The following is a 56,674-nucleotide window of genomic DNA, read 5'->3' on the forward strand; positions in this document are numbered from 1 at the left end:
CCGGCCCTTCGCCCGCCGGGCGCCAGGGCCCTGGACCCGCCGGGCGAGAGTGGGGATGGGCCACGGCCCGTCCGCCTCTAGGGCAGTAGGGCAGTAGGTGTCTATTCAGCCGACAGCTTGCGGATCAGAAGCCGCAAGAGCTTTCCTACGCTCTCGCTGTGGGGCATCAATGACTCGACCGCCTCGCGAGCGGTAATTCCAACCCTTTGCGCGATTAAAAGGTGTGTCTCCAGTTCCTTGAGTGATCCCTGGGCGATCCTGAGAAACTGCTGGTAGGAAGCTCGGCTTTCTCGGCCGTAACCCTCGGCGATGTTGGCGGGCACCGACGTTGCTGCCCGACGCACCTGACCCGTCAGCCCGTAGATCTCGTCTTTCGGCCAAGTCCTTGTCACCTGGTAGATTGCAACTGTTAGGTCCATGGCTTGCTGCCAAACGATCAGATCCCTGTACGATGCGATCTTGTCCGTCATCCTTGCCCTACTGCCCTACTGCCATATTGACCTACTCCCCTACTCCCCTACTACACATTCAGCAGCAAATACTCCCTCTCCCACGGGCTGATCACTTCCATGAAGGTTTCGAATTCCGCTCGCTTGATCGCCGCATAGGTGGCGGCAAATGACTTGCCGAGCAGCGCGCCGAGTTCTTCGTCTGCCTCGAACAGGTCGACGGCTTCGAGCAGGCTGCGCGGCAGGTCGATCTGGTCCTCGTTGGCGGTCGTCAGAACCGGCGGCTCGGCCTTGATCTTGTTGGTCATGCCGATCAGTCCGCAGGCAAGCGATGCCGCCAGCGCCAGATAGGGGTTGGCGTCGGAGGAGGGGATGCGGTTTTCGACGCGCCGCGCCGCCGGGTCGGAGCGGGGCACGCGGAAGGCCGTGGTGCGGTTGTCGTAGCCCCATTTGTTGTTGACCGGCGCCGAGGCCGACTGCGTCAGCCGCCGGTAGGAATTGACATAGGGCGCAAACATTACCAGCGCGTTGGGCACATGTTTCTGCATGCCGCCGATGAAGTGGAAGAAGGCGTCGGTCTCCGAGCCGTCCTCCGCCGAAAAGACGTTCTTGCCGGTCTTCTTGTCGATGATCGACTGATGGATATGCATGGCCGAACCGGGCTGCCCTTGGATCGGCTTGGCCATAAACGTGGCGTAGATCTCGTGCTTGAGCGCCGCCTCGCGGATGGTTCGCTTGAACATGAACACCTGATCGGCGAGCTCGATCGGATCGCCGTGACGCAGATTGATTTCGAGCTGGCCGGCGCCCTCCTCGTGGATCAGCGTGTCGATCTCCAGGCCCTGGCTTTCGGAGAAATGGTAGATGTCGTCGATCAATTCGTCGAATTCGTTAACCCCGGCGATCGAATAGCCGGCGCCGCCGCCGATCGGCCGCCCCGATCGACCTACCGGCGGGGTCAGCGGATAGTCCGGATCGGGGTTCTTGCGCACCAGGTAGAACTCGATCTCGGGTGCCACGACCGGCCTCAGTCCACGCTTGTCATAGGCGGCAAGCACGCGCTTCAGCACGTTGCGCGGCGTGAACTCGACCGAGCGGCCGTCCTGATGGACAAGGTCGCAGATAACCGCCGCAGTAGGGTCCTCCTCCCACGGCACCACCGTCAGCGTCGAGAGGTCAGGCATCAGCTTGAGGTCGCCGTCGTCCTCCGGATAGTGGAAGCCGTTGCCGTCCTCCGGATAGCCGCCGGAAATCGTTGTCATGAACACCGCCGAAGGCAGCGCCAGCGAGGTGTTGGAGGTGAACTTCTTCGATGGCATCATCTTGCCGCGCGCAACCCCGGCCTGGTCGGGTGTGATGCATTCGATATCTTCGATGCCGCGCCATTCCAGCCAGGCGCTGACTTCCTTCCAGTTCTTGACGCCACGTTGGTTTTTCACGAAGGCAGGCGTGCGGGCGCGTCCTCCGCGGCTCGACGGACGGACTTCCTTTTTTGCAGGCGGCATCAATCACCAGATTTGTTGCAGATTGTGGAGTATAGCCGTTGCCGGCGACGAAAGGGAAGGGGAGCCGGCTGGCGTCCGCCTCGACTAGCCGGGGAAACACAACGACTTCCGGATAAAAACATCCTGGTCTAGGGTCGGCGTCCCGCAACGCCGCAATTGAAGACGTCGAATGCAACACAGCCGCAAACTGACAACGATCGGCTTCGATGCCGACGACACGCTGTGGCAGAACGAACAGTTCTTCCGCATGACCGAGCAGCGCCTCTCCGCGCTGCTCGCCGACCACGCCGAGGAGGATCGGATTTCGGCAAGATTGCTGGAGGCCGAGAAGCGCAACCTCGCGGTCTACGGCTTCGGCATCAAGGGATTTACGCTGTCGATGATCGAGACGGCGATCGAGGTCACCGAAGGCCAGGTGCCTGCCTCAACCATTGCTGAAATTCTCGCCGCGGGCCGCGAGATGCTCAGCCATCCGATCGAGCCGCTTCCCCATGCGCGCGAGACCGTGGAAAAGCTGGCCGGCGCTTACCGCCTGGTGCTGATCACCAAGGGTGACCTGTTCGACCAGGAACGCAAGCTCGCGCAATCCGGCCTTGGCGAGCTGTTTGATGCCGTCGAGATCGTCAGCGACAAGAGCGCGGCCACCTATACCCGCATCTTCAGCCGCCACGGCGACGGCCCGGAAAAGGGCATGATGGTCGGCAACTCGCTCAAGTCGGACGTCGTGCCGGCCATCGAAGCCGGCAGTTGGGGCATCCACGTTCCGCATGAGCTCACCTGGGTGCTGGAACATGTCGAGCCGCCGGTCTCGGCACCGCGCTTTCGCCAGATAGCCAATCTCGGTGAACTGCCGGGCTTGATCGAGCATATTGGCGAGATTGATTGATCAGGTCTGCAGCCGAGGCATCGCGGTAGGCGTCAGGTGCGGCCGACCCCGACCAGCCGGTCGATCACCGGCTGCAGCCGTTCGGTGGTGATCGGCTTGACGACCACTGCATCGATGACGCTGGACAGGCCCAGGCTCTCCGGCGTGCCGGTCTTGACGGAAAGCAGGATCACCGACGGAAGCGATCTGCCTGACGCCCTTCGCAGTGCATCGATACCCGACAGCAAGGCGTCGCAGTCCCCATTCTCCGCACCGCCGTCGAGAACGACAGTGCCGGGAATCAGCGCATGCAAGGCCTTTGCCGCGGTTTCGGGAGTTTCCGAGATCGGTTTGAGGCCGGACCGCTCGACGATCTTTGAAACCACGACGCGGTTGATCGGTGATTTTCCGACCACCAGCACCCGCGAGAAATCCGGGAGCATCCGCGTCTCCATGTCCCGGCTGACGAAAGGCAGCTGTTTTGCAGTCTCGATATCGCGATTCGCTGGGCACATGGCGGGGCAGGCCGTTGTTCAATGTTTCAATGCAGGGTTGAAATTCGAGAGGTAATTGGCGTGAGATAACTGCTCATGTCAAGCTCAAATGGCGTATCAGGAGAATATCTCAAGAAACATTAAAATTAAAATTAAGTGCTTTTCTTTGCCGCCGCCCGAAGAAGAAGTTGCCACCACAACCGGGCAGGCTCAGCTAAGTTTGGCTTTGCAGCGCGAACGCACCAACTACGCAGCCGTAGCCGGGTTGACGTAAGGTTGGACGAAGGCGAGTCAGGCCTATCGCGAGCTTGTCGTATCGCCTCGCCGGACTACCCTTCCTCGTTGGCTAAGCACGTCTCTTTGACCGACGGGAGATGACGATGGAACTCGTGACTCACAAGAAATTCAAAAATGGCCGGTTGATGCCATGGGGAAAGGGTACGGCCGTTACCGGCGCAAAGGGGTTTGTCTACCTTTCCGGAAACACCGCGACGGCCGAGGACTACGATCCGATCGGCAAAAGCGGCGGCGGCGCGGTCGGCGGTGCGGCCGCGCAGTGGCGCGCAATTCTCACCAACATCAAATCAGATCTGGAGGAGCTTGGCACTGCGCTCGAGCATCTCATCAGGCTGACCTTCTTTGTTAAGGGGCCATTTCCCGATGGCGGCGTTCTGAGCTCTCCCAATTTTCGCCTGGACGTCTTGGACGAATTCTTTGCCGAGCACTGCCCGAAGCACTGCAGCTACAACAACCCGCCGCCCTCGGAAGTTATCGGCGTTGCAGCGCTTGCCCAGCCTGATCTTGTTATTGAAATCGTTGCACTAGCGGCTCTGCCGGACTAGGCAGAGCCGCGGCGTGCGGGGTGCGATAACATGCGCTCAAAAAACGCGCGGTGCGGTAGAATTCATCAGTCGTGGCTCCGTTGCGTGACGATGACCGGGATCAGCAGATCGCCCCAGTTGCCGTCGCCGCCATGGTGCCGTGCCGAGCGCACCAGTTCGACCGAGACGCCGGCCTCGACCGCCTTCATCACCGACTGATTGAGCCTGTGCAGATCGTTCGCCAGCATGCGGATGGTCGCCTGCTGGTCGACATTCATGCTGGTGGCCTGCTCTTCGGCCCGTTCCTTGACGCGGCTTATCGATGCCATTGGTCTTCTCCCTGTGCTGCCATGCCTGTTGTGTTGCCATGCCCGCTTGGGCGTTCCCTCTGTTTGTCTGCTGTTCCGCTATTCCGCCGCCGGCCTGAACTGGGCGTGCTCGGTCGATCCATGCATGGCCGTGGTCGAAGAACGGCCACCGGTGATCGCCATCGAGACGGCGTCGAAATAGCCGGTGCCGACCTCGCGCTGGTGCTTGGTGGCGGTGTAGCCATTGGCTTCCGCGGCGAATTCCGCCTCCTGCAGTTCCGAATAGGCTGCCATCTGCCGCTCCTTGTAGCCGCGAGCGAGCTCGAACATGCCGAAATTGAGCTGGTGGAAGCCGGCCAGCGTAATGAACTGGAACTTGTAGCCCATGGCGCCGAGTTCCTTCTGGAACTTCGCTATCGTCGCGTCGTCGAGATTCTTCTTCCAGTTGAAAGACGGCGAGCAATTATAGGCAAGCAGCTTGCCTGGATGATGCTTGCGCACACCCTCGGCAAACGTCCTGGCCTGCGCCAGATCTGGCCTGGAAGTCTCACACCAGATCAGGTCCGCATAGGGCGCATAGGCGACGGCGCGGGCGATGCAGGGCTCGATGCCGTTGCTGACATGGTAGAAGCCCTCCGCAGTGCGGCCGGCGCCATAATCGACGAAAGGCCGGTCGCGTTCGTCGATGTCGGAGGTCAAGAGCTTCGCCGCTTCAGCGTCGGTGCGCGCCACGACCAGCGTCGGCGTGCCCATGACGTCGGCGGCAAGGCGCGCCGCGTTGAGGTTGCGGATGTGTGCGGCGGTCGGGATCAGTACCTTGCCGCCGAGATGGCCGCATTTCTTCTCCGAAGCCAGCTGGTCCTCGTAATGGACGCCGGCCGCACCCGCCTCGATGAACGCCTTCATGATCTCGAAGGCGTTGAGCGGCCCGCCGAAGCCGGCTTCCGCGTCGGCGACGATCGGCGCGAACCAGGTGTCGACCGACAGCCCGTTGCCTTCCGAAGTCTCGATCTGGTCGGCGCGCTGTAAGGTGCGGTTTATGCGCTTGACCAGTTCGGGCGCGGCATTTGCGGGATAAAGCGACTGGTCCGGGTACATGGCGGAAGCGGTGTTGGCATCGGCGGCGACCTGCCATCCTGACAGATAGATCGCTTTCAGCCCGGCCCGCACCTGCTGCATCGCCTGGTTGCCCGACATGGCACCCAGCGCGTTGACGAAATCCTCTTCATGGATGAGCTGCCACAGCCGGTTTGCCCCCATTTCGGCGAGGCTCTGCCGGATCTGCACCGAGCCGCGCAGCCGCTTCACGTCGTCCGGCGAATAGGGCCTTTCGATGCCATCAAAGCGGCCTTGCGGCGCCGACGGGACGAGGTTGTAAAAGTCGGTCATTGATCACTCCAGGCGGTTTTGATGCCGGTTTAGGAAGGCGTCGCAGAGGGAAAATATGTGCGCCATATGTGTGACACCATTTACACGTCGGCACGACGCAAGCGAGGCAAACCTCCAGGTTAGCCAGAAAATAAGAGAAAACCTGTGTTGTGTTTGACGGATGAGAGCTGTAAATTTGTCATGATTGTAAAACGCCGCCATGCCATCAGCGGATGTAAATTTCTGTCAAGGGCAGTCGATTGGCCGACCACAAAATCTTTGCCGGGCCGCGCATTCGTCGCATCCGCAACGCCAAGGGGCTGACCCAGACGGCGATGGCCGAAGGGCTCGGCATCTCGCCGTCCTATCTCAATCTCATCGAGCGCAACCAGCGGCCGCTGACGGTGCAACTGATCCTGAGGCTGGCAACCGTCTACAAGGTCGACCCACATGAATTGCAGGGCGAGGCGAGGGGGTCGGTCGCCGATTTGAAGGAAGTGTTTTCAGATCCGTTGCTGGCCGGCGAACTGCCGGGCGACCAGGAACTCATCGAGCTTGCCGAGGCGGCGCCCAACGCTTCCACCGCTGTCATAAAGCTGTTTCGCGCCTATCGCGAGCAGGCCGAGCGATTGTCGGATATCAACGAGCTGCTCGCGCGTGAGGGCAAGGCCACCGCCCTCTCCGGTGCCAGGCTACCGATCGACGAGGTGCATGAGATTTTCGAACGCCGGCCGAACCATTTTGCCGCGCTCGAAGAGGAAGCCGAGGCATTCACGTCGGTGCTCGATCCCGGCGACGATCTGTTCAGTGCGTTGAAGGCCTGGCTGCGGCGTGAATTCGGCATCGTCGTCAAGGTACTGCCGGTCGCCACGATGCCCAACTGGCGGCGTCGCTATGACCGTCACTCGCAGCGCCTGTTCCTGTCCGAGCGGCTGTCGCCATTCGATCAAGTGCGCGAGGTGGCGATGGAGGCCTGCCTGATCCGCATGAGCGTCGCTGTCGCCGCCGAGATCCAGGTGCTGAAGCTGACCACGGACGAAGCCCGCCGGCTGGCGCGTTTCGAGCTCGGCCGCTATGCCGCGCACGCTCTGATGATGCCTTATCAACCTTTTCGCGCCGCTGCGGTCCGTGCCCGCTATGACATCGACATGTTGCGGTCGCGCTTCGGCGTCTCTTTCGAGCAGGCGGCGAACCGGCTGACCACGCTGCAGCGGCCGGGTGCGTCGGGTGTGCCGTTCTTCATGCTCGAGGTCGACAGTGCCGGCAATCGGTTCCGCAAGGCGGGCAGCCACGGCTTTCCGCAAAGCCGCTTCGGCGGCGGCTGTCCGAAGCTGCCGGTCCATGCCGCCTTCGCCCAGCCCGGCCAGATCCTGGTCGAGGCAGTGGAAATGCCCGACGGTGCGGCGTTCCTCTGCATGGCCCGCACGCTCGAAGGGCCGCAGGGCTCGTTTGCCGAGCGCCCGCGGCGCACGGCGCTGTTGCTCGGCTGCGACATCGGTTTTCGCGACGAGGTCGTCTATGGAGCGGCATTGCCGGGGCCGGCCGCCATCGGCAAGACCGGACAGAGCGCCGCTGCGCTGGCGACGCCGGTCGGCCCTGCCTGCCGGCTGTGCGAACGCATCGGCTGCCTCGCCCGCGCCGAGCCACCCGTTACACGTCCGCTCGGCCTCGACGAGATGGTCACGGGACTGTCGGCGTTCGATTTCCAGTGATTCGGCTCCAGCAATATTGCGGCTGAATCTTCGACCAAAGGACCTCATCTGTTCCTGCGGCGGCAACCAGTAAGCTGGTTCGCGGTTGCCGGCCAAAATATTGGTTCAGCCAAAATATTGATTCAGCCGAATATTGATTCAGCATTGACGGTACGGTATCAAAAAAAAGAACTGCGCAACGGTCGGGGGATCAATCATGGGCAGGACAGTTTTTTGGCTTGGCTTGGCGCTCGCGTTTTCGGCCGATCCCGCATTGGCTGAAAAGTCCTCGGATTTCTTCAATTCCTATCAACACTACAATGATGCCGGCAAGGCGTTCCTGGACAAGATCGATCCGAAGACCGGCGCGATAAATCTTGCCGAAGGCATCCATCTCGACCTCAAGGACAAGTTCTATTTTCTGGACAAGAAGGACACGCTCTCCGTCCTCACCGAAGCCTGGGGCAATCCGCCCGACTCTGGTTCCGATGCCCTCGGCATGATCTTTCCAGTCTCCCATGATCCCATTGCCGACAACAATTGGGGGATAGAGCTGCGCTGGGAAAAGATCGGTTACGTCGACGACAGCGACGCCGCGTCCATCGATTACAATGAACTGCTGCGCAACATGCAGTCAGACACTCTGTCCGGCAACGATCAGAGGGTAAAGGATGGCTATGCGCCCATTACGCTGATCGGCTGGGCGTCGCCGCCGGTTTATGACGCGGCCCACAAGCGCCTGCACTGGGCCAAGGAGCTGCAATTTGGCAACGATGCCGCCCATACGCTCAACTACGACGTCCGTTTCCTTGGCAGGGAGGGCGTCTTCGTGATGAGCTATATCGCGACGGTGGAACAATTGCCGGAGATAAGGCAAAGCCTGGATGAGGTGCTTGGCCTCGCGGACTTCAATACCGGCAAGACATACGCCGATTTCGTGCCGGGCGTCGATACGGTTGCGGCGATTGGCGTCGGTGGCCTGATTGCCGGCAAGCTGGCGGCGAAAGCAGGTTTTCTGGTCGTGGCGCTGATCGCGCTGAAAAAGTTTGGCCTGCTCCTGCTGGTTCCGCTGGCCGGTCTCTGGCGTTTTATCCGCGGCAACAAGAGCACCTCGTAACGCATCATCGACAAGTCGCCTCGGATCATCGCCGGGCGAGGGGCGAGGCGCCCTCATCAGTGCGCCAAACGGAACATCGAACTGGATCACGCCCGGCCTTCTGCTTTGCGTTACGCGAATGAGGCACGTCTCTGTCGTCCATTGCACATCGTGCTGCTCCGAATTCGCCGACAGTCATACCCATGACCGATACCGCATCATCTCCGGTTGCCGCTTCGCCGATCGTGTCGCCGCAAGGCGAACGCGTCGGCTTCCTGCTGGTATTCCTGTCGGCGTTGATGTGGAGCTTCGGCGGCAGCATTGCGCGCTTCATCGACAACGCCGACAGCTGGACGGTGGTGTTCTGGCGCTCGGTCTGGGCCGCCGCCTTCCTGCTCTGCTTCATGGTCTGGCGCGATGGCTGGCGTGGCACGCTGAAGCTGTTTCGCGGCATGGGCCTGGCCGGCCTTGCGGTGGCGTTCTGCTTCGCCACGGCGTCGACCTCTTTCGTCGTGGCGCTTGCCTATACCACCGTCGCCAACATCCTGTTGATGCAGGCCGGCGTGCCGCTTCTGGCGGCGCTGTTTGCCTGGGCGCTGTTTCGCGAACGGGTGGCGGTGGCGACCTGGGTGGCGATCGCCGCCGTTATTGTCGGCGTCGCCATCATGGTGTCGGAATCGCTCGATGGCGCGGTGTCGCCAATCGGCGACGGGCTGGCGCTGCTCATCGCTGTCATGTTCTCGATCGCCACCGTCATCACGCGCCGCTTTGCCCATGTGCGCATGACGCCGGCGACCTGCCTCGGCACGATGCTGGCGGCCGCCTTTGCGGCATCGCAGGCGTCGGCGCTGGGCGTCTCCAGCCACGATATGGGCTTCCTCTTTGCCTTTGGCGTGATCAATCTGGGACTCGGTCTCGCCTTCTTCGCCACCGGTGCCCGGCTTGTTCCGGCCGCTGTGGCGGCGCTGCTCGGCACGTTCGAACCGATCCTTGGCCCGATCTGGGTCTGGCTCATTCATTCCGAGGTGCCGTCGGCGCGTACCATCGTCGGCGGTGCCGTCGTCGTCACCGCGCTCCTCGTCCATATCGGGCTCGAGTTCAAGCGCCAGACGCGGCCCGCGCGAGCGGGCGTCATCGGTGTGCCGTCACCTAATTGATGCAGTGCGCGCGTCAAAGCGAGATGAACCATTGACAACGTCGCAGCCGCGCGGGCAGGCTGCGATCACGGCAACAACAAGACAGGCGTATCTTGCCAAGTCTCCATGCCGGCCGCATCGAGGCCGGACAATATCGTCGTCTCCCTGCCCGCGCCGTAGCGAAAGCTTCCGACGGCGTCGGAACACCACCAACGCCACGCCAGGTCTTCGCTGTCGGCTCGCCGCCGAACCATAATGGCGCCGGCAATTCGCGCTTGTCGCCTGCCTGCAAGCCCAATACCTTGAAGCAAATGCCCAGCCGCGCGGACGCCGCGACGAGCTGGCGACGGAACACTCATCAAAGGAGAATAGCATGACCCGCAAAGCGCTCTGGCTTTCGGCGACTTCGGCGTTTCTGGCAGTTTTTACCTTTGGCGCGCATGCCGAGGATCGCGTCGTCAACGTCTTCAACTGGTCGGACTATATCGACAGTTCGATCATCGACGACTTCACCAAGGAAACCGGCATCAAGGTCGTCTACGACACTTTCGATTCCAACGAGATCCTGGAAACGAAACTGCTCGCCGGCGGCAGCGGCTACGATGTCGTCGTGCCCAGCGGCAATTTCCTTGCACGCCAGATCCAGGCGGGTGTGTTCCAGAAGCTCGACAAGTCGAAACTGCCGAACATTTCAAATATGTGGGACACGGTCATGGAACGGACCGCCAAATATGATCCCGGCAACGAATATTCGATCAACTACATGTGGGGTACGGTCGGCATCGGCTACAACATCAAGAAGGTGCAGGCAGCGCTCGGCACCGACAAGATCGACAGCTGGGACGTGTTCTTCAATCCCGAAAGCCTGGCCAAATTGAAGGACTGCGGCGTCTATGTACTGGATTCGCCGGCCGACATCATACCGGCGGCACTGAAATATCTGGGCCTCGATCCGAACAGCACGTCGCCCGATGAGATTGCCAAGGCCGAAGAAACCTTGCTGAAGGTCCGGCCCTATATCCGCAAGTTCCACTCCTCCGAATACATCAACGCCCTGGCCAATGGCGACATCTGCCTGGCGGTCGGCTGGTCGGGTGACGTCTTCCAGGCCCGCAACCGCGCGGACGAAGCCAAGCAGGGTGTCGAGATCGGCTACTCGGTGCCGAAGGAAGGTGCCCAGATGTGGTTCGACCAGATGGCGATCCCGGCCGGTGCAGCGCATGTCGCCGAAGCGCATGAGTTCCTGAACTACATGATGAAGCCCGAAGTGATCGCCAAATCGTCGAACTATGTGCTCTATGCCAACGGCAACAAGGCTTCGCAGCAGTTCATCGACAAGGCGATCCTGGAAGATCCGGCGATCTATCCGGATGCAGCCACCTTGCAGAAGCTCTACACCGTATCGCCTTACGATCCCAAGACCCAGCGCATCATCACCCGCACCTGGACCAAGATCGTCACCGGCCAATAGCAATCTGACCAGGCTCCGGCAGCCGTTGCCGGAGCCGCTTTCTCATGGGGCAAGCAGCAGGACGGAGTGGGACATGAAATCGCTTGGCAGCATCCGCAGGGATTTTGCGCCATGGAACGATCCGAACGCCAAGCCATACATCCAGTTCGACAACGTCACCAAGAAATTCGGTGAGTTCACAGCGGTCAACAACCTGTCGCTGACCATTTTCGAACGCGAATTCTTTGCCTTGCTGGGGGCCTCAGGCTGCGGGAAATCGACACTGCTCAGGATGCTTGCGGGCTTCGAGGAGCCGACCGCCGGCCGCATCCTGCTCGACGGCCAGGATCTGCGCGGCATTCCGCCCTACCGGCGGCCGGTCAACATGATGTTCCAGTCCTACGCCTTGTTTCCGCACATGACGGTCGAGAACAATATCGCCTTCGGCCTCAAGCAGGAAGGCATGGCCAAGGCCGACATCGACAAGCGCGTCGCCGAGATGCTGAAGCTGGTCAAGCTCGAGCAGTTCGCCAAGCGCAAACCGCACCAATTGTCGGGCGGCCAGCGCCAGCGCGTCGCACTCGCGCGCTCGGTGGCAAAGCGGCCGAAAGTCCTGCTGCTCGACGAGCCGCTTGGCGCGCTGGACAAGAAGCTGCGCGAGGAGACCCAGTTCGAGCTGATGGACCTGCAGCAGAACCTCGGCCTCACCTTCGTCGTCGTCACCCATGATCAGGAAGAGGCGATGACGATGGCCGACCGCATCGCCATCATCGACAAGGGCGAGGTGATGCAGGTGGCGACGCCGGCCGAGGTCTACGAAGCGCCGGGTTCCCGCTTCGTCGCCGGCTTCGTCGGCAATGTGAATATGTTCGACGGCAAGATCGCGGCTGGCGAGGCCGGCAGCGCGAGCATCGATGCCGGCAACGGCATCACCATCCGGACCGAAAATGCCGGCAGTGCCGCCGCCGGAACATCGGTTACCTTCGCCATCAGGCCGGAGAAGATAAAGGTGTCCTCCACGAAACCGGCCGGTGCCGTCAACGCCATCGAGGGCGAGGTCTACGATATAGCCTATCTCGGCGACATGACCGTCTATCACGTCAGGCTGGACGACGGTCAGGTGGTGCGGGCGAGCACCATGAACGCGGCACGCCTCACCGAGGACCCATTGACCTGGAACGACCGCGCCTGGGTTTCTTTCCGCCCCGACGCCGGCGTCGTCCTGACACGGTAGGGACTGATCATGTCCGCTGTCACCGCCGCAACAAGCTCTCCGGCAAGCGCTGCCGGCAAATCCGCCTTGGTCAGGCTGGGAGCCGCCTTCGTTAGCCAGCTCGTCATCATCATCCCCTACCTCTGGCTGCTGTTCTTCTTTCTCGTGCCTTTCATCATCGTCTTCAAGATTTCGCTGTCGCAGACTGCGATCGCCATGCCGCCCTACACGCCGGTGCTCGATTTCCGCAGCGGCATTTCCGGGTTTATCTCGGAATTCGGCGCGCTCAATTTCGACAACTATACCTGGCTGACGCAGGATGCGCTTTACTTCAATGCCTATGTGACGAGCGTCATCGTCGCCGCCATCTCGACGGTCCTGACATTGCTGGTCGGCTATCCCATAGCCTATGGCATGGCGCGCGCCCCAGCGACGATTCGCCCGACCTTGCTGATGCTGGTGATCCTGCCGTTCTGGACCTCGTTCCTGATCCGTGTCTACGCCTGGATCGGCATCCTTAAGCCCGAGGGCCTGCTCAACCAGCTGCTGCTCGCCACCGGCATCATCAGCCAACCGCTGATCATCCTCAACACCTATACGGCGATCTTCATCGGCATCGTCTACTCCTATCTGCCGTTCATGGTGCTGCCGCTCTATTCGTCCTTGGAGAAGATGGACCATTCTCTGATCGAGGCCGCCAAGGATCTCGGCTGTCCGCCGACCAGCGCCTTTTGGAAGATCACCTTCCCCCTGTCGCTGCCCGGCGTCATCGCTGGCTGCCTGCTGGTGTTCATTCCCGCCGTCGGCGAGTTCGTCATTCCCGACCTGCTCGGCGGCTCGCAGACGCTGATGATCGGCAGAACGCTGTGGAACGAGTTCTTCGCCAACCGTGACTGGCCGGTGTCCTCCGCCGTCGCCGTTATCTTGCTGCTGCTGCTGATCGTGCCGATCATGCTCTTCCAGCGAGCCCAGGCGCGCGCCCAGGAGCAGGACCAATGAACGCGACCTGGAGCCGCTTCAACATCATTTCGATCGTGCTCGGCTTTGCCTTTCTTTACCTGCCGATCGTCCTGCTCGTCGTGTTCTCTTTCAACGAATCGAAGCTGGTCACCGTCTGGGGTGGCTTCTCGACGAAATGGTACGTGTCGCTGTTCCACAACCGGGGTCTGATGGACGCCACCTGGGTGACGGCCCGCGTCGGCGTCATCTCGGCAAGCGTGGCGACCGTGCTCGGCACGCTGGCGGCGCTCACCTTGACACGCTACACGCGCTTTCGCGGCCGGCTGCTGTTTTCCGGCATGGTGTTTGCGCCGCTGGTCATGCCGGAAGTCATCACCGGCCTGTCGCTGCTGCTGCTCTTCGTCGCCGTCGGCCTCGACCGCGGCTTTCTGACGGTGACGCTTGCCCACACCACGCTGACCATGTGCTTCGTCGCGGTGGTGGTTCAGTCGCGCCTGATCACTTTCGATCGTTCGCTGGAAGAGGCCGCGATGGACCTCGGTGCGCCACCGGTGAAGACCTTCTTCCAGATCACGCTGCCGGTCATCATGCCGGCTATCGTCTCCGGCTGGATGCTGGCCTTCACGCTGTCGCTCGATGATTTGGTTATTGCCAGCTTCACCTCGGGACCCGGCGCCACGACGCTGCCGATGAAGATCTACAGCCAGGTCCGCCTTGGCGTGACGCCGGAAATCAACGCAGCCTGCACCATCTTGATCGCGGTCGTCGCAGTTGGCGTGATCATCGCTTCGCTCGCAAACAAACGCCGCGAGGTGCAGCGCCAGCGCGACGAGCAGGCCGCGCAGCGCGGTTGAAGCTGCTGCTGCTGCTTACTCTCCCGAAACGCCGCGGCTTATCGGCGAGATGAACGGCGTGCTCCACGTTCCGCCGACGAAGAAGGACGACTGATTGGGTCCCTGGCCGTTCGTCTGCGTGGCAGCCTGGCTCGGCTGGACGATGCCGCCGGACAGCGCCAGCCCGCGTCCGGCATAGGATGCGATGCCGGAAAGCCAGATCTTGTATTGCGCGGAATTCACCTCGGCCTTGTCGATGCGCGCCACGCCGTTCGAAATGCTCGCCTTGAGCTCGGCCCCGTCGATCGGCAGCGTTCCGTCCGAGACGTCCTCCAGCGCGAAGAATCCGCCCTGTTCGGTGTGCTTGAGGAACGCCGGCAGGTTAAGCCGGCTCAGCGCACCCGCGCCGAACGTCGCGGACAGCGAGCCATTGGCGTTTTCGAAAATCGAGTCCCAGGTTCTGCCAGGCCCTTTGAGGATGACCGAAACGGTTCCAGTGCCGATCGGCACCAGCCGCGTCATTCCGGCCGCGGTGCCGAAAGCGCCGCCGTCGATATCGGAAGCAAGCAGCCGGATCTCGACTTCCGTGCCGGCGGGCTTGCGGTCGAAACGGACGCTGCTCTGGACGTTGCCGCCAAAGGCGGATGCATCCGAGATGTCGAAGACGGCAAGGCCGTTCTTGACCTGGGCAGTGGCGGCGACGTCGGCAAGCTGGATGGCGCCGGCGGTGGCATGCGCCGCCGACAGCCTGAGATCGAGATTGATCCGGTCGGCGAAGCTCGTATCGATTTCGCCCGGGCCGGTGCCGCCGGCGGATGGTACCGGCGTAAAGGCGGAGAGAAATGATCTGAGGTCGAGCGTATCGAAGGCAAGTGTGCCGGAGATCACCGGCAGTGCCTCACCATAGGTGAAGTCCAGCGCACCCATTCCCGGGTTGTTGTCGAGGGTCAGGGCCGTGTTTTCAAATTTGACGCGCCCGGCCGTCGCCGTGATCTTGCTTGAAACCGAGATCGAGCCGATTGCGGCACCGGGCGCGATGCCGGCCTGCGACCATTCGAGCACGCGTCGGAGCGAAGGTGCGGCGAATTTCGCCTGGCCGTCGAAATAGCCGTTCTCCGACATGCTGGCGCGGCCGTCGAACGAAAAACTGGCCGGTGCCGCCTTGAAGGAAAATGTGGCCGGTGCTGTGCCGCCACCAAACAGCACGAGCGGGCTCGGCGATGCGGCGTCGATGGCAACACTTTCGCCGCGCCATATCCCGGTCGCCGACAGCGTCGCATTGCTGTTCATCGCGGCCCAGTTCGCCTGGCCGCTCAGGCTGCTCAATATCTCCTGGTCCTTGCCGCCGATGGCAGCCACTACGCGGCCGTCCCTGAACTCGACTGTGCCGAACGGATCTGTCGGCAGCTTGCCGAGATCCGGCTTGGCGGGATTTGTGTTGATCACCGCGCGGGCAGCATCGATCGAACGCGTAATGCGCCCGCCGCTAGGAATCGCAGGTAGGAAAAACCCGCTCGCGGTACGCTGAACCCGGATCGTCGGTCGTACCAGCCGCGCCGTCGAAAACACCACATCGCCACGCAGCGCCGCCATCGCTGAGAGGTCGACCTCGACCCGTTCGGCCTCGACCACGGGCGGCGCATCCGTCTCTGTCCATTGCGACAGCGTCACGTCGCTCAGGATCGCCCGGAAATTCGGCCAGACCTCGATGCGCGGCGCGCCGTCGATGGTGACCCGGAAACCGCTCCAGGCGCTCATTTCCCACGCGATACGGTCGCGTACGATGCGGGTCGAGGCGATCAACGGCAAGGCTGCGACAACCAGCGCGATGACGATGACGGCTGCGCCGATCGCCCATATTCCGCGTCGGATCAAAGGTGATGGCATATCGCCCCGTATGCTTCCATTCCGACAAAATCGCCCGACGGGTGTAACCGACGGCTGACGCATTTCAAGTCTTTATGGCCCGGCGATGGCATTTGCGCACACCCTGACCGGCGCGGTCCAACAAAATCTTGCTCTGCTGCATCGCGATATGCATAAGCGATGCAGCCTACGGAGAAACAATGATGGCTGACGACGCACCGCTCTGGATCCCGACGCAAGAGCAGATCGACGCGGCGCCGATGACCGCCTTCATGAACGCCGCGGCGAACATGGCCGGCAAGGTTTTCTCCTCCTATGCCGACCTGCATCGCTGGTCGATCGATGATCGCGAGACCTTCTGGAGCCTGGTCTGGGACTTTTGTGGCATCGTCGGCGACAAGGGCGAACGCGTGCTGGTCGATGGCGACAAGATGCCCGGCGCGACCTTCTTCCCTGATGCGAAGCTGAACTTCGCCGAGAATCTCCTGAAGAAAACCGGGCTTGGCGACGCAATCGTCTTTCGCGGCGAGGACAAGGTCGAGCGGCGGCTGTCCTGGAACGAGCTGCATGCGCTGACCTCGCGCCTGCAGCAGCTTTTCCTGTCGCTCAAGGTGAAGAAGGGCGACCGCATCGCCGCGATGATGCCCAACATGCCGGAGACGGTTGCTGCAATGCTGGCGGCCGCCTCGATCGGCGCGGTCTGGTCGTCCTGCTCCCCAGATTTCGGCGAGCAGGGGGTTCTCGACCGGTTCGGCCAGATCGAGCCTGTCGTGTTCATCGCGCCGGACGGCTACTGGTACAATGGCAAGGCGATCGAAGTCGCCGACAAGATCGCGGCGGTGGCGGACAAGCTCGCCACCGTCCGCAAAGTCCTCATTGTCGACTATCTCGGTACCTCGCTCGACGTCGCCGCGACCATCGGCAAGGCGGCTGCGCTGGAAGAGGCGCTGTCACCCTTTGGCGCAAGGCCTGTCGCCTACGAAAGGCTGCCGTTTTCGCATCCGCTGTACATCCTGTTTTCATCGGGCACGACCGGCATTCCCAAATGCATTGTCCATTCGGCCGGCGGAACGCTGATCCAGCACGTCAAGGAAGAACGGCTGCATGCCGGCCTGCTCGACGGCGACCGCTTCTTCTACTTCACCACCTGCGGCTGGATGATGTGGAACTGGCTGGTGTCGGGCCTGGCATCGGGCGCCACCTTGCTGCTCTACGACGGCTCGCCGTTCTACCCGGACGGCAATGCGCTGTTCGACTTCGCCGATGCCGAAAAGATGACCTATTTCGGCACCTCGGCCAAATTCATCGATTCCGTGCGCAAGGCCGGCCTGAAGCCGATCGGCACGCATGATCTTTCCAGCGTGCGCACCATCTCATCGACCGGCTCGCCGTTGTCGCCGGAAGATTTCCGCTTCGTCTATGAAGGCATCAAGAAGGACGTGCATCTGGCTTCGATTTCCGGCGGCACCGATATCGTCTCCTGCTTCGTGCTCGGCGTGCCGATCGAACCGGTATGGACCGGCGAGATCCAAGGGCCCGGGCTCGGCCTTGCCGTCGATGTCTGGGACGATGACGGCCGCCCGCTTCGTCAGGAGAAGGGCGAGCTCGTCTGCACCAAGGCGTTTCCGGCGATGCCGATCGGCTTCTGGAACGACCCTGACGGCAGGAAATACAAAGCCGCCTATTTCGAACGTTTCGACGATGTCTGGTGCCACGGCGATTTCGCCGAATGGACCGTCCATGGCGGCCTGATCATCCATGGCCGTTCCGACGCCACGCTCAATCCGGGCGGTGTCAGGATCGGCACGGCGGAGATCTACAATCAGGTCGAGCAGATGCCGGAAATCCTCGAAGCGCTGTGCATCGGCCAGGATTTCGACAATGACGTGCGTGTCGTGCTGTTCGTGCGGCTGGCGGCCGGCGTTGAGCTCGATGCCGAGCTGGAAAAACGCATCCGCGCGAAAATCCGCAGCGGGGCGAGCCCGCGCCACGTGCCGGCCAAGATCGTCGCCGTCAGCGATATTCCGCGCACCAAATCGGGCAAGATCACCGAGCTCGCGGTACGCGACATGGTGCATGGCCGCGCCATCAAGAACAAGGAAGCGCTCGCCAATCCCGAAGCGCTCGAGCTGTTCCGCAACCTGCCGCAGCTTGCCGACTGACCCCGGGATCCAAGGTAGGAGCTGTTTTGAGGTCTCCGGTATCGTTAACAAATTATCTCTTCGGAATTTACCTAGATTTCATGAGTGGTACACATTGGTAAATTTTCCGGCGTGCCGGTAAGGATTTGTTAAGGCCCGGCATCAATAGTCGTGCGTAACTTGAGGGAGAAATCCCGTTCCTCTTAGCCCCGAGAGGATCTGATTCGCTCAAGCCCCGTTGTGACAGCAATCCTATCATTCAAGGCGTCCTGTTGGACGCCTTTTTTCTTTGCGCAACCATAGCTAACCGGCGAGCACGCGGGTCGAGGGAAAGGCGACTTCGACCAAGGTTCCCTCGCCGGGCGTCGAGTTGATGGTGAACCGGGCCCGGTTCGCTTCGACCATCGCCTTGGTCAGCGGCAGCCCAAGACCCGTGCCGTCGCCACGGCCGCGCTTCAGCGCATTGATCTGCTTGAACGGCTTCAGCGCCTGCTCGATCTCGGACTGGCTCATGCCGATGCCGGTATCGCGCACGCGCATGACGACATCGCCGGAGATCTCGTAAGCCGTCGACACGATCACCTGGCCGCCAGCCTGCGTGTAGCGGACGGCGTTCGACAGGATGTTGAGCGCGATCTGCCGCACGCTGCGCAGATCGGCCACCACTTCCGGCAGCCGCGAGGCGAAGCTGGAGCGGATGATGACGCGTTCCCGGTTGGCCTGCGGCTGCATCATCGCCACGGTTTCGGCCAGCGTGTCGTTAAGCGACACCGCCTCATAGGCCATCTCCTGCTGGCCGGCCTCGATTTTCGAAATGTCGAGCAGGTCGTTGACCAGATCGAGCACGTGGTTGCCCGAACGGTTGATGTCGCGCAGATAGTCGCGATAGCGGTCATTGGCCACCGGCCCGAATTTCTCGTCGACCATCAGCTCGGAAAAGCCGATTATGGCGTTGAGCGGCGTGCGGATCTCGTGGCTGATGCGGGCCAGAAAATCGGTCTTCTGCGACGAGGCGCGTTCGGCGACCGCGCGCGCCTGGGTCAAGTCCTCTTCGGCCCGCTTCCACTGGGTGATATCGCGCACCACCGCACAGAAGCCGCTGTCGTTGGGCAGCCTGCCGATGGTCATGAACAGCGGAATGAAACGCCCCTGCGCCTCGCGCCCGATCACCTCGCGGCCATCGTTCATCACGCTTGCAACGCCGGGCTCCGACAACCCCTCGAGATAGTCACGCGCCGCGCGCTGGCTTTCGATCGCAAACAGCGAGACGAACGGTTTGCCGGTCACCTCGTCGCTGTCGAAGCCGAACAGCGCTTCCGCCGGACGGCTAATTGAACGGATCGTTCCGTTACGGCCGATCAGCACGACGCCGTCGGTGGCGGTGTCGATGATAGTGCGCATTTCGGCAATGCGTGCCTTGAGCTCGGAAACATCCGGCTGCGTTTGGTCTTCGGCGGCGCCATGTGGAATGGCTGCTGCCTCGTCGTCGCCGGAACGACGTACGACCAGCATCAGCGCCTTGCCGTTTCCCCAGGGCACGGAGCGTAAAATCGCATCGATCGGAAACTCCTGACCTTCGCGCGTTTTCAGCCGCAGAGCGCGGTCGCCGCCGTCCGAACTGCCGTCGTCGGCATAAGGGTCGGCAAACAGCGCGCCGAGCCCGCCGGCCTCGTCCAGGGCATTGAGCGTCGCATAGCCGGTCAATCCGAGGAATTCGTCGTTCGCGTAATGCAGCTGGTCGCCGGAATGGATAAGCACCGGCACTGGCAGCTTGCCGAGGATCGAGGTATCCGGCCCCTTGTTGTCCTCTCCGGCAAACGCCGACGGCACGAAGCCGTCGAGTTTGAGCGGTGGTGCCTGCGGCCGCTCGACGGGCGGCACCAGGCCGGCAGCGTCGGCTGCGGCTGCGCTGTCCTCGGACCAATCCTCGCTGTCCTCGGCGTCACGGAAATCTTCGGCCGTCATGCTGTCGTCGTCGCCATCCCGCGGCGCTTCGGCGACGATCGTTCGACCGTCCGTGCTGGGCTCAACGCCTTCCTGCGCTTCATCGCTGGGTTCGCGGTCGGCATAGTCGAGCAGCGATCCGGAAACAGGGCGTGTGACGGGTTCGCCGGCTTGCGCCTCTGCTACCGCCTCATCCGGCTGCTCGCCGTCGAGCCGGGCAAGATCCTTCTGGTCTTCGGCATCGGCCTCGGGCGGTTCGACGGCAGCCGCCCCGCTTTCCGGACTTTGCGCCGGCATCTCACCCTTGTCCGCCAGCCCGGCTTCTTTCAGCTTTGGCTCGTCGGCCTTGCCGGCTGCCTCGACTTTCTCAACCGGCTTCTGCTTTCCGGCGCTGGGCTGTTCTTCGGCCGGGGTGCTGTCCTTCTTGAGACGCTCGCCAATCTCGCGAAACGCGCTGCGTTCCAGCGTCGACAGGCCCTTGTCGTTGGCCGGCTGCCGGTGCTCGGCCAGCCGGATCACCTTGTCGGCAAAGCGCCGCTCGGGTTTTGGCACGATGGTCAATGCCGGCACTTCGCCCCTGAACGGATCGGCGGATTTAGGTGTCTCGGGGAGAGGTTCGACGGCTTTCGGCCCGATGGTCGCGGCAGGTTTCTCCTCGGCGACAAGGGCCATGCCGACGGCATCCGGATCGACCACCGCATCGCCGCTCCTGGCCACGCCGAAACCGCGAAAACCTTCGAAAACGCGGCTGCGGCTGTAAACCGGGAGCGCCGCCAGATCGACGGGTATCTTCAGATCGGTGCCGGCGACCGGCCACAGCACAGAGCGGCCGGACCAAGTGTCGCGCCGTTCGAGCAGGCCGGCGATCTCGCCTGAAGCATCGAGGCGATAGGCGGCCGAAACGTCCTCGAAGCGGCGGCCGATCACGTCGGCGGCAGGCTTGCCGACGAGCTCGGCAAATTCCGGCGAAAGGGCGCTGAAGTGGCCCTCCGCGTCGGTACGCCAGACGAAACGCATGGGCGCGGCGGTGCGATCGATCGCCGAAGCGCGGTGTTCGGCCGGCGAGGCGGCTTTGGTGGCTTTTGTGGCGCTTTCCGGCGAAGTATCCGCGCCGGCCTGCGAAGCGTCCGGGCTGGTCTCGACTTTGCCGGACGCAGCTGCGCCGGGCGGGACCTGCGCGTCGTCGCCGGCATTGAAGTACCAATGGTCATGCTGCGTCGGCGCTTCGCCAACCGTGCGGTGATCGTCGGCCGCGTCGGCAGGTTCGTGCTCCGCCGATGCCGAGGTGCCTTCCATCGCTGCAAGGTCGATCTCCGCCGCGCCGGTGCTGGCGATTGGCTGCTCGTTGTCCTGGTCCGCTGGCTGGGGGAGATCGCCACCGCTCAGTGCCGTTGCCGCCTCGGTTTCCCCGCCGGCGCGCTCGCCACCGGGAGCCTCGCCGTCAAGCCGGTCCTCGTCGATCACCACCAGCAGGTGCCGCTCTTCCGTCAGCCGGGCAAGGCCCGCGGGATAGGAGCTGGACCCACCCGGAACCAGGCGCTTGACGATGCGGTCGCTCTCGTTCGCCACGTCGGCGACAAGCGCGGCCAGCGTCTCAGGCCGGATGCCGAGCGCCGAAAAGCCGTCCGATGCGGCGTCGATATTGCCCTTGGCATCGACAAAGGCGATGTAGTGGCCGTCTTCCGTAAAGCCACCGATGGCGCGGTCGGCGATCTCGGCCGCGCTGCGCGAGCCGGTCTGCGCCGCCGGCAAGGCCAGCATGATGGCTTCCTCGCCATCGGGCATGGTCACTGCGCTGGCCAGGAAGCCGACCGCGCGGCTGGTCAGGCCGGTCGCCAGCCGGACCGTGATGGCACGGTCGCGGCCGATCTGCGGAAAACCGCTGGTTGCCATGATCTGGCGCCGGGTGATCAGCGGCAACCCTGCCGAGGCGCCGATGATAGCCCCGATGTCCGGATAGCCGAATACCGCCGCGCCGGGCCCGTTGGCCCAGATCACCTGCTCGAGATCTGCCGACAGAATGGCGATCGCGTCGCCTGCGGCGAAGCGCAGGCGGACGGCGTCGAGCACGGCAACGTCAAGGAAGGAGTAGTTTTCAGCCGGCATGCGCTTGGCGACCCTCACAGAGCGGGCAATTTGCGGTTAACGCTTTGTTAATAAAAGCCGACGGCGCGAAGGTCCACAAGTCATAGCGTGCAACCAGCGGAATCTCTAGGCGCGTGGTTAACGCCGCGAACCAAATATTTTATGGTGCGATGCAACAAACATGTTGCAATGCACAAAATTTGCCTTTATATTGCCATGATAGATGAACGAGACGGCATTTTGTCAAAGCCGCTGCCGCTGAAAAGGATGGAAAATGTCCAGGACCAAGACCGCTGAAACGATCGAAAACGTTGAATTCCCGAGCTTCGACGCTTCGAAGGCCACCGACCAGATCCGTGCCTTCGCCGAAAAGGGCGTTGAGCAGTCGAAAGAGGCCTACGCCAAGCTGAAGACCGGCGCCGAGGAGACCCAGAAGGCTCTGGAGTCGACCTACGAGACCGCCAAGTCCGTTTCCAGCGACCTGTCGCTCAAGACCATCGCCGCCCTGCGCGCCAATGCCGAAGCCGGCTTCTCGCATTTCGAAGCGCTGATCGGCGCCAAGTCGCTGTCGGAAGTCGTCGAGTTGCAGACCGCTTTCCTGCGCAAGCGCGTCGAAATGACCGTCGAGCAGGCTAAGGACTTCCAGGCGGTTGCTGCCAAGGCGGCCGAGGACGTATCCAAGCCGATCAAGACCGCCTTCGAGAAGGCCGTGAAAGAAATCAAGATCGCCTAATATTTGCGCACAGTTTGACGATGCATCAAAAGGTCGCATTTCGTCAGACAAATAGATGTGCGATATAATGGTTTAAGTGAATACCCGGCGGGTGGAACCTCCTCCCTCTGCCCACCGGGGTGACCAGCCAGCACCTCCTCCCGCTGGCTCGTAACAGGAAAAGGCCGGCACCTCCTCCCGCCGGCCTTTTCTTTTGTCCGGCGGAAAATGACTCGATGCCGGAGCGAGCTTTTGCCTTGCCAAAAGCCTTGAATTAAACTCCGATAGCCCGTATGGACGCATCGCCGAACGACAGAGCGGGTCCCGAACGTTTCATCTCGATCCCGCTCAGGCAAACGTGCCGTTGTAGCTCAGATGGTTAGAGCGCCGGATTGTGGATCCGGAGGTCGCTGGTTCGATCCCAGCCAACGGTACCATTCAGCTTTCAGCCAGGTTTCTGACCAATAGCGCCGAGCGTTCACTACGATCCCGTAGCGCTCACCCGCGGTCCCGCGCCTGACGCGCGCCGCGCAGGTGATCCACGAGGGCTCTCAGCTTCGGCGCGATATTTCGTCGGCTTGGGAAATAGAGATAGAAACCCGCAAACGGCGGAAGATAGCCGTCGAGGATTGGCACGAGCTCGCCGCGGTCGAGCCAGGGGCGGAATGTATCGGCCATGCCGAACGTGATCCCGGCGCCCGCAACGGCCAGCCGGATCATCAGCCACATGTCGTTGGTCGTGATCTCGGGCGCGACTGCCACGTCGAACTCGCGCCCGTCCTCGCCGAACTCCCAGCGATAGGGCGAAACTCCCGGCGCCGGCCGCCAGCCGATACAGCGATGAGCCACAAGCTCACGCGGATGGGCGGGTGCTCCGAACTTTTCGAGATAGCGCGGGGCGCAGACGGCCATCTGTCGCTGATCGCCCGATACCGGCACGGCAATCATGTCCTGCTCGATCACTTCGCCGAGCCTCACTCCCGCATCATAGCCTTCGGCAACGATGTCGAATTCCTCGTCGGTGACCACAATATCCAGATGCACCTCGGGAAATCTTTCTGCAAAGGACGCCAGCAACGGTCCTGACAGAAAGGCCTCGGCGATCGACGAAACCGCGATCCGCAGGCGGCCGCGCGGGCGGTCCAGCAACTCCGTGGTGGCTTCGATTGCCGCGTTCACGTCGGCGATCGCCGGTGCGACGCTCGCCAGCAGGCGCTCGCCCGCTTCGGTCAGGTTGACGCTGCGTGTCGTGCGCTGCAGCAATGCGATGCCAAGGCGCTGTTCAAGCCTGAGGATGCTCTGGCTGACCGCTGAGCGCGTCACGCCCAACCGGTCTGCCGCAGCGCGAAAATTGCGTTCCTCGGCCACGGTGACGAAGACGGCAATTGAATTGAGATCGATGTCCATTGGTTAGCCAAACTTACCATAGAGATTAACGGCGGGCGGCTTATCGCGACAATGCCATGGCTCTATCTCTGTCGCAACGGCAAGAAAGGCTTGATCCCCCGATCCAGGTCGATGCCGGCTGACCAAGGAGATACCCCATGACATCACTGCCTTCCTCCTGGAACCTAGATGGAAAGGTCGCTCTCGTGACCGGCGCGGCACGCGGAATCGGTCGTTGCACGGCGGAGCTGCTGCGTGCGCGCGGGGCCCGGATCGTGGCAAGCGATCTCAGCGACAGCGTACGCGAATTGGAAGCCGAGGATGTGGCAACGCTGGTCGGCGATGTCGCCGACGAGGACCTGGCCAGACGCTCGGTCGAACTCGCCGCGAAGCGCTTCGGACGACTGGATATCGTCGTGAACAACGCCGGTCGCACGCTCAACAAACGACTGACTGAGACCTCGGTCCACGACTATGACCGCATTCTGCAGATCAACGCGCGCGGCAGCTTCGTCACTGCCCGTGCCGCTGTGGAACTGATGGCCGCCGGCGGTGGCGGCGCGATCGTCAATGTCTCGTCGATCTCGGCGGTTGCGGCCTTCGAGACGCAGGCGGCCTATGCCTCGTCCAAGGCGGCTGTCGCACAGCTGACCAAGGTGATCGCGATCGAATACGGGCGCATGGGCATTCGCTGCAACGCCGTTGCCCCTGGCGTGATCGAAACCGACATCATGGAAGGCGTGGTGGAGAATGGCCGGGAGATGCTGCGCAGCTTCGGCGGCGCGCATCCAATCGGCCGGATCGGCCAGCCGCAAGAAGTTGCCGAGGCCATCGCCTTTCTTGCCTCGCCGGCGTCCAGCTTCATCACCGGGGCCTTGCTTCTGGTCGATGGCGGCTACACCGCCCAGTGAGCCCCCCAATAGGGCCGGCGCGCCGCGGGAGCTCACCCGCACCCAATCCCTTCACATCGTGAAAATAATCACAGCCAAAAGGATCATCTCGATGACCATGAACAGAGTTGTTCTGATCACCGGTGCCTCCAGCGGCATCGGCGCTGGCATTGCCCGCGAGCTTGGCGCGGCAGGTGCGAAGCTGATGCTCGGCGCACGCCGCACCGACCGCCTTGAAGCGCTTGCGGCCGAAATCGAGGCATCTGGTGGAACGGTTCGCGTGCGAGCGCTCGACGTCACCAGGAGGGCGGATGTCGCAGCATTCGCCGACGCAGCCCGGGCCGAATGGGGCCAGGTCGATGTCATCGTCAACAATGCGGGCGTCATGCCGCTGTCGGCCATGGCAGCCATGAAGGTCGACGAGTGGGAGCTGATGGTGGACGTCAACATCAAGGGTGTTCTGTACGGCGTCGCGGCGGTTCTGCCCGAGATGACGGCACGCGGCTCCGGTCACATCATCAATATCGGTTCCATTGGCGCACTGGCCGTCTCGCCCACGGCTGCCGTCTATTGCGCAACGAAATACGCTGTCCGCGCGATTTCCGATGGGCTCCGCCAGGAGAGTGACGATATCCGCGTAACCTGCATTCATCCTGGCGTGGTGGAAAGCGAGCTGGCGAACACGATCTCCGACGAAGCCGCTGCCGCCGCCATGAAAACCTGGCGTGCTATTGCCCTGCAACCCGATGCCATCGCCAGGGCAGTGCGCTATGCAATCGAACAGCCCGACGATGTCGACGTCAACGAGATAGTCGTGCGTCCGACGAAGGCGGCGCATTGATGCGATCCACTTTGGCCGCAGTGCTTACGGGTATTGCCGTTGCTGTAGCTCCAACCGGCCTGACCCTTCCTGCAACTCCAATCCTTGCGGAGGAACCAATGACGCACCAAGATCATCCCTATGTCGGAATGTGGGTCACCGAGGATCGCCATATCAGGCACGAACTCCTGCCGAACGGCCGTTATGACGAAGCGCGCGGTGACCGCGAAAGCGCCTACCGGGGACGCTATGACGTGCACGGCAACCACATAGAATACTGGGACGATGCGGGCTTCACCGCGGATGGTGAGTTCGTCGAAGGCGTCCTCTATCATGCCGGCATGATCCTTTACCGCCAGCGGTAGAGAGCCACCCTAGACAAGCACTTCAGGGTTCCACAAGATGCTATTGCACGCCTTGCATGAGGCGCTCGGCAGTTTGCACCGCAAGCCTCGCCACACCACATATCTCCCAGCAAGCGCGGCGGAAAGAAGCAGGACCGCAAGCAGAGTCGACATTGCAAATGGTTATCACTATATAGCGGCGGCTTTGACGGCTCGCCTCTTACATGGTGCCGGCGAGAGCGCGGTAAATGTGCTAGCTATTGTGACATCTATTGTGATCTAAAACGGCTTGAAAACCGACAAAAAGCAAATAGAAACAATAGCGCGGGTCGAACGAGTTTCCTCGAGAGAATCAGTCCTCAAGAACTAGAACGTGCTCCTTGAACCCTCCATTCCCTTCGGCTCTGTGGACCTCGGACAAGTTCGGCTTGCCGGGCGAAGCCGACTCGGCTCGAATGGCAGCACGCATCTTTTCGAAGATGCCGACGTTTATGATTACCAACCGGCATAGCCGCTAGGGAAACAGCAGTATGAGTGAACACGCAATCGAGTTCTTGCGCGGGTGGATTGGCGAAAAAGTCCACTGCCAGCCCTCGCCAGCCAGGATCGAGAAGCAGGCCGAGACCCTCGCCAGGGAATGTGCGGCCAAGGCCGCCGAAGCCGGCATACCCCTGGAGGATATCCAGGAAGAGGTCGGCGACATTCAGGAGCTCATTGCTTCGAGGCTCGAAGAGGCGGCCGAGGCCGATCAGGACGAGCGGAATTCCAACAAGCCTGCCGGCTGACGGACCGCCCCCCGGCAAAACCTGCCGGGCGAACATTGCCTGTCTGATGCAGTTGCGCGGTCTTATCGCCGCGCAGCTTTGCCAAATCTCTCCTCGAGCCATGCTTCCGGCAACGCTGGCACGAAATTGTCGTCGCGCCCGGTCATGTCTTCATTGGCGACCAGAGCATTGAGGATTGCCTCTTCCACGCTCTGAACGACGGCGTCGAAGAATGGGTTGATGTCGGCATCCGGTATATAGCCGGCGCTGACCAGCTTGCCGGCCGCGCCGCGCGCCGCATCGGCATTGGCCGTGCTGAAGGCCAGAAAAATATCGCCGGATGAATTGTATCCATAGCCGCCGGTCAGCGCGACGCCGAGCGGCAGGCGTTTCGCCAGCCGTTTCAACTGGTGCGGCATGAATGGCGCGTCGGTGGCGACGATCGCGATGATCGAGCTCTTTTCCGCTCGCGGCGTGTTGTCCCGGGTCGCCGGTTCGGCGAGTTCCGCTCCGGCTCTGATGCCACGGATCACGAGGTTCCGCCGTGCACCGAAATTCGACTGGACGAAGCAGCCGATCGTGAAACGCTCTCCATTCCAGTCGACGCTGCGCGAGGATGTGCCGGACCCTGCCTTGAAGCCGAAGGTGATCATGCCTGCGCCCCCGCCGACGCTGCCCTCTTCGATCGGCCCGCTTTCAGCCGTTTCGAGCGCGGAAAACACGTGCTCGAAGCTCACATGGTGGCCGTTGATATCGTTCAGGAAGCCGTCGTAAGTCTCGCCCGCCACCGGCAGCGCCCAGGCGCTGTCGAGCGATTGCGGCAGCACCGCCTGCATCCAGCGCAACGTTGCGTCGCGGCTGACGCCGCAGGAATGCGTGTTGGTGATGGTGATGGGAAGATTGAACGCTCCAAGTTCCTCTATCAGATGCGAGCCGGTCAGTTCGCCATTGCCATTGGCGCTGAACATCCCGGCGAACGCCGGGACGGCCAACTCGCCTCTGGGCCGTGGCAGGATCGCGGTTACGCCGGTGCGTACCGGACCCTTGCCGACGACGAGCGGCCCATCCCCTGAGATCAGTGTCGTATAGCCCACCGTCACGCCAGGCACATCGGTGATGGCGTTGAAGCGGCCCGGCGTTCCATCGAATGGGATCGCGAAGGCGCGGGCGCGCAGTTTGCCCGAGCGCGTTGCAAGGTGCGGGTCGGTCATTTCACCCTCAAAGAAGTCTTGGTCACCCTCAGAAGAGCGAACCTTGGCCGCCCGGCGCCTTGAGCTTGGCCGCGGGCTTCGCAACCGTCTTCGGCCGCGTCGTGCCACTTATGGCGACTGCATCGGCGGTGCCGTCGGCGAACTCCAGTGAAAGCGCCATCCCCGACACAACTTCTGCCGCGTGCTTGACCACGGCGCCGTCCACATCCTTGACCAGCGCGAAGCCTCGCGCCAGCACGGCCTTGTGCGAGAGCGTCGCCAGCAGCCGGTCGGCCTGCGTCAGTTTTCCACGCAGGCGGTCCAGCCGTCTTGAAATCGCCTGGTCCTGCCGCCGTGTCAGTGCCAGCAGTGCATCGCCTTGCAGTTTCTGCCGTCTGGCGATGGGCGCCGGTGACAGTCTGGTCGCCGTGCGTGAAAACCGCGCCCGACGCTCGCGCACGATGGCGAAGAAAGCCGCTTGCGCACGGGCGAGGTCGCGGCGGGTCAGAGTGCGGGCTTCGTTCATGCGCCGCGACAAGGTCGCCGGCGTCAGCCGCTGCCCCAGAAGCCTGGCTCGCTTGCGCTCGACGCTGACCGACAGCGCCCGGCCGAGCCGGCTCGTCGCCTCGTCGAAGCGCCGCCGCGGCAGCGCCAGCAACTGGTCGGGCGAGGGCAGCGCCCGGGCGGCCGCGCGTGCCGCCTGCCGCTTGCGTTCGAAATTGCGCGACAGTGCGGTCTTCAACCGCGCGCCAAGGCCGGCAAGCGTCGCTTCGAGGTCGACCTTGACCGGCACGGCGATCTCGGCGGCGCCTGTCGGCGTCGGCGCCCGCACATCCGCAGCCAGATCGATCAATGTCCAGTCGGTCTCGTGGCCGACCGCGGAAATCACCGGAATACCCGAAGCGGCGACGGCCCGGGCGAGCGCTTCGTCGTTGAAGCCCCACAGATCCTCCAGGCTGCCGCCGCCGCGTGCCACGATCAACAGATCGGGCCGCGCGATGGCGCCGTCCCATGGCAGTGCGTTGAAGCCGTTGACGGCAGCGGTCACTTCCGCACCCGCCGTCTCGCCCTGCACCCGCACCGGCCAGACCAACACGTGCAGTGGAAACCGATCCTTGATGCGGTGGATGATGTCGCGGATGACGGCGCCTGTCGGCGAGGTGACGACGCCGATGACGCAGGGCATGAACGGCAGCCTGCGCTTGCGCGCCGCGTCGAACAGGCCTTCGGCCTGCAGCCGGCGCTTGCGCTCGTCCAGCAGCGCCATCAGCGCACCGGCACCGGCGGGCTCGAGATTGTCGATGACGATCTGGTAGGTGGATTTTCCGGGATAGGTGGTGAGCCGGCCGGTGGCGATCACCTCCATGCCTTCCTCTGGACGGAATTTCAGCCGGCTCATCGTGGTCTTCCACACCACGGCGTCGAGCCGCGCGCGATCGTCCTTCAGGCAGAAATAGGCATGGCCGGAGGAATGCGGTCCGCGATAGCCGGAAATCTCGCCGCGCACCCGTACATTGCCGAAGACGTCCTCGACCGTACGCTTCAGCGCGCCGGAAATCTCGCTCACCGTATATTCGGTGGCGTTGGTGCGTGATTCGGATGCTGCGTCGCTCATCGGCCGATTGGGGGACGGTTGTTGGCCGCCGTCAAGGCGGCCGTGTTCGATGTCGGCCTCAATCGCGCGATCACCAGCCCGGCAGGATCTGGTTAGGCTTGGTCCGCTTCATCTTGGCGAAGGCGAGGGCGGCGAAGTCGAACGTGCCGGTCTCCTCGCCGAGTGGCACGGAAATATTGTCGAGGCTCTCCGAAATGTGGCGCGCAAGCGCGTCGACGATCTCCGGCCGCGAGGTCTGACCGCGCATGATGCCGATGCGGCAATCGGGCAGGGCGCCGAAACCATCGGCCTCGCCCAGCACCCGCATGCCGGGCCGCAGGGCGCATTCCGGCAGCACCGAGATCGCCAGGCCGGAAAGCACCGCGGCGGCGATGACGGTGGCAGAGAAGCTGGTGAACAGGATGCGATAGTCGCGGCTCTGCTGATCGAGCACGTCGGCGGCGGCCCGCCGCCAGATGCAGTTCGGCCGGCCGAAGGCCATCGGCAGGATCGGCTGCTCATGCGTCGCATGGTTGGCCGAGGTAACCCACAGCAGCGGTTCGCGCCGCACCACTTCCGACTGGCCGCGCGCGTCGTTGTGCGTCACCAGCGCCAGGTCGAGATTGCCGCGCTTGATGTGTTCGACCAGTCCCGGCGTCGGTTCGCAGATAACGGTCAGTTCGACATGCGGGTTGGAACGGGCAAACCGCGCCATGATCTCTGGCAGGAAGCGATCGGCATAATCGTCCGGCGTGCCGATGCGGATGGTGCCTTCGAGCCGGCGGTCGTCGAAGGCGGCCAGTGTTTCCTTGTTGAGATAGAGCAGCCGCCTTGCGTAGGAGAGCAGTCTGTCGCCTTCCTCGGTCAGCCTGTTGGTGCGGCCGTCTTTTTCGAACAGCGGCTTGCCGATCCGTTCCTCCAGCCGCCGCATCTGCATCGACACCGCAGACTGGGTCCGATGCACCGCTTCCGCCGCGCGGGTAAAGCTGCCGGTGTCGACAATCGAGATGAAGGTCTGCAACTGATCGAGATCGAGCGGCGCTTTCATTGGCCTAATCCATCATTGATGCTGATGCTAAAGATTAGAAACATTCGTTGGATTAATCAATCGGGCCATGGCAAATTCGCATTGTCCACATGAAGGCATGTGAATCGAAGCCGGAACGGCCGCTGTCGCCAGCGCCCGATCGACCGGTTTCGCCCGTTCGAATGTGAAGGAGACCGACATGGCTACGTTTGATTTCGCTACCGAGACCTCGCGCATCACCTCGCGTCCGGCCGTTGCGACGCGCGTGGCCAATGCGGCTGCCAATATTTACCGCGCCTGGAAAAACCGCCGCGCCTTTTATCGCCTCGGCGAGATGTCGGATGCCGAGCTTGCCGACATCGGTCTGACCCGCGCCGACCTGCACGTCGCTGTCGGTGTACCCTTTGGCCGCGATCCGACAGAGAGGCTTCGCGTCATCGCGGTCGAGCGCGCCGAAACGATCGAGGATATTGCCCGCAAGGTCGTGTGATCGCGTGGTTTCGCCGTTCGGGCGCGTTGAACCTTTTTGAGGCACGACGCCACCAAGTTACGCAGGCTCCCCACTCCCTGCCGGATCCCCCCGGCCAGCCTGCGCGCTGCCCGGTCCTCCCAGGACCGGGCTTTCTTTTTTGGGCGGCACTGATGATTGGTTGCCGGTGTCTGGTCTAGCGCCGGCCCATGCCCTGCTTGAACTGGTCGAAGATCGACTCCATGCCTTTCTGGTAGTCGTCGCGCTGCTGGGCGCCTGTCTCGAACATCTTGCCGAACAGGTCGTCAAACGGATTTCTCGGCCTGCCGCTCGGATTGGCCTGCGGCTGCGGCGCCTGGGGTTGCTGCGGCGCCTGACGCGGCTGAGACTGTTGTGCGCCACCGCCGAACATGTCCTGCAGCACCTTGCCGAGCGGATTGTCACTATAAGGGTTCTGTGTCTGCTGGGGTTGGTTCTGCGGCTGCTGTGGCTGTGGTGCACCGCCGCCGAACATATCCTGCAGCACCTTGTCGAGCGGATTGTCACCATAAGGGTTCTGTGTCTGTTGCGGCTGGCTTTGTGGCTGCTGCCCGCCGCCGAACATGTCCTGCAGCACCTTGCCCAGCGGATTGTCGCCGTAAGGGCTCTGCGTCTGTTGCGGCTGCTGCCCGCCGAACATATCCTGCAGCACCTTGCCGAGCGGGTTATCCGTGGGGGCTGCAGGCTGAGGGGCCGGCGCCTGGCTGCCGCCGCCCGCCTGCCGCATCATCTGCTCGATGAGCTCGCCAAGCGGATTGCCGCCACCGCCTGCCGCATGCATCTGCCCGCCTAGCTGGTTGGTGGTCTGCTTGAACAGCCCGCCCATCATCATCGAGGCGATTGCCGGCAGCATCTGCTGCAGGACCTGCTGGCTGACGCCGCTCGCCTGCGCGGCCTGGTTGGCGACGGCCCGCGACAGGTCCTTCGAGCCGAACAAATGGCCGAGAATGCCGTTGCCTTCATCGAGGCCCTGCGGCGAGAAGGCCCGGCTTGCATCCTCGAAATATTTGGCGTGCTGGCCGCTGGCCATCGCCGTCATGAAGGAGCCGAGCCCATAAGGGTCGGAAGTGTTGCGCTTCAGCCCCTGCGAAAAGGCCGGCAGCAGCGCCGCGACCGCCGCCTGCGTCTGCTGCTGCGAAAGCCCGAACTGCTGGGCCAGCGCCTGCATGCCGTTGCCGTTCTGGGCCTGTGCCAGAATATCGAACAATGAAGGCATTGTTTTCTCCTCCGGGAAAATCCTCGTTGGAGAAGCCTAATTCGTTTCCATCACTGATTGAAGCGAATTTGCCGGACCGTCGGCCAAGCGGATAGCGAAGCGTTAATACGCGTATTCCATGAACACGGGCTCGATCGAGCCGCCCCAGCGCGTGTGGTAGGCCGAGAGCATCTCTTCGGCGCTGGTGGTGCCACGCGCGACGACCTCGTCCAGCGTGTTGAGGAACGACGTCTCGTCATAGCCGTCGCGGTTCTTGCGGCCGCGGTTCTTCAGTCCCATGCGCGAGATGACGAGCACGTCGCGGGCGATCTCGCGCAATGTCGTGTTGCGGAACGGCGCCGAAATGCCCTGTTCCGGCACCGCGTTGCGCATTGCCAGCACTTCGTCGTAGCTCCAGCTCGAGGTCAGCGCCTCGGCCGCGTCGAGCGCAGCCGCATCGTAGAGCAGCCCGACCCAGAAGGCCGGCAGCGCGCAGATGCGCCGCCACGGCCCGCCATCGGCGCCGCGCATTTCGAGAAAGCGCTTCAGCCGCACATCCGGGAACAGCGTCGAGAGATGGTTCGCCCAGTCGCCCATCGTCGGCAGGCCGTCCGGCAGGTCGTTACGGGCAGCACCCGCCATGAACTGGCGGAAGGTGATGTGCGTCATGTCGTGATACTGGCCGTCGCGGATGACGAAATACATCGGTACGTCGAGCGCCCATTCGACATAATCGGCAAAGCCGAAATCGGGCGAGAAGCAGAATTCGAGCAGGCCGGAGCGCTGATTGTCGGTGTCGCGCCAGATCTCGCCGCGCCAGCTCTGTAAGCCGTTCGGCCGGCTTTCGGTGAAGGGCGAGTTGGCAAACAGCGCCGTCGACAGCGGCTGCAATTTCAGCGACACCTGCATCTTGCGGCGCATGTCGGCTTCGCTTTCGAAGTCGAGGTTCACCTGGATCGTGCAGGTCCGGTACATCATGTCGAGACCTTTGGTGCCGACCTTGGGCATGTAGCGGGTCATGATCTCGTAGCGCGATTTCGGCATTTTCGGCGTCTCGGCCAGCGACCATTTCGGGCTGCCGCCAAGGCCGAGAAAACGAATTCCCATCGGTTCGGCGATCTCGCGCACCTGCGCCAGATGCGCATTGCCTTCGCGGCAGGTCTGGTGGATCGTCTCCAGCGGCGCGCCGGACAGCTCGAATTGGCCGCCGGGCTCCAGCGAGATCGCGCCTTGGCCGGTCGGCTCGACCAGGCCGATGATGCGGCCGGCATCCATGATCGGGTCCCAGCCGAGTTTGTCCTGCATGCCTTCGAGGATGGCGCGGATGCCGCGCTCGCCGCCATAGGGCACCGGCGCATTGCCGTCGACATAGAACGGGAATTTCTCGTGCTCGGTGCCGATGCGCCATTTGTCGCGCGGCTTGTTGCCTTCGGCCAGATGCTCGACGAGTTCGTCGACGCTTTCTATCGGCCGGAAGTCGGTTGTATCGCGCGCCATAGGAGCCCTCCGCACATGACCCTGAAAATCGGCTTCGATTTTCGGAAGGGATCAGGTGCCCAATCAAATGCTACAGCGTCCTTTACGCGCCCGAAAGGACACGCGGCCACTGCCGGCGCTAGATGGACGAAATGTCAGTAGCCGATCAAGCGAAAAATCCTGAGCCAGCGGGTAATTGGAATTGATCACCAATCGCCGATTGTCGCCTGGATCAGCGCCAGTGCCGCCACCGCCGCCGTATCCGCTCGCAGGATGCGCGGCCCGAGCGGAATCGCGGTAACGAAGGGCAGCGCTCTCAGCATCTTGCGTTCCTCGTCGGAAAAGCCGCCCTCCGGTCCGACCAGCAGACCGAGCTTGTTCTCCCGCACCACCTGCAGTGCCGGCAGGGGACTGTTGGTCGATGCATCCTCGTCGCAGAAGATCAGCCGCCGCTCGGGGTCCCAGCCCGCCAGCAGGCGCTCGAATTTTTCCGCTTCGCGCAGCTCTGGCACCGCCAATATGCCGCATTGCTCGGCCGCCTCGACGACATTGGCGCGCAGGCGCTCGATGCCGGGTTTTGCCACTTGCGTATGCTGGGTGATGACCGGCTGCAGGATGCCGGCGCCCATCTCCACCGCCTTTTGCACGAGGTAGTCGAGCCGCCCTTGCTTCAGCGGCGCGAAACAGTAGACGAGATCGGGCAACGGCGGCTGCGGCCGCTGCAATGCCAGCAACTTCAGGCGCAACGCCTTCTTCGATTTTGCCGCGATCGCAGCCGACCATTCGCCGTCGCGGCCGTTGAAGACCAGAATTTCGGCGCCTTCGCCGAGCCGCAGCACGTGCGAGAGATAATGGCTCTGCTGCGGGCCGACGTCGAACTCGATGTCCGGTCCAAGCCCGTCCGGCACGAACAGCCGCTGCATCTTGTAATTGGCGCGCATCGCCGAGGAATGGGCGAGGCCATCGCCGGCGTCAAGCCTCCGCGCTGGCGTGCCAGACAGGTCTGTAGCCACGCTTCAGCACGGAAACAGTTGTCGCCGGCGTGAGCAGGCCGATTGGACCGTCGGTAAAATCGCCGAATCCCACCGGTTCGCCATAACCGCCGAAACTCCAGGGCAGCGCGGCGCCGTCAAACAGGGCGTACGCCCTGTTTCCTGACGAGATCATCGTGCCGTCCGGCAAATCCGCAAGCGCTTCCGGTTTCAGTCTCGTCGCCCGCCCGCCCGATGCCAGGCGCTCCTTGTGCAGGCGCTTGTCGAGTTGCGGCGCGCGTGACTCGGCAATGCCGAAGGCGTCGCCGAAACGCCGGACAAAATCCCTGGCCCGCTCGCGCCGGCAGAAGAAGCAGGGACGGTGGCCGGCGGCAAGTGCCGTCACCTCGTCGAGGAAAAACAGCTCGGTCCAGCCGGCCTTGCCGCCAGCCCGGTTGCGCCCCATCGGCTCGCGCCGCACGTTGCCGAATTCGCAGACGCAGATGATCCAGGCTTGCAGCGCCCAGCGCTTCTTCAACAGCGTTCTCGTCTCGGGGTCGTGAATGATGCCGCGATTGCCCATGAACAGGCCGCGCTCCGGCACGGCATGGATGGTGCCGAACGGGTCGATCCGGTTTTGCAGTGGCATAGGCGTTCCCTGTTGGCTGCAATGCTGGCGCCATGATATCGCTCGTTGCATCAATTTCATGTCAGCAGGTTTCGATGCGGGTCTTGGTTGTCCAGAACTTCGACAATGAGGGCCTTGGCCAGATCGGCGCGGCCCTTGTCGAGGCGGGTGCCGCTATCGACCTGCGCCGTCCCTACTGCGGCGACGCGCTGCCGCAAGATAGCGGCGGGCATGACGCCATGGTGGTGCTCGGCGGCGCGCAGAATGCGCTGGACGACGAGCTCTGTCCTTATTTTCCTGGCCTGCTCGACCTGACGCGCGACTTTGCCGAGAGGGATCGCGCGGTGCTTGGTATCTGCCTCGGCAGCCAGTTGGTCGCGCGCGCCTTTGGCGGCGAGAACCAGATCGGCGGCGCGTCGGAGTTCGGCTGGCACGAAGTCGCGCTCACCGCGGCGGCGCAGGCCGATCCGGTGCTCGCCGCCTTGCCTGAAAAATTCCCGATCTTCGAATGGCACGACGACACCTTTGTCTTGCCCGAGACTGCCGTGCGGCTGGCCGGCAACGCCGTCGCCAAGAACCAGGCGTTCCGCATCGGCCGCGCCGTCTATGGCTTTCAGTTCCATTTCGAGGCCGACCGGCCGATGGTTCGCGACTGGAGCACGTCCTTCGCACCGCTGATCGCCGAACGCCATCCGGATTGGGCCGTCCGGCTCGACGACGAAATGGCCCGCAACGGACCGCAAGCCGATGCCGCCGGCCTGGCCATCGCCCGCGCTTGGGTGGCGACGATCTGACGGCCCATATAGTCAACGTATTTGGCGACGTTGCATATTTGGCACGCGGCGGCAAATCCGCCGGGGATAACGCGTTTCATCCTTGGCCTGTGTCTGTCCGCCAGCCTAAAAGGCGCGCGCTCTGCATCTTGCGTGCAACCGCGATGAACCTTTCCTGTGACCCGCGCGACACACCACCGATACAGAACATGCCTAGAAGCGCGAAACCGTCCGACATTTGCGACGTATTTTGCGTTTCAACGCATTGGTAACCCGCTCGTGCATAGATGCAGGAAGCTCAACAAGAGATGACGTCCGTGAAAGCAGCCTTTTTGTCCTTTGTCATGTTGTCGGCTATCGTCTTGTGCGGCCTCGGCATTTATTCCGCCGACGCGGCCAACGACCACAATGCCGTTGACGGCTACGGCGTCACCGCCGCGCTTCGCTAGCCTCTCTGCTCATAATCCCACGCGTTTCCTACGCCCGCTCACCCGTCACTGTCAGGATATGCTTGTCCGCGCCGTCCACCACGAGCGCGGTGAGGTTTCCCGACTGCCAGGCGAGTGTGTCGACATTGACGCGGTTGCCGGTGATCTCGGCCTTGGCCACTGGCGTATGGCCGTGCACCACGATCTTGGGATGAAGACCGGTGTGATCGTGGAAGACCTCGCGGATCCAGATCAGGTCCTGCCGGGTCTGGCTTTCCAGCGCAACGCCGGGCCGGATGCCGGCATGGCAGAAGAAGAAGTCGCCGAACGTCACTGAGAAGGGCAGCGAGCGCAGGAACTCGACATGGTTCTGCGGCACCGCCTCGACCAGCGCGGCGTGCCCTTGCCGCAGTGCCGCATCGGCGCGGCCAAACCAGGCGCTGCTCCCACCGAGCGACACGCCATAGGATAGCGCCGTCTGGATGCCGCCATAGCGCATGAACAGGCCGTCCGGGTCGGGGACATCGAGAAAATCGAGAAAGCCGAGATCATGATTTCCGGCGAGCATCAGGTGACGCGGATCGCGTCTTTGCGCGTCGATCAGGAAATCGATGACGCCCCTGGAGTCCGGGCCGCGATCGACATAGTCGCCGAGATGGATCACGCGCCAATCGGCCGACGGCCTTTGACCGAGCTCCGCCTCGATCCGCCGGTGCATGGCGGTCAGCAAATCGAGCCGGCCGTGCACATCGCCGATCGCGTAAAGGCGCATGCCTTGCGGTCCGCGCGCCTCGTAGAAACTGATGCCGGGCTCCGTCAATGCCTGCGTCGCCTCCGTGGTCATGCCGTCACGGGACTTTAGCGCCGAAGCTGATCCTTGCCCATGTCGGTGACCAGACGCTTTCCGCACAGAGCCAGCGTTATGTCCATCTCCTTGCGGATGATTTCAAGCGCCTTGGTAACCCCTTCCTTGCCGAGTGCGCCGAGGCCGTACAGGAAAGGCCGGCCGATATAGGTGCCCTTGGCGCCGAGGCACAGTGCCTTGAGCACGTCCTGGCCGGAGCGGATGCCCCCGTCCATATGCACCTCGATCGCGTCGCCGACGGCGTCGGCGATCTCTTCGAGCGCCATGATCGATGACGAGGCGCCGTCGAGCTGGCGGCCGCCATGGTTGGAAACGATGATCGCGTCGGCGCCTGTCCTGGCCGCCATCAGCGCATCCTCCTTGTCGAGTATGCCTTTCAGGATCAGCTTGCCGCCCCAGCGCTCCTTGATCCAGGCGACGTCCTTCCACGACAGATGCGGATCGAACTGCTCCTTCGTCCACGACGACAGCGAGGCGAGGTCGCCGACGCCCTTGGCATGGCCGACGATGTTGCGGAAGCTCCGGCGCTTGGTCCCGGCCATGCCGACGCACCAGCGCGGCCTGGTCGCCATCTGCCACAGGTGCTTCGGCGTCATCCGCGGCGGCGCCGAAAGCCCGTTGCGGATATCCTTGTGGCGCTGACCGAGGATCTGCAGGTCGAGCGTCAGCACCAGCGCCGAACATTTCGCCGCTTTTGCGCGATCGATCAAATCGAAGACGAAGTCCTTGTCGCGCAGCACATAGAGCTGGAACCAGAACGGCTTCCTGGTCACCGACGCGACATCCTCGATCGAGCAGATGCTCATTGTTGACAGCGTGAACGGCACACCGAATTCTTCCGCCGCCTGGGCCGCCAGCATCTCGCCGTCCGGATGCTGCATGCCGGTCATGCCGGTCGGCGCCAGCGCCACCGGCATCGTCACCTTCTCGCCGATCATGGTCGATTCCAGCGAGCGGTTATCCATGTCGACCAGCACGCGCTGGCGGAACTTGATCTTCTGGAAATCTTCCTCGTTGGCCCGGTAGGTGCTTTCGGTCCAGGCGCCGGAATCGGCGTAGTCGAAGAACATCTTCGGCACGCGGCGGCGTGCCAGGTCCTTGAGGTCGGCGATGGTGAGAATGCTGCTCATGGATCTCTTTCCGCTGGTTCTTCGCTGGTTCGTCGTTGAATTTTTCTGGGCGGGGCCTACGGCTGTTTTCTTGCCGCCTCGCCGTCACCGGGCTCGGAGCGCTGCCTGAGCCTCAGCCGCGACACGCGCTGCCAGTCGCCGCTGCGCTCGGCCTCGGCCATCGATCGTTCGACGTAGGAGATGTGGTCCATCGCCGCCTGCCGCGCCGCAGCCGGATCGCCGGCCTTGACCGCCGCATAGATTGCCCGGTGCTGCGAAAGCAGCGCCTCGCGCGCGCCCGGCACGTTGAACACCAGCCGCCGGTTCTGGAACACGCCTTCCGACAGCAGCCGATAGCAGGAGCGCAGCGTGTGCAGCAGGATGATGTTGTGCGCGCATTCGCAGATCGCGTGGTGGAACTCGACATCGATTTCCGCCTCGTCGTCGAAATTGCCGGTCCGGTGCGCCTCGTCCATACGTGCCATGATGCGGTCGAGCAGCGCCAGATCGTCCGATGTGGCACGCCGCGCCGCATATTCCGCCGCCACCGCCTCGATCTCGCGGCGGTACTCCAGATAGTCGGTCACCGCCTTGCGGTGCATCGAGATCAGGTCGGTCACCGGCTTGGTGAACAGCTGGCCGATGACATCGGCGACATGGGTGCCGCCGCCCGGCCGTGTCGTCAACAGCCCGCGCCCTTCCAAGGCTTTCAAGCCATCGCGCAGGATCGGCCGCGACACCTCGAACTGGCGCGCCAGTTCGCGCTCGCCCGGCAGCCGGTCGCCGGTGCGCAGGACGCCTTCGAGGATCAGGCTCTCGATCTGCTGCACCACCTCGTCGGCGGTGCGCGAATGCTCGATCCGGGAGAAAATGTCGCTCAAACGGGATGCCTGGGGGTTGAACCGATGTCGCGCAAGATAAAGCCGGCGTCGCCAACTGGTCAAATTATTTATCCAATTCGCCGGGGCCGGGTCCGTTTCACAGCCGCGGCGCCATATCATCTTCAGCTAAATTGGGCGTTTGCGTCGCCTGGCGATTGCCTCTAGAGGGACCTCATTGCCAAAGGGCTCACAGAAGCCCGGGGGACCAGCCGTGCCAGACGCCGAGCCTTCCAACCTCGAATTCCAGCTGCGCGCCAAAGCCGTGGGCGGCACCGTCATGGGCTTTCCGGCGCATGAAGGTCGGCCGGGCGCGCTCGGCGAGGTCCACGCCCGGCCGCAGCCGCTGGTCGAAAAGCCGCGCGTGCTGGTGCAGCTTTCCTTCATGACCGAAGCTGGATCCGGGATCGATCAGGCCGTGCTTTCCGAATTGTCGCGACGCCTCGGCATCGCCGCGCCCGACCCTCACGCCCGCCACCACGCGATGAAATGGGGCAAGGGCTCGCTGCGCTGGGAACGCCACACGGAATTCTCGACCTATCTCTGGGAAGGCCCGCTCGGCGAAAACGGCAGGGGGCAAGAGGACACACCCTTCGGCAACGGGTTTTCGCCGCCGGGCACGGTGATTTCCGGCATCAGGCTGGAGATCCGCAAATGGACGCCGGCGAACGAAAAACTGATCGCCGGCTTCGACCCGACCAGCCTGTGCTATTCGCTGGTCGAGCGCGGCAACGCGGCCATCGTCACCGATTTCCGTCAGGATGGCGACGGCTTGACCCGCATGCTGGTGCTCGACCGCGGCCTGACCCCGGCGCGCACCGGGGCACTGTCGCAGCGGCTGATCGACATCGAGACCTACCGCACGCTGGCCATGCTTGGGCTGCCGCTGGCCCTGACGCTGTCCGGTCGGGCCCGCCGCATCGAAGACAGGCTGGCCCAGACCACGTTGGAAATGAAGGTCGCCGAGACCCGCGACAGCCAGACGCTGCTTGCCGACTTGACCGAGCTGGCCGCCGAGCTGGAGGCCGATGCCGCCTCCAGCCTCTACCGCTTCGGCGCCAGCCGCGCCTATGACGGCATCGTGCGCGAACGGCTGGAGGCGCTCGACGAAGAGGCGGTGCCCGGCTACGACACCTGGGGCGGTTTTCTGCAGCGCCGCGTGGCGCCGGCGATGCGTACCTGCCGTTCGGTCGAGGAGCGTCAGGCCAATCTGTCGACGAAGCTCACCCGTGCCACCACACTGCTGCGCACCTGGGTAGACGTCGAGGTCGAGAAGCAGAACCGCGATCTTTTGGCATCGATGAATAATCGCGCCCGCCTGCAATTGCGGCTGCAGCAGACGGTGGAGGGGCTCTCGGTCGCCGCGGTTTCCTACTATGTCGTCGGCCTCATCGGCTACGTCGCCAAGGGCGCCTCGATCTTCGGCCATGCCTTCGCGCCGGAAATGGTCACCGCCGCCTCGGTGCCGCTCGCCGTCGTGCTCGTCTGGTGGGGAGTGCGCCGCGTCCGCCGCATGCACTCCGAACCAGGCAAGCAGCCGGGCGAGTAATGTGGGGCGCAGCGGCAGATTGCCGCTGCGGAAGGCTGTCCCGGCCATAGGCCTCTCATCCCGGCCAACGCGGCATTTGCAAGCGACCACTGTCGCTGGTAAAAGATTTTTACCAGTCGATCGAAGGAGGCTGTCGATGTCCGGCCTTGCCATGCCGAAACCAGACGACGCCACGATGCGCCGGCGCGACGAGATCGTCGCCGATATGCGCATCATGGTGCCGGGCGAGGGCGTCGTCGACGCCGCCAATGCCATGCGCGCCTTTGAGAGCGACGGGCTCACCGCCTACCGGCAATTGCCGCTCGTCGTTGTACTGCCGCAAACCGTGGCCCAGGTCTCGCGGGTGCTGAAATATTGCAGCGACCGCAACATCCGCGTCGTGCCGCGCGGCTCCGGCACCTCGCTCTCCGGCGGTGCGCTGCCGCTCGAAGACGCGGTGCTGCTGGTGATGAGCCGCTTCAACCGCATCCTCGAGATCGATTTTCAGAACCGCGTCGTCGTCGCCCAGCCCGGCGTCACCAATCTCGGCATCACCACCGCCGTCGAGCAGGAGGGCTTCTATTACGCCCCCGATCCATCCTCCCAGATCGCCTGCTCGATCGGCGGCAATGTCGCGGAAAATTCGGGCGGCGTGCACTGCCTGAAATACGGTCTCACCGCCAACAATGTGCTCGGCATCGAGATGGTGCTGATGAATGGCGAGGTGGTGCGCCTCGGCGGCAGCCATCTCGACGCGGAAGGCTACGACCTGCTCGGCGTCATGACCGGCTCCGAAGGACTGCTCGGCGTCGTAACCGAGGTCACCGTACGCATCCTGAAGAAGCCGGAGACGGCGCGTGCCCTGCTGATCGGTTTCCCGACCAGCGAGCAGGCCGGCCAATGCGTTGCCGACATCATCGGCGCCGGCATCATTCCGGGCGGCATGGAGATGATGGACCGCCCGGCCATCCACGCCGCCGAGGATTTCGTCCAGGCCGGCTATCCGCTCGATGTCGAGGCGCTGCTGATCGTCGAGCTGGACGGGCCGGGTGTCGAGGTCGATCACCTGATCGGCCTGGTCGAAGCCATTGCTTTTAGGAACGGCTCGACCACATGCCGCACGTCGCAGTCGGAACAGGAGCGGCTGAGCTTCTGGGCCGGCCGCAAGGCGGCGTTCCCGGCGGTCGGCCGCATCTCGCCCGACTACTACTGCATGGACGGCACCATCCCGCGCAAGGAACTGCCGCGCGTGCTCGCCGGCATGCGCGAACTGTCGGAGAAATACGGGCTCGGCGTCGCCAATGTCTTCCACGCCGGCGACGGCAATCTGCACCCGCTCATCCTCTATGACGCCAACGTGCCGGGCGAACTCGACAAGGCGGAGAGTTTCGGCGCTGACATATTGCGGCTCTGCGTCAAGGTCGGTGGCGTGCTGACCGGAGAGCACGGGGTCGGCATCGAGAAGCGCGACCTGATGCCGGAAATGTTCAACCAGATCGACCTCGACCAGCAGATGCGCGTCAAATGCGCCTTCGACCCCAACCATCTTTTGAATCCCGGCAAGGTCTTCCCGCAATTGAGGCGATGCGCCGAGCTCGGGCGGATGCACGTGCATCGCGGGAAAGTGGCGTTTCCGGACATTCCGAGGTTTTGAGGGGATGACAGCTCAGAATGGGGGTTCCTCGCCCCCGCAAAGCGGGGGAGAGGTGGCGCGGGCGCAGCCCGAGACGGAGAGGGGGGCGCCCGGTGCACCAAGCCGGCGTTCACCCGAAAAGGTCGCGCGCGCCCGCGAGCTTCGTCGAGGCGACAATCAGGCGGAAGCGACCCTCTGGAACGAGTTGAAGGCGAAGAGGCTGGGCGGATATAAATTCGTGCGTCAGATGCCGATTGGGCCGTATTTTGCAGACTTCGCCTGCCGAAGCGAAAGGCTGATCGTCGAGCTGGACGGAGGTCAACACGCCGAGAGTACTTACGACAGGCGACGCGACGAATTCATGCGCGGCAAAGGGTTCTCGGTGATCCGATTCTGGAGCGCCGACATGCTAACCAACCCGACGAGTGTCTGCGAAACCATTCTTGCAGCACTTGAGGGACGGCTCGTGAAGGACGTAATCTCTGCCGACCTCAGGTTCGTTTTTGCAAGCAAGAACTCTAGAGGTGGCGCTCTATGATGGCCCCCTCTCCGCCTCGCTGCGCGAGGCACCTCTCCCCCGCTCCGCGAGGGCGAGGAACCCAGGTCCTGCAGCTTCGCGCCCGCGCATCCCGAGATCTCGAGGCGATAGCTTCTCAGAATAGGGGTTCCTCGCCCCCGCAAGGCGGGGGAGAGGTGGCTCGGGCGGAGCCCGAGACGGAGAGGGGGCCGGCCGATGTGCTGAGTCGGCGTTCCTCTGAAAAGCTTGCCCGCGCTCGGGTGCTTCGCTTTGTTTTTGCGGCCAAGAAAATTGAAGGTGGCGCTCTATGAGTGCCCCCTCTCCGTCTCGGGCTTCGCCCGAGCCACCTCTCCCCCGCTTCGCGAGGGCGAGGAACCAGGGCTCTGCCGCATGACCACCTTCACCCCGTCCACAGCCGCGGAAACCCTATCAACAATCGCTTGGGCAGCCGCGGAAGACTCGCCGCTCGAAATCCTCGGCCACGGCTCCAAGCGCGGTATCGGCCGGCCGCAGCAGAGCGAGCATACGCTCGACCTTTCCAGACTCTCCGGCGTCATGCTTTACGAGCCGGCCGAACTGGTGCTGTCGGCAAAAGCCGGCACGCCGCTGGCCGAAATCGAAAGCCTGCTTGCCGAAAACGGCCAGCAACTTGCCTTCGAACCGATGGATTACGGCCCGCTGCTCGGCGGTGAGCCAGCGCGAGGCACGATCGGCGGCGCACTCGCCGCGAACCTTTCCGGCCCGCGCCGGCTGAAGGTGGGTGCTGCGCGCGACCATATCCTCGGCATAGCGGCCGTTTCCGGGCGCGGCGAGGCCTTCAAGTCGGGCGGCCGCGTCGTCAAGAACGTCACCGGCTACGATCTGTCCAAGCTGATGGCCAACAGCTGGGGCACGCTGGCGGTGCTCACCGACGTCACCTTCAAGGTGCTGCCTGCTGCCGAGACCGAAGTCACGCTTGCCATCCGCGGCCTGCTCGACGATCACGCCGCCGCCGCCATGGCGCTGGCGCTGGGTTCCAGCGCCGAAGTGTCGAGTGCTGCCCATCTTCCCGAACGGGTCGCAGCCAGGGTCGCCGGCGGCAGTCTCGGCAGCGATGCCGCGACGCTGCTGCGCATCGAGGGCTTTGGCCCGTCGGTCGCTTACCGCATTGCCGCGCTGAAAGACCTGCTGAAAAACGCTGGGCCGCTGCAGGAGATTTCCGGTTCGGTCTCGTACTCGGTCTGGCGCGGTGTCCGCGACTGCGCGCCGTTCGCCGATGGCAGCGAAAGGCCGGTGTGGCGCGTCTCGATGGCGCCGTCGCGGGGCCACCAGATGGTGCTGGCGCTGCGCATGCAGGCCCCGGTCGAAGCCTTCTATGATTGGCAGGGCGGGCTGATCTGGCTGCGCATGCAGCAGGACGATCCCGAGGCAGGCCTGTTGCGCAGCCTGATCAGAAAACACGGCGGCGGCCATGCGACGCTGGTGCGCGCAACCCCTTCACACCGCGCCGCCGTGCCGGTGTTCGAACCGCAAGCGCCGCAACTGGCAGCACTGTCGGCGCGGCTGAAGGCCGAATTCGACCCGAAGAATATCCTCAATCCCGGCCGTATGGCGCCTGGCGCAAGCTCTGCTACTCTCGCGCCAGCAACCGAGGGAGGAGCACAATGAGCGATCCAGGCCAAAACGGTACGTCACGCCAGACCGACCGCTGGCTGGAGCCCGGCCCGACCAACGCGCTGGTCATCTACATCCTCTATCTCGCCGGCCTAGCCATCGGCGTCAGCGGCATTGTCGGCATCGTCCTGGCCTATATCAATCGCGGCAAGGCCGGCGGCTTCGTCGAGAGCCACTACACATTCCTGATCCGCACCTTCTGGATCGGCCTGCTCTATGCACTGATCTCGGCGCTGCTGATGATCGTGGTCATCGGTGTCGTGCTGATGGTTGCCGTTGCCGTCTGGTTCATCGCCCGCTGCATTCTCGGCCTGCAGGCGCTGCAGCGCGGCGAGGCGGTCAAGAACCCGGAAAGCTGGTTTCTGGGATTATGAGCATGATCCCCAAAACTGGGTACCGGTTTTGGGAAAAGATCATGCTCAAACGGTAGGGATTCGTTTACGTGCAGACCAATTTCTCAGCTGCCCAGCTTGCCGATCCGCATGTCGCGGAATCGGAAAAGATCCTGCGCAAATGTGTGCATTGCGGCTTCTGCACCGCCACCTGCCCGACCTATGTGACGCTCGGCAACGAACTGGATTCGCCGCGCGGCCGGATTTATCTGATCAAGGACATGCTGGAAAACGGACGGCCGGCCGACAAGCAGATCGTCACCCATATCGACCGCTGCCTGTCCTGCCTCGCCTGCATGACCACCTGCCCGTCGGGCGTCAACTACATGCATCTGGTCGACCACGCCCGCGTCCATATCGAGGAGACCTACAAGCGTCCGCTGGCCGATCGCCTGACACGCGCCATGCTGGCCTTCGTGCTGCCCTACCCCTCGCGTTTCCGCGCGGCGCTCAAGCTGGCGAAGCTCGGCCAGCCATTCGCCGGCCTGTTTGAGAAAATCCAGGCATTGAAGCCTTTGGGCGCGATGTTGAAGCTGGCCCCGGCGTCGGTCCCGGCAGTCTCGCCGATGGCCTCGCCGGGCGTCCATGCCGGGCAGGGCGCGAAGAAAAATGGCCGCGTCGCCATCCTCACCGGCTGCGCGCAATCCGTGCTCGATCCCGGCATCAACGACACGACGATTTCGCTGCTGACCCGGCTTGGCGTCGAGGTCGTGGTGGCCGAGGGCGAGGGCTGCTGCGGCGCGCTGGTGCATCATATGGGGCGCGAGGACGCTGCCTTGGCGTCGGCCCGACGGAACGTCGACGCCTGGACGCGCGCCATCGAGCAGGGTGGACTCGACGCCATCGTCATCACCGCATCCGGGTGCGGCACCACCATCAAGGATTACGGCTTCATGCTGCGCCTCGATCCGGCCTATGCCGACAAGGCTGCGCGGGTCTCGGCGCTGGCCATGGACATCACCGAATATCTGGCAAGCCTCGACCTGCCCGAGCCGGTCCGCAAGCCGGGCACCATCGTCGCCTATCACTCAGCCTGCTCGATGCAGCACGGCCAGAAGATCACCCGCCAGCCGAAGGAGCTTCTGGCCAGAGCCGGCTTCGTCGTGCGCGAGCCGCGCGAAGGGCATTTGTGCTGCGGTTCGGCCGGCACCTACAACATCCTGCAGCCCGGGATTTCGGCGACGTTGCGCGACCGCAAGGTCAGGAATATCGAGGCGACCGGTGCTGAAATCGTCGCCACCGGCAATATCGGCTGCATCACCCAGATCGCTTCCGCCGCCAAGCTGCCGGTGGTGCATACGATAAAGCTGCTCGACTGGGCCTATGGCGGCGAGCCGCCAAAATTGGTTTGATTGCTGCGCACCCGCCGATGAGACTGCCGAGATGCCCAACCCAAAGTCCGAAGAGATTGGAACCGTCGTTCGGCTGCTGTCGGACAGATCGCCGGCGACGTTCCAGGCCAGCTATGGCGAATGCCAGACAATCATCGCTCGTCATCTCAAGGATGGGTCCGAATTCCTGTTTGCGCTCATAAAGGCAGCGGTAGAAGCCGACGTCCAGCAAGACAATCTGATTATCGACGCCGTTTCGTTTCTCGACGACGCGTATTTGGCTCGTCTGGCATTTTTCCTGCAAGAGGAAGTGAAACGCGGAATAGACGTGGAGGATCTGCTGGCTCACGTCGCCTTGCAGGTGCCGGAATTGTTTCCAGACAGTACCTTGGGCGACATTCCCGATTTCGCAGACTGGCTGACGCATGATGATCCTCGTTCGCCGCCGGCATGTCATCATTTCAGCTTTGAGGAAGGCGCTCCGAGCGACATATCTTTTCCGACGCATCGCAATCATCCTACCTGGCATCTGCCGGCGACTGGCCGGCCACTTACGGTCGGCGGCGAAGGATCGGCAGTGTGCCCGACCTGTCGAGAGCGACTGATACATCTGATTACGCTGGACGATCTCGGGAGTGAGCTGACGATGCCTCTTCCCAGACTCCGTATCGAGACCTGTGCGAATTCTCTCGAACCGACCTATTATTCCCACGACGCTGCCGGTGTGCCGACGCCGATCGCGCCTCTGCATTCGCCCTACATTGAGAGGCCTGCAAAAGCCGCCGAGAAAAGAACTGTTCGGTTGGCACCGACCCCTGAACGGTGGCTCAGGCAGTCGTACGGGATAAGCAATTCAAGGCAAAACCTGTTTCGGCTTGGTGGGCTGCCGTCATGGATTCAGGGACCGCAGTTTCCAGTCGTTCCCGGAACGGACCGGGAAATGAAATTTCTTCTTCAGTTCGATTCACTCGCCGGTTTCTTCTGGGGCAGCGGCGGCGTGCTCTACGTCTTCTGGGATGACGAGTCCCGGATCACCTGCCATGTGCCGCAATACACGTGACGAAGGCGCCTACTCCGCCGCCAGCCGGTCTGCCGTGCCGTAGGTTGCCTGATAGCGGGCGCGCTGGCGGCTGAGCGCTACCATCGTGTTGCGCAGCAGGATCGCCACCGTGATCGGGCCGACGCCGCCCGGCACCGGCGTGATCCACGACGCGACATGCCTGACGCTCTCGGCATCGACGTCGCCGACGATGCGGCTCTCGCCGTCCGGCCCGATTTCCGAATTGATGCCGATATCGATGACGGCGGCGCCCGGCTTGACCATGTCGGCCTTGATCAGCCGCGGCCGGCCCACGGCGACGAACAGCGCGTCGGCGCGGCGTGCGTGTGCCGCCACCGAGCGCGTCATGTGGTGACAGACCGTCACCGTCGCGCCTTCGCTCATCAAGAGGAACGCGATCGGCTTGCCGACGATCTCGGAATGGCCGACGACCACCACCTCGAGCCCCTTGAGGTCGAGGCCGGTTTCCCTGAGCAGTTCGACCGAAGCGGCGGCGGTGCAGGGCGCCAGGTCGAGCTGGTTGTAGACGATGTTGCCGATCGAGGCCGGATGCATGCCCTCGACATCCTTGAGCGGATGCACCGCCGCCTGCAGCGTCTTGATCGGAATGTGCACCGGCACCGGCCGCTGGATGATGATGCCGGTGACGCGCGGGTCGGCGTTAAGCCCGTGGATTGCCGCTTCCAGCTCGCCGGCGGTGATGTCGGCGCGAAAGCGCCTTTCCTCGAAGCCGATGCCGGCCAACCCGGCCTTGGCGCGCTGGTTGCGGACATAGACGTCGACCGCGGCGGTATCGCCGACGGTGACCGACACCAGCTTGGGCGGAAAGCCTTCGGCGGTGGCGATCGCCGCGTCCTCGCGCACGCCGGCGATGATGCGTTGAGCAACCGGGCCGCCTCTGAGATAGCGGCTGTCATCGGAAAGGGACATCGGGATGGGGCCTTTAGCTGGATTTTAGCCGCCACATAGCAAAGCAACCGCGAAAAGGCAGCGCGAAAAGCGAACCGCCATGCCGGTCGCGCGACGTGCCGACAAAATCTTCCCGTCAATTCCTGCTGGCGGAAACAAAAAGGGCAGCACGGCTTGCCGCGCTGCCCTTTCGTGACTGGCCGCATCCCCACACGGCCCGTCCCCCGTTATTCAATGCTCCCGAGGCTTCTGAGCAGAATCATCGATGAGGTCAACCGCAGATTACATGACTACAACCGTCGTGCCAACATTGACCCGCTCGTAAAGGTCGACCACGTCCTCGTTGCGCATGCGGATGCAGCCCGACGACACCGCGCCGCCGATCGTCCAGGGCTGATTGGTGCCGTGGATACGGTACTCGGTCGAGCCGAGATAGAGCGCGCGTGCGCCGAGCGGGTTTTCCATGCCGCCGGCGAGATAGGTCGGCAGATAACGGCCCTTGGCGGCTTCGCGGGCGATCATCACCGCCGGCGGCCGCCAATCCGGCCAGACGCGCTTGTTGGTGATCTTGTGGGTGCCGGACCATTCGAAGCCCGGCTTGCCGGTGCCGACGCCATAACGCCGCGCCTTACCGTTCTTCCCGACCAGATAGAGGAAATTCTCTCGCGTATCGATGACGATCGTGCCCGGCTTCTGCGGGCCGTCATAGGCGACTTCCTGCGGCAGATAGATCGGGTCGATCTGCGGCCGCATCACCATGCGCTTGGCCTGCGCCTGCACCGCTGCGGTGCGCAGCTGATCGGGTTCGGCCAGCCGCCGGTAGCGCCGTTGCGGCTGCGCCTCTTGCCGGCTCTGCCGCACGATGCCCGGGGCATGGCCGAGCTGCAGCACCCAGGGCGCCGAAAGATCCGGGCTGACCACCACCGGCGGCCTCTCCGCATAGCGGTCGTTGGCATTGGCGGCGCCGGCAGCAAGTACGGCCGCGGCGCCGAACAGTGGGAACAAGAATGTCTTCATCGCAACGCACCTTGATCGTCGAACATGCCGGGGTGCAAAGCCTCCCCGATTTCGCCGACATTGGGCGCGAAGCGGCAACCGAAACATGAATCGGAATGTGTAAAATGCCGATCTGTCAGTAAAGCTTTTGGTGTGGTTACCGCCCGGTTCAGGAATCTGGTAAAGCCGCGGTAAAGGCCGCGTCAAAACGCGTTAACGCCAAGACACGAACGGAATTCCGCCATGGATGAAAAGACAGGTCTGCTTGCCGGTCCCGACGGCATCGCCCGCTGCTTCTGGCACGGCAACCTGCCGGATTATCTGCACTACCACGACCACGAATGGGGCCGGCCGGTCGCCGACGACCGCCGCCTGTTCGAGAAGATCTGCCTCGAAGGTTTTCAGTCGGGCCTGTCCTGGCTGACCATATTGCGCAAGCGCGACAATTTCCGCGAGGCGTTTGCCGGCTTCGATGTCGACAAGATCGCCGCCTTCACCGACGCCGATGTCGATCGCCTGCTCGGCAATGCCGGCATCATCCGCCATCGCGGCAAGATCGTCTCGACCATCAACAACGCCAAGCGCGCCCGCGAACTCATCGACGAGGCCGGCTCGCTGGCCGCCTGGTTCTGGAAGTTCGAGCCCGGCCCGCACGAGCGGCCCGAGATCGTCGACCTCGCGCATTTGCGCGCCAATCCGACGACGGCCGTCTCGGTCCGCATTTCGAAAGAGCTGAAGAAGCGCGGCTGGAGCTTTGTCGGCCCGACCACCGTCTACGCCTTCATGCAGGCGATGGGGCTGGTCAACGACCATCTCGAGGGCTGCGTCTGCCGCGAGCCGGTCGAGGCGGAACGGAAAGCGTTCAAGCGGCCGAAATAGCGGCTCAGGCGCCGCCGGCGCCGGCGAGGAAAAACCCGGCAAGGATGGCCGCCAGCGCGGCGAACACCGGATAGATCACCAGCAGGCCGGTCATCAGCACGTCGCGCATGGTCGGCCCGCTGCGCTGTTGCGCCGCGATCTCGAACGGTCCGGCGATTTGCTTCGTCTTCGGGGCATAACCATCGGCCGGCCGCAGCCGGACCGAGGCGTCGCGTGCGCGGCTATCGATGATGTCGAACTTCTGTAGCGTGGCCATGGCCCCGAACCCCTTGTTTCGGCGCGCTTATCGGCCCGGATTGTGTCGGCACGATGCCGCGCGCATGGCGCAATTGTTTCAGCTTCTTTTTCGCCTTTCCTTCTCCCCTTGTGGGAGAAGGTGGATCGGCGCGCAGCGCCGAGCCGGATGAGGGGTGTTGGAAGAAACGAGACGTCGGCGTTCCTTGGAATACCCCTCATCCGACCGAGCTTCGCTCGGCCACCTTCTCCCACAAGGGGAGAAGGAGAGCCGCAAACCCTTGCCTTCTCCGGGCTGCATCGGTAGGACACGCCGACCCGAAATAAGTCACCGATTACTTAGCAAAGTACCCATCCCATGGCCGACAAATCCGAAAAGATGAAAGCGCGGCTGCCGCGCGGCTTTGTCGACCGCGGCGCCGACGATCTGCGCACCGTCGAGAAGATGATGGCGACGATCCGCTCGGTCTTTGAGCTTTACGGTTTCGAGCCGGTCGACCAGCCGCTGATCGAATACACCGATGCGCTCGGCAAATTCCTGCCCGACCAGGACCGGCCGAACGAGGGCGTGTTCTCGTTCCAGGACGATGACGACCAGTGGCTGTCGCTGCGCTACGACTTGACCGCGCCGATGGCGCGCTTTGTCGCCGAGAATTTCGAGCGCCTGCCGAAACCCTATCGCAGCTATCGCTCCGGCTGGGTGTTCCGCAACGAGAAGCCCGGTCCCGGCCGCTTCCGCCAGTTCATGCAGTTCGACGCCGACACGGTCGGCACGCCGGGTGTCGCCGCCGATGCCGAGATGGCGATGATGATGGCCGACGTGATGGAGGCGCTCGGCATCAAGCGCGGTGATTACGTCGTCCGCGTCAACAACCGCAAGGTGCTCGACGGCGTGCTCGAGGCGATCGGCCTCGGCGGCGACGAGAACGCTGGCCGCCGGCTGCAGGTGCTGCGGGCGATCGACAAGCTGGACAAGCTGGGCGTCGAGGGGGTTCGCCTGCTTTTGGGCGCCGGGCGCAAGGACGAGAGCGGTGATTTTACCAAGGGCGCCGGGCTGGGTAACGCGCAAATCGATGTTGTGATCAGCTATTTCACGGTCATGGCGCAGCATGATCCCGAACAAATTGTCCAGACACTGGGATCTATCACCCCAGGGCTCAGCAATCTTGTCGAGGAAAGGAAACTCGAACATCTCGGCATAACGAACGCCTCGTTTGTCGAGGGTCTTGCAGAGTTGGAGCAGATAAGAACCATGGTCGCACAAAGCGGCTACGGTGAGGATCGCATCCGCATCGACCCCTCCGTCGTGCGTGGCCTCGAATATTACACCGGCCCGGTCTACGAAGCCGAGCTGCTGGCCGAGATCCCCAACGAGGACGGCCAGATCGTGCGCTTCGGCTCGGTTGGCGGCGGCGGCCGTTATGACGGCCTCGTCTCGCGCTTTCGTGGCGAGCCGGTGCCGGCGACCGGTTTTTCGATCGGCGTCTCGCGGCTGATGACGGCGCTGAAGAACCTCGGCAAGCTCGATACTTCCGATGTCATCGCGCCGGTCGTCGTGCTGACCATGGACAAGGATACGGAAAGCCTCGGCCGCTACCAGAAGATGGTGGCCGAGCTGCGCGCCGCCGGCATCCGCTCGGAAATGTATCTCGGCGGCGCCGGCATGAAGGCGCAGCTGAAATATGCCGACCGCCGCGGCAGCCCGGTCGCCATCATCCAGGGCGGCGACGAGCGCGCCAAGGGCGAGGTGCAGATCAAGGACCTGATCGAAGGCGCGAAAATGTCGGCCGAGATCGCCGACAACGCCGAATGGCGCGCCGCGCGACCGGCGCAGGTGACCGTGGCGGAAGGCGATCTGGTCGCCGAGGTGAAGAAGATACTGGCGGCGCAGGCCGAGGAGCGGGCGCGTGGCAAGTAGGGCGCCGCTTCCTTCTCCCCTTGTGGGAGAAGGTGGCCGAGCGAAGCTCGGTCGGATGAGGGGTGTTCCAGGGAACGCCGACGCCTCATTTCTTCCGGCACCCCTCATCCGTCTTGGCGCTTCGCGCCAATCCACCTTCTCCCACAACGGGAGAAGGGAAGGGCGCCTGCGATGACCTCCCGCTATCTCGCCATCGCATCCGACACCACCAAGCTCTTCGCCGCGCGCGACACCCATGCGGTCGAGGTTGCTGTGCTGCAGCCGGCCGATCCGTTCCTCGACATGGCCGGCGAGGATTTGCGGCGCCGTATCTTTCTCACCGAAAGCGAGACCGGGCAGACGCTTTGCCTGCGGCCGGAATTCACCATTCCGGTCTGCCTCGACCACATTGCCAGCCAGGCCGGCACGCCGCGCCGCTATTCCTATCTCGGCGAGGTGTTTCGCCAGCGCCGCGAGGGCGGCAACGAGTTCTTCCAGGCCGGCATCGAGGATCTCGGCGACCGCGACACGGCCGCCGCCGACGCCCGTTCGCTGGCCGATGCGCATACGCTGCTGTCGCTGGTGCTGCCCGGCCGGGAGCTGGCGGTGACGCTCGGCGACCAGACCATCTTCGAGGCGGTGCTTGCAGCGCTTGGCCTGCCGCGCGGCTGGCGCATGCGGCTGGCGCGCGCCTTCGGCTCGGCGCCGATGCTTGAAGCAGCCCTTGCCGATCTGGCCAATCCACCGCGCAACAGCCAGCTTGCCGGCGCGGTCGCCGCCCTTGTCCTCGACGGCGATCTTGACGGTCTTTCGGCGCATGTCGCTGGTGGCATGGAAGAGGCTGGCCTGTCAGCAACGGCCGGGCGTTCGCCGTCCGAGATTGCGCGGCGCCTGATCGAGAAGGCCGAACTGCGCAGCGTGCGGCTGTCGAACGAGGCGTTTGCGGCACTAAAGAGTTTCCTGGCGATCGACGTGCCGCTCGACAGCGCCGCCGGGGCGCTCGAAAGCTTTGCGATCGATGCCGGGCTTTCACTGGGGGCTGCGCTGGAGAATTTCGCAGCCCGCGCCGCGGCCATAGAAAGCCTCGGCCTGCCGATGTCTGAAATCAGCTACGACGCCGCCTTCGGCCGGCCGCTCGATTACTACACCGGCCTGGTCTTCGAGATCGCGGCGCAGGATGGCGACCGGCCGCTCGCCGGTGGTGGCCGCTACGACCGGCTGCTGACGCTGCTCGGCGCCAAAACGCCGATCCCCGGCGTCGGTTTTTCCGTCTGGCTCGACCGCATCGAGGCGCTGCGGGAGACGGCGCCATGATCACGCTGGCGATCCCGTCGAAAGGCCGGCTCAAGGAGCAGGCGCTGGAGGTGCTGGCCAAGGCCGGGCTTGCCGTCAGCCTGCCCGGCGACGAGCGCAAATATCGCGCCCGCATCGACGGCCTTGACGGCGTCGAGATAGCGTTCCTGTCTGCCTCGGAGATATCAGGCGAAATCGGCCAGGGGTCGGTCGATCTCGGCATCACCGGCGAGGACCTTTTGCGCGAAAACCTCGCCGATTGCGAGACGCGCGCCGAAATCATCGCCCGCCTCGGTTTCGGCAATGCCGATGTCGTCGTCGCCGTGCCCGACATCTGGCTCGATGTCGACACCATGGCCGACCTCGACGACGTCGCCGCCGACTTCCGCCAGCGCCACGGCCGCCGGCTCAGGATCGCCACCAAATACTGGCGCCTGACCCAGCAGTTCTTTTCGCAGAAGCACGGCATCCAGGTCTACCGCATCGTCGAAAGCCTTGGCGCCACCGAAGGCGCGCCGGCGGCCGGATTGGCCGATATCGTCGTCGACATCACCACGTCAGGCGCGACGCTGCGCGCCAACCATCTCAAGGTGCTGGCCGACGGCCTCATCCTGCGCTCGCAGGCCTGCCTCGTGGCGTCGAGGAAGATGCGTTCGGCGACGGACGAGGCCGTGTTGCGCGATATTGCGGGCAGGATGGCATCGGTGAACGCAGGCTGACGACCAGCCGATCTCCCCCCTTGAGGGGGAGATGTCGCCGAAGGCGACAGAGGGGGTCGGTACGTCTTGACGCGACTCTCCTAACGGCAGGCTGGTGCTCCACGCGAGACGACCCCCTCTGGCCTGCCGGCCATCTCCCCCTCAAGGAGGGAGATTGGCAGCTTGGCCGCAGTGCCAACCTGACGCGATTTTCCTGGCGTACAGCAATTTTGTTCTTGCTTTGTGCCGGCAGCTATGCTACTAATCTCGCTATGGTGCCAATTGGCCCCGAAGACCCGCCCGCCGAGGCGGGTTTTTTATTTTCGGCCTTTACAGGCGAGTTCCCACCCAGCCCCACCATCGACGGGATTTCCACCACCCTGCCGGGCTGATAGGCTCGGCCTGTCTGCGGAGGACACGGCGATGCCGATCAATCTCGACGAGTTGAAGAATGCAACCAACCTGCGCTCCAAGCGCGATGGCGGCTCGTTCATTGCGCCGGTCGACGGCACGGCGCATGTGGCGGGCGAGCGCAGCGTGCCGCTGCTCAACCTGACCATCCCGGCGTTGTTTGCCGATACGGTCGGCAAATACGGCACGCTCGATGCCGCCGTCTTCGTCGAGCAGGACAAGCGCTTTACCTGGGAGGAACTGTCCGAGACTGTCGATGCGCTCGCCGCCGGTTTCCTGGCGCTCGGCCTCGAGAAAGGCGACCGCGTCGGCATCTGGTCGCCGAACCGCTGGGAATGGCTGGTGACGCAATTCGCCACCGCCCGCATCGGCCTGGTCCTGGTCAACATCAACCCGGCCTACCGGCTGGTCGAGCTGGAATATGCCTTGAACAAGGTCGCTTGCCGAGCGCTCGTCACCGCCGCCACATTCAAGAGTTCCGACTATCTCGGCATGATCGAGACGCTGGCGCCGGAGATCGCCAACGCTGCGCCGGGCAAGCTCGACGCCAACAAGCTGCCGGCGCTGAAGACAGTGATCCGCATGGACGAGGAGAATTCTGCGGGCATGTTCAATTTCGCCGACGTGCTGGCGATGGCCGGCCGCGACGAGCATGACAAGCTCGACCGGATTTCAGCGGGGCTGAAACCGGACGACGCCATCAACATCCAGTTCACCAGCGGCACGACAGGTGCGCCCAAGGGCGCGACGCTGACCCACAACAACATCGTCAACAACGGCAATTTCGTCACCGCGGCGATCCGGCTCACCGTCGACGACCTGCTGTGCATCCCGGTGCCGCTCTACCATTGCTTCGGCATGTCGATGGGCACGATGGGCTGTGTCACCAAGGGCGCGACCATGGTTTTCCCCAGCGAGGGCTTCGATGCCGGCGCCACCCTGAAGGCAGTGGCAACGGAACGCTGCACCGCGCTCTACGGCGTGCCGACCATGTTCGTCGGCCTGCTCGACCATCCGGATTTCGCCTCCTTCGATCTCACCAGCCTGCGCACCGGCATCATGGCCGGCTCGCCATGCCCGATCGAGGTGATGAAGAAGGTGGTGTCGCTGATGCATATGGCTGAGGTGACCATCGCCTACGGCATGACCGAGACCAGCCCGGTGTCGTTCCAGAGCAGCGTCGACGACCCGCTGGAAAAGCGCGTCTCGACCGTCGGCCGCGTCCATCCGCATGTCGAGGTCAAGGCCATCGACGCCGAAGGTGCCACCGTCGCGGTCGGCGCGCCAGGCGAGCTCTGCACGCGCGGCTATTCCGTGATGAAGGGCTATTGGGACGATGAGCAGAAGACCCGCGAGGCCATCGACGCCGACGGCTGGATGCACACCGGCGACCTCGCCACCATCGATGCCGAGGGCTATTGCAACATCGTCGGCCGGGTCAAGGACATGGTCATCCGCGG

General features: G+C 63.4%; 51 protein-coding genes and 1 tRNA gene (1 of these 52 cut by a window edge). 31 read left to right on the forward strand and 21 right to left on the reverse strand.

Features of this window, described 5'->3' with window-relative positions:
- Window positions 1–101: 101 nt before the first annotated feature.
- Both NKH90_RS26250 and NKH90_RS26255 read right to left on the reverse strand, forming a co-directional pair.
- Window positions 102–470, reverse strand: coding sequence for a four helix bundle protein (locus NKH90_RS26250; protein ID WP_352821890.1), 369 nt, complete (start codon window positions 468–470; stop codon window positions 102–104).
- Window positions 471–520: 50 nt separating this feature from the next.
- Window positions 521–1,954, reverse strand: a complete 1,434-nt coding sequence (locus NKH90_RS26255; protein ID WP_023677442.1) for a glutamine synthetase family protein — start codon at window positions 1,952–1,954, stop codon at window positions 521–523.
- Between the two features lie 169 nt (window positions 1,955–2,123).
- Between NKH90_RS26255 and NKH90_RS26260 the strand changes: the two genes are divergently transcribed.
- Window positions 2,124–2,840: an HAD family hydrolase gene (locus NKH90_RS26260; protein ID WP_352541759.1), complete on the forward strand. Its 717-nt coding sequence runs from the start codon at window positions 2,124–2,126 to the stop codon at window positions 2,838–2,840.
- Between the two features lie 32 nt (window positions 2,841–2,872).
- Here NKH90_RS26260 and NKH90_RS26265 read toward each other — a convergent pair whose 3' ends face one another.
- A complete protein-coding gene (locus NKH90_RS26265; RefSeq protein WP_352502068.1) occupies window positions 2,873–3,262 on the reverse strand; it encodes an ANTAR domain-containing protein in 390 nt (129 codons plus the stop codon).
- Between the two features lie 425 nt (window positions 3,263–3,687).
- Here NKH90_RS26265 and NKH90_RS26270 point away from each other — a divergent pair, with 425 nt between their 5' ends.
- The gene (locus NKH90_RS26270) at window positions 3,688–4,155 is read left to right on the forward strand and encodes a RidA family protein (RefSeq protein ID WP_352821894.1); all 468 of its coding nucleotides are present in this window, start codon (window positions 3,688–3,690) and stop codon (window positions 4,153–4,155) included.
- Between the two features lie 65 nt (window positions 4,156–4,220).
- Here the strand turns inward: NKH90_RS26270 and NKH90_RS26275 are convergent, their stop codons facing one another.
- Window positions 4,221–4,463, reverse strand: a complete 243-nt coding sequence (locus tag NKH90_RS26275; protein WP_023719402.1) for an SMc00767 family acetate metabolism repressor — start codon at window positions 4,461–4,463, stop codon at window positions 4,221–4,223.
- A gap of 78 nt (window positions 4,464–4,541) precedes the next feature.
- Complete coding sequence (aceA, locus tag NKH90_RS26280; protein WP_352821897.1) at window positions 4,542–5,831, reverse strand: isocitrate lyase; 1,290 nt, start codon at window positions 5,829–5,831, stop codon at window positions 4,542–4,544.
- A 239-nt stretch (window positions 5,832–6,070) separates the two neighbouring features.
- Here aceA and NKH90_RS26285 point away from each other — a divergent pair, with 239 nt between their 5' ends.
- The 7 genes from NKH90_RS26285 (at window position 6,071) to NKH90_RS26315 (ending at window position 14,210) form a co-directional block, all read left to right on the forward strand.
- Window positions 6,071–7,522 carry a helix-turn-helix domain-containing protein gene (locus NKH90_RS26285; RefSeq protein WP_352821900.1) on the forward strand — a complete coding sequence of 484 codons (1,452 nt, stop codon included), beginning with the start codon at window positions 6,071–6,073 and terminating at the stop codon, window positions 7,520–7,522.
- Window positions 7,523–7,718: 196 nt separating this feature from the next.
- Window positions 7,719–8,618: a DUF2167 domain-containing protein gene (locus NKH90_RS26290; RefSeq protein WP_352821902.1), complete on the forward strand. Its 900-nt coding sequence runs from the start codon at window positions 7,719–7,721 to the stop codon at window positions 8,616–8,618.
- 182 nt (window positions 8,619–8,800) lie between these two features.
- Window positions 8,801–9,754: a DMT family transporter gene (locus NKH90_RS26295; RefSeq protein ID WP_352680813.1), complete on the forward strand. Its 954-nt coding sequence runs from the start codon at window positions 8,801–8,803 to the stop codon at window positions 9,752–9,754.
- A 352-nt stretch (window positions 9,755–10,106) separates the two neighbouring features.
- Window positions 10,107–11,204: a polyamine ABC transporter substrate-binding protein gene (locus NKH90_RS26300; RefSeq protein ID WP_352472707.1), complete on the forward strand. Its 1,098-nt coding sequence runs from the start codon at window positions 10,107–10,109 to the stop codon at window positions 11,202–11,204.
- A 73-nt stretch (window positions 11,205–11,277) separates the two neighbouring features.
- On the forward strand, window positions 11,278–12,417 hold the full coding sequence (locus NKH90_RS26305) for an ABC transporter ATP-binding protein (RefSeq protein ID WP_023677452.1): 1,140 nt from the start codon (window positions 11,278–11,280) through the stop codon (window positions 12,415–12,417).
- Between the two features lie 9 nt (window positions 12,418–12,426).
- On the forward strand, window positions 12,427–13,395 hold the full coding sequence (locus tag NKH90_RS26310; RefSeq protein WP_352502073.1) for an ABC transporter permease subunit: 969 nt from the start codon (window positions 12,427–12,429) through the stop codon (window positions 13,393–13,395).
- On the forward strand, window positions 13,392–14,210 hold the full coding sequence (locus tag NKH90_RS26315) for an ABC transporter permease (RefSeq protein WP_023677454.1): 819 nt from the start codon (window positions 13,392–13,394) through the stop codon (window positions 14,208–14,210). The genes NKH90_RS26310 and NKH90_RS26315 overlap by 4 nt, the downstream gene beginning before the upstream one ends.
- Window positions 14,211–14,225: 15 nt before the next feature.
- On the opposite strand, the gene NKH90_RS26320 is transcribed toward NKH90_RS26315, so the two are convergent.
- Window positions 14,226–16,076: an AsmA family protein gene (locus NKH90_RS26320; protein ID WP_352821905.1), complete on the reverse strand. Its 1,851-nt coding sequence runs from the start codon at window positions 16,074–16,076 to the stop codon at window positions 14,226–14,228.
- A 182-nt stretch (window positions 16,077–16,258) separates the two neighbouring features.
- Between NKH90_RS26320 and NKH90_RS26325 the strand changes: the two genes are divergently transcribed.
- On the forward strand, window positions 16,259–18,217 hold the full coding sequence (locus NKH90_RS26325; RefSeq protein ID WP_352821908.1) for an acetoacetate--CoA ligase: 1,959 nt from the start codon (window positions 16,259–16,261) through the stop codon (window positions 18,215–18,217).
- Between the two features lie 282 nt (window positions 18,218–18,499).
- On the opposite strand, the gene NKH90_RS26330 is transcribed toward NKH90_RS26325, so the two are convergent.
- Window positions 18,500–22,246, reverse strand: a complete 3,747-nt coding sequence (locus tag NKH90_RS26330) for a PAS domain S-box protein (protein ID WP_352821911.1) — start codon at window positions 22,244–22,246, stop codon at window positions 18,500–18,502.
- A 253-nt stretch (window positions 22,247–22,499) separates the two neighbouring features.
- On the opposite strand from NKH90_RS26330, the gene NKH90_RS26335 reads away from it, so the two are divergent.
- On the forward strand, window positions 22,500–22,958 hold the full coding sequence (locus tag NKH90_RS26335) for a phasin (RefSeq protein ID WP_254819298.1): 459 nt from the start codon (window positions 22,500–22,502) through the stop codon (window positions 22,956–22,958).
- A gap of 339 nt (window positions 22,959–23,297) precedes the next feature.
- Window positions 23,298–23,374 (forward strand) — tRNA-His (locus tag NKH90_RS26340).
- A 61-nt stretch (window positions 23,375–23,435) separates the two neighbouring features.
- On the opposite strand, the gene NKH90_RS26345 is transcribed toward NKH90_RS26340, so the two are convergent.
- On the reverse strand, window positions 23,436–24,344 hold the full coding sequence (locus NKH90_RS26345; protein WP_352821914.1) for a LysR family transcriptional regulator: 909 nt from the start codon (window positions 24,342–24,344) through the stop codon (window positions 23,436–23,438).
- 137 nt (window positions 24,345–24,481) lie between these two features.
- Here NKH90_RS26345 and NKH90_RS26350 point away from each other — a divergent pair, with 137 nt between their 5' ends.
- The 4 genes from NKH90_RS26350 (at window position 24,482) to NKH90_RS26365 (ending at window position 27,162) form a co-directional block, all read left to right on the forward strand.
- Window positions 24,482–25,234 (forward strand): SDR family NAD(P)-dependent oxidoreductase, encoded by a 753-nt coding sequence (locus NKH90_RS26350; protein ID WP_352821917.1) that lies wholly within the window; start codon window positions 24,482–24,484, stop codon window positions 25,232–25,234.
- Window positions 25,235–25,325: 91 nt separating this feature from the next.
- Window positions 25,326–26,054 (forward strand): SDR family oxidoreductase, encoded by a 729-nt coding sequence (locus tag NKH90_RS26355; protein ID WP_352821919.1) that lies wholly within the window; start codon window positions 25,326–25,328, stop codon window positions 26,052–26,054.
- Window positions 26,054–26,398 carry an Atu4866 domain-containing protein gene (locus NKH90_RS26360; protein WP_352502079.1) on the forward strand — a complete coding sequence of 115 codons (345 nt, stop codon included), beginning with the start codon at window positions 26,054–26,056 and terminating at the stop codon, window positions 26,396–26,398. Before NKH90_RS26355 ends, NKH90_RS26360 begins: the two co-directional genes overlap by 1 nt.
- 509 nt (window positions 26,399–26,907) lie before the next feature.
- Entirely contained in the window at window positions 26,908–27,162 is a 255-nt protein-coding gene (locus NKH90_RS26365; protein ID WP_023677464.1) for a DUF768 domain-containing protein, read from the forward strand.
- A 62-nt stretch (window positions 27,163–27,224) separates the two neighbouring features.
- Here NKH90_RS26365 and NKH90_RS26370 read toward each other — a convergent pair whose 3' ends face one another.
- The 3 genes from NKH90_RS26370 to NKH90_RS26380 all read right to left on the reverse strand — a co-directional run bounded on the left by NKH90_RS26370 (window position 27,225) and on the right by NKH90_RS26380 (window position 30,973).
- Entirely contained in the window at window positions 27,225–28,352 is a 1,128-nt protein-coding gene (locus NKH90_RS26370; protein WP_352821922.1) for a DmpA family aminopeptidase, read from the reverse strand.
- 28 nt (window positions 28,353–28,380) lie between these two features.
- Window positions 28,381–29,946 carry an exodeoxyribonuclease VII large subunit gene (xseA, locus tag NKH90_RS26375; protein WP_352821925.1) on the reverse strand — a complete coding sequence of 522 codons (1,566 nt, stop codon included), beginning with the start codon at window positions 29,944–29,946 and terminating at the stop codon, window positions 28,381–28,383.
- A gap of 70 nt (window positions 29,947–30,016) precedes the next feature.
- Window positions 30,017–30,973 (reverse strand): LysR substrate-binding domain-containing protein, encoded by a 957-nt coding sequence (locus tag NKH90_RS26380; RefSeq protein WP_023680469.1) that lies wholly within the window; start codon window positions 30,971–30,973, stop codon window positions 30,017–30,019.
- Between the two features lie 178 nt (window positions 30,974–31,151).
- Here NKH90_RS26380 and NKH90_RS26385 point away from each other — a divergent pair, with 178 nt between their 5' ends.
- Complete coding sequence (locus NKH90_RS26385) at window positions 31,152–31,442, forward strand: DUF1127 domain-containing protein (protein ID WP_352821928.1); 291 nt, start codon at window positions 31,152–31,154, stop codon at window positions 31,440–31,442.
- A 175-nt stretch (window positions 31,443–31,617) separates the two neighbouring features.
- Here NKH90_RS26385 and NKH90_RS26390 read toward each other — a convergent pair whose 3' ends face one another.
- From NKH90_RS26390 to NKH90_RS26405, 4 genes are all read right to left on the reverse strand, one after another.
- The gene (locus NKH90_RS26390) at window positions 31,618–32,676 is read right to left on the reverse strand and encodes a DUF937 domain-containing protein (RefSeq protein ID WP_352821931.1); all 1,059 of its coding nucleotides are present in this window, start codon (window positions 32,674–32,676) and stop codon (window positions 31,618–31,620) included.
- A gap of 102 nt (window positions 32,677–32,778) precedes the next feature.
- Entirely contained in the window at window positions 32,779–34,152 is a 1,374-nt protein-coding gene (locus tag NKH90_RS26395) for a glutamate--cysteine ligase (RefSeq protein WP_352541776.1), read from the reverse strand.
- Window positions 34,153–34,337: 185 nt separating this feature from the next.
- Complete coding sequence (locus tag NKH90_RS26400) at window positions 34,338–35,072, reverse strand: 16S rRNA (uracil(1498)-N(3))-methyltransferase (RefSeq protein WP_352541812.1); 735 nt, start codon at window positions 35,070–35,072, stop codon at window positions 34,338–34,340.
- Between the two features lie 31 nt (window positions 35,073–35,103).
- Window positions 35,104–35,751 (reverse strand): hypothetical protein, encoded by a 648-nt coding sequence (locus NKH90_RS26405; RefSeq protein ID WP_352747853.1) that lies wholly within the window; start codon window positions 35,749–35,751, stop codon window positions 35,104–35,106.
- 74 nt (window positions 35,752–35,825) lie between these two features.
- On the opposite strand from NKH90_RS26405, the gene NKH90_RS26410 reads away from it, so the two are divergent.
- Together NKH90_RS26410 and NKH90_RS26415 are read left to right on the forward strand one after the other, a co-directional pair.
- Window positions 35,826–36,524 (forward strand): type 1 glutamine amidotransferase, encoded by a 699-nt coding sequence (locus NKH90_RS26410; protein ID WP_352821934.1) that lies wholly within the window; start codon window positions 35,826–35,828, stop codon window positions 36,522–36,524.
- A gap of 287 nt (window positions 36,525–36,811) precedes the next feature.
- Window positions 36,812–36,952: a hypothetical protein gene (locus NKH90_RS26415; RefSeq protein WP_292664785.1), complete on the forward strand. Its 141-nt coding sequence runs from the start codon at window positions 36,812–36,814 to the stop codon at window positions 36,950–36,952.
- 28 nt (window positions 36,953–36,980) lie between these two features.
- Here the strand turns inward: NKH90_RS26415 and NKH90_RS26420 are convergent, their stop codons facing one another.
- From NKH90_RS26420 to NKH90_RS26430, 3 genes are read right to left on the reverse strand one after another with little or no spacing between them, the layout of a single operon-like run.
- On the reverse strand, window positions 36,981–37,751 hold the full coding sequence (locus NKH90_RS26420; protein WP_352821977.1) for a metallophosphoesterase: 771 nt from the start codon (window positions 37,749–37,751) through the stop codon (window positions 36,981–36,983).
- A gap of 38 nt (window positions 37,752–37,789) precedes the next feature.
- Complete coding sequence (locus NKH90_RS26425) at window positions 37,790–38,926, reverse strand: alpha-hydroxy acid oxidase (RefSeq protein WP_352680839.1); 1,137 nt, start codon at window positions 38,924–38,926, stop codon at window positions 37,790–37,792.
- 56 nt (window positions 38,927–38,982) lie between these two features.
- On the reverse strand, window positions 38,983–39,786 hold the full coding sequence (locus NKH90_RS26430) for a FadR/GntR family transcriptional regulator (RefSeq protein ID WP_352821939.1): 804 nt from the start codon (window positions 39,784–39,786) through the stop codon (window positions 38,983–38,985).
- A gap of 211 nt (window positions 39,787–39,997) precedes the next feature.
- Here NKH90_RS26430 and NKH90_RS26435 point away from each other — a divergent pair, with 211 nt between their 5' ends.
- From NKH90_RS26435 to NKH90_RS26465, 7 genes are all read left to right on the forward strand, one after another.
- Complete coding sequence (locus tag NKH90_RS26435) at window positions 39,998–41,332, forward strand: DUF3422 family protein (protein ID WP_352680843.1); 1,335 nt, start codon at window positions 39,998–40,000, stop codon at window positions 41,330–41,332.
- Window positions 41,333–41,468: 136 nt separating this feature from the next.
- On the forward strand, window positions 41,469–42,965 hold the full coding sequence (locus NKH90_RS26440; RefSeq protein WP_352821942.1) for an FAD-linked oxidase C-terminal domain-containing protein: 1,497 nt from the start codon (window positions 41,469–41,471) through the stop codon (window positions 42,963–42,965).
- A 52-nt stretch (window positions 42,966–43,017) separates the two neighbouring features.
- Window positions 43,018–43,482: an endonuclease domain-containing protein gene (locus NKH90_RS26445; RefSeq protein ID WP_352821945.1), complete on the forward strand. Its 465-nt coding sequence runs from the start codon at window positions 43,018–43,020 to the stop codon at window positions 43,480–43,482.
- A 369-nt stretch (window positions 43,483–43,851) separates the two neighbouring features.
- Window positions 43,852–45,108, forward strand: coding sequence for an FAD-binding protein (locus NKH90_RS26450; RefSeq protein WP_352821948.1), 1,257 nt, complete (start codon window positions 43,852–43,854; stop codon window positions 45,106–45,108).
- The gene (locus tag NKH90_RS26455) at window positions 45,105–45,488 is read left to right on the forward strand and encodes a DUF4870 family protein (RefSeq protein ID WP_352614815.1); all 384 of its coding nucleotides are present in this window, start codon (window positions 45,105–45,107) and stop codon (window positions 45,486–45,488) included. Before NKH90_RS26450 ends, NKH90_RS26455 begins: the two co-directional genes overlap by 4 nt.
- A 68-nt stretch (window positions 45,489–45,556) precedes the next feature.
- Entirely contained in the window at window positions 45,557–46,858 is a 1,302-nt protein-coding gene (glcF, locus tag NKH90_RS26460) for a glycolate oxidase subunit GlcF (RefSeq protein WP_352821951.1), read from the forward strand.
- Between the two features lie 31 nt (window positions 46,859–46,889).
- A complete protein-coding gene (locus tag NKH90_RS26465) occupies window positions 46,890–47,897 on the forward strand; it encodes a hypothetical protein (RefSeq protein ID WP_352821953.1) in 1,008 nt (335 codons plus the stop codon).
- Window positions 47,898–47,906: 9 nt separating this feature from the next.
- On the opposite strand, the gene NKH90_RS26470 is transcribed toward NKH90_RS26465, so the two are convergent.
- Complete coding sequence (locus NKH90_RS26470) at window positions 47,907–48,827, reverse strand: bifunctional 5,10-methylenetetrahydrofolate dehydrogenase/5,10-methenyltetrahydrofolate cyclohydrolase (RefSeq protein WP_352821955.1); 921 nt, start codon at window positions 48,825–48,827, stop codon at window positions 47,907–47,909.
- A gap of 261 nt (window positions 48,828–49,088) precedes the next feature.
- On the reverse strand, window positions 49,089–49,823 hold the full coding sequence (locus tag NKH90_RS26475) for a L,D-transpeptidase (RefSeq protein WP_352821958.1): 735 nt from the start codon (window positions 49,821–49,823) through the stop codon (window positions 49,089–49,091).
- Window positions 49,824–50,045: 222 nt separating this feature from the next.
- On the opposite strand from NKH90_RS26475, the gene NKH90_RS26480 reads away from it, so the two are divergent.
- Window positions 50,046–50,681, forward strand: coding sequence for a DNA-3-methyladenine glycosylase I (locus NKH90_RS26480; protein ID WP_352472682.1), 636 nt, complete (start codon window positions 50,046–50,048; stop codon window positions 50,679–50,681).
- 4 nt (window positions 50,682–50,685) lie between these two features.
- On the opposite strand, the gene NKH90_RS26485 is transcribed toward NKH90_RS26480, so the two are convergent.
- Window positions 50,686–50,937, reverse strand: a complete 252-nt coding sequence (locus tag NKH90_RS26485; RefSeq protein ID WP_352821961.1) for a hypothetical protein — start codon at window positions 50,935–50,937, stop codon at window positions 50,686–50,688.
- Window positions 50,938–51,273: 336 nt separating this feature from the next.
- Between NKH90_RS26485 and hisS the strand changes: the two genes are divergently transcribed.
- The 4 genes from hisS to NKH90_RS26505 form a co-directional block, all read left to right on the forward strand.
- The gene (hisS, locus tag NKH90_RS26490; protein ID WP_352821963.1) at window positions 51,274–52,833 is read left to right on the forward strand and encodes a histidine--tRNA ligase; all 1,560 of its coding nucleotides are present in this window, start codon (window positions 51,274–51,276) and stop codon (window positions 52,831–52,833) included.
- Window positions 52,834–53,004: 171 nt separating this feature from the next.
- Window positions 53,005–54,126 carry an ATP phosphoribosyltransferase regulatory subunit gene (locus tag NKH90_RS26495; RefSeq protein ID WP_352821964.1) on the forward strand — a complete coding sequence of 374 codons (1,122 nt, stop codon included), beginning with the start codon at window positions 53,005–53,007 and terminating at the stop codon, window positions 54,124–54,126.
- Window positions 54,123–54,824 carry an ATP phosphoribosyltransferase gene (gene hisG, locus NKH90_RS26500; RefSeq protein ID WP_352502099.1) on the forward strand — a complete coding sequence of 234 codons (702 nt, stop codon included), beginning with the start codon at window positions 54,123–54,125 and terminating at the stop codon, window positions 54,822–54,824. Before NKH90_RS26495 ends, hisG begins: the two co-directional genes overlap by 4 nt.
- A gap of 402 nt (window positions 54,825–55,226) precedes the next feature.
- A protein-coding gene (locus NKH90_RS26505) for an AMP-binding protein (RefSeq protein ID WP_352821968.1) crosses the window boundary here: on the forward strand, window positions 55,227–56,674 show its 5' portion. Its footprint extends 319 nt past the window's final position; the window shows 1,448 of its 1,767 coding nt (coding positions 1–1,448); its start codon is at window positions 55,227–55,229; the stop codon falls past the right edge of the window.

The sequence above is a fragment of the Mesorhizobium sp. M0898 genome (genome assembly GCF_040319695.1).
Classification (GTDB): domain Bacteria; phylum Pseudomonadota; class Alphaproteobacteria; order Rhizobiales; family Rhizobiaceae; genus Mesorhizobium.

Excerpts from the sequence above, each read along its gene's own strand:
- NKH90_RS26495 (WP_352821964.1), top strand. The coding sequence starts at position 53,005 with ATGACCTCCCGCTATCTCGCCATCGCATCCGACACCACCAAGCTCTTC.
- NKH90_RS26335 (WP_254819298.1), top strand. The coding sequence starts at position 22,500 with ATGTCCAGGACCAAGACCGCTGAAACGATCGAAAACGTTGAATTCCCG.
- NKH90_RS26345 (WP_352821914.1), bottom strand. The coding sequence starts at position 24,344 with ATGGACATCGATCTCAATTCAATTGCCGTCTTCGTCACCGTGGCCGAG.
- NKH90_RS26410 (WP_352821934.1), top strand. The coding sequence starts at position 35,826 with ATGCGGGTCTTGGTTGTCCAGAACTTCGACAATGAGGGCCTTGGCCAG.
- hisS (WP_352821963.1), top strand. The coding sequence starts at position 51,274 with ATGGCCGACAAATCCGAAAAGATGAAAGCGCGGCTGCCGCGCGGCTTT.
- NKH90_RS26370 (WP_352821922.1), bottom strand. The coding sequence starts at position 28,352 with ATGACCGACCCGCACCTTGCAACGCGCTCGGGCAAACTGCGCGCCCGC.
- NKH90_RS26380 (WP_023680469.1), bottom strand. The coding sequence starts at position 30,973 with ATGAAAGCGCCGCTCGATCTCGATCAGTTGCAGACCTTCATCTCGATT.
- hisG (WP_352502099.1), top strand. The coding sequence starts at position 54,123 with ATGATCACGCTGGCGATCCCGTCGAAAGGCCGGCTCAAGGAGCAGGCG.
- NKH90_RS26390 (WP_352821931.1), bottom strand. The coding sequence starts at position 32,676 with ATGCCTTCATTGTTCGATATTCTGGCACAGGCCCAGAACGGCAACGGC.
- aceA (WP_352821897.1), bottom strand. The coding sequence starts at position 5,831 with ATGACCGACTTTTACAACCTCGTCCCGTCGGCGCCGCAAGGCCGCTTT.
- NKH90_RS26465 (WP_352821953.1), top strand. The coding sequence starts at position 46,890 with ATGCCCAACCCAAAGTCCGAAGAGATTGGAACCGTCGTTCGGCTGCTG.
- NKH90_RS26275 (WP_023719402.1), bottom strand. The coding sequence starts at position 4,463 with ATGGCATCGATAAGCCGCGTCAAGGAACGGGCCGAAGAGCAGGCCACC.
- NKH90_RS26310 (WP_352502073.1), top strand. The coding sequence starts at position 12,427 with ATGTCCGCTGTCACCGCCGCAACAAGCTCTCCGGCAAGCGCTGCCGGC.
- NKH90_RS26455 (WP_352614815.1), top strand. The coding sequence starts at position 45,105 with ATGAGCGATCCAGGCCAAAACGGTACGTCACGCCAGACCGACCGCTGG.
- NKH90_RS26475 (WP_352821958.1), bottom strand. The coding sequence starts at position 49,823 with ATGAAGACATTCTTGTTCCCACTGTTCGGCGCCGCGGCCGTACTTGCT.
- NKH90_RS26260 (WP_352541759.1), top strand. The coding sequence starts at position 2,124 with ATGCAACACAGCCGCAAACTGACAACGATCGGCTTCGATGCCGACGAC.
- NKH90_RS26295 (WP_352680813.1), top strand. The coding sequence starts at position 8,801 with ATGACCGATACCGCATCATCTCCGGTTGCCGCTTCGCCGATCGTGTCG.
- NKH90_RS26330 (WP_352821911.1), bottom strand. The coding sequence starts at position 22,246 with ATGCCGGCTGAAAACTACTCCTTCCTTGACGTTGCCGTGCTCGACGCC.
- NKH90_RS26415 (WP_292664785.1), top strand. The coding sequence starts at position 36,812 with ATGACGTCCGTGAAAGCAGCCTTTTTGTCCTTTGTCATGTTGTCGGCT.
- NKH90_RS26300 (WP_352472707.1), top strand. The coding sequence starts at position 10,107 with ATGACCCGCAAAGCGCTCTGGCTTTCGGCGACTTCGGCGTTTCTGGCA.
- NKH90_RS26485 (WP_352821961.1), bottom strand. The coding sequence starts at position 50,937 with ATGGCCACGCTACAGAAGTTCGACATCATCGATAGCCGCGCACGCGAC.
- NKH90_RS26360 (WP_352502079.1), top strand. The coding sequence starts at position 26,054 with ATGCGATCCACTTTGGCCGCAGTGCTTACGGGTATTGCCGTTGCTGTA.
- NKH90_RS26325 (WP_352821908.1), top strand. The coding sequence starts at position 16,259 with ATGGCTGACGACGCACCGCTCTGGATCCCGACGCAAGAGCAGATCGAC.
- NKH90_RS26480 (WP_352472682.1), top strand. The coding sequence starts at position 50,046 with ATGGATGAAAAGACAGGTCTGCTTGCCGGTCCCGACGGCATCGCCCGC.
- NKH90_RS26405 (WP_352747853.1), bottom strand. The coding sequence starts at position 35,751 with ATGCCACTGCAAAACCGGATCGACCCGTTCGGCACCATCCATGCCGTG.
- NKH90_RS26250 (WP_352821890.1), bottom strand. The coding sequence starts at position 470 with ATGACGGACAAGATCGCATCGTACAGGGATCTGATCGTTTGGCAGCAA.
- NKH90_RS26315 (WP_023677454.1), top strand. The coding sequence starts at position 13,392 with ATGAACGCGACCTGGAGCCGCTTCAACATCATTTCGATCGTGCTCGGC.
- NKH90_RS26320 (WP_352821905.1), bottom strand. The coding sequence starts at position 16,076 with ATGCCATCACCTTTGATCCGACGCGGAATATGGGCGATCGGCGCAGCC.
- NKH90_RS26305 (WP_023677452.1), top strand. The coding sequence starts at position 11,278 with ATGAAATCGCTTGGCAGCATCCGCAGGGATTTTGCGCCATGGAACGAT.
- NKH90_RS26470 (WP_352821955.1), bottom strand. The coding sequence starts at position 48,827 with ATGTCCCTTTCCGATGACAGCCGCTATCTCAGAGGCGGCCCGGTTGCT.
- NKH90_RS26425 (WP_352680839.1), bottom strand. The coding sequence starts at position 38,926 with ATGAGCAGCATTCTCACCATCGCCGACCTCAAGGACCTGGCACGCCGC.
- NKH90_RS26355 (WP_352821919.1), top strand. The coding sequence starts at position 25,326 with ATGACCATGAACAGAGTTGTTCTGATCACCGGTGCCTCCAGCGGCATC.
- NKH90_RS26395 (WP_352541776.1), bottom strand. The coding sequence starts at position 34,152 with ATGGCGCGCGATACAACCGACTTCCGGCCGATAGAAAGCGTCGACGAA.
- NKH90_RS26350 (WP_352821917.1), top strand. The coding sequence starts at position 24,482 with ATGACATCACTGCCTTCCTCCTGGAACCTAGATGGAAAGGTCGCTCTC.
- NKH90_RS26270 (WP_352821894.1), top strand. The coding sequence starts at position 3,688 with ATGACGATGGAACTCGTGACTCACAAGAAATTCAAAAATGGCCGGTTG.
- NKH90_RS26450 (WP_352821948.1), top strand. The coding sequence starts at position 43,852 with ATGACCACCTTCACCCCGTCCACAGCCGCGGAAACCCTATCAACAATC.
- xseA (WP_352821925.1), bottom strand. The coding sequence starts at position 29,946 with ATGAGCGACGCAGCATCCGAATCACGCACCAACGCCACCGAATATACG.
- NKH90_RS26265 (WP_352502068.1), bottom strand. The coding sequence starts at position 3,262 with ATGCTCCCGGATTTCTCGCGGGTGCTGGTGGTCGGAAAATCACCGATC.
- NKH90_RS26440 (WP_352821942.1), top strand. The coding sequence starts at position 41,469 with ATGTCCGGCCTTGCCATGCCGAAACCAGACGACGCCACGATGCGCCGG.
- NKH90_RS26365 (WP_023677464.1), top strand. The coding sequence starts at position 26,908 with ATGAGTGAACACGCAATCGAGTTCTTGCGCGGGTGGATTGGCGAAAAA.
- NKH90_RS26255 (WP_023677442.1), bottom strand. The coding sequence starts at position 1,954 with ATGCCGCCTGCAAAAAAGGAAGTCCGTCCGTCGAGCCGCGGAGGACGC.
- NKH90_RS26400 (WP_352541812.1), bottom strand. The coding sequence starts at position 35,072 with ATGCGCGCCAATTACAAGATGCAGCGGCTGTTCGTGCCGGACGGGCTT.
- NKH90_RS26385 (WP_352821928.1), top strand. The coding sequence starts at position 31,152 with ATGGCTACGTTTGATTTCGCTACCGAGACCTCGCGCATCACCTCGCGT.
- NKH90_RS26290 (WP_352821902.1), top strand. The coding sequence starts at position 7,719 with ATGGGCAGGACAGTTTTTTGGCTTGGCTTGGCGCTCGCGTTTTCGGCC.